Source organism: Pedobacter caeni, from assembly GCF_900129215.1.
GTDB lineage: Bacteria > Bacteroidota > Bacteroidia > Sphingobacteriales > Sphingobacteriaceae > Pedobacter > Pedobacter caeni.
In genome coordinates this window covers 288,357-346,027 of the sequence record NZ_FQUQ01000005.1, presented here as the reverse complement: position 1 = coordinate 346,027, position 57,671 = coordinate 288,357, and the positions used below count along the sequence as shown (strand labels likewise).

The 57,671-nt window shown below is 43.4% G+C and carries 48 protein-coding genes and 1 riboswitch (1 of these 49 only partly in view); of the genes, 14 read left to right on the top strand and 34 right to left on the bottom strand.

What is annotated here, in order from left to right; all coding sequences use genetic code 11:
- From BUC20_RS25375 to BUC20_RS25340, 9 genes are all read right to left on the bottom strand, one after another.
- A protein-coding gene (locus BUC20_RS25375) for a SusC/RagA family TonB-linked outer membrane protein (RefSeq protein WP_073235670.1) crosses the window boundary here: on the bottom strand, window positions 1–1,094 show its 5' end (the start). The gene continues 2,014 nt to the left of window position 1, outside the view; only the first 1,094 of its 3,108 coding nucleotides appear in the window; it begins with the start codon at window positions 1,092–1,094; its stop codon lies off the left edge, out of view.
- A 226-nt stretch (window positions 1,095–1,320) separates the two neighbouring features.
- Window positions 1,321–2,412, bottom strand: coding sequence for a group II intron reverse transcriptase/maturase (gene ltrA, locus BUC20_RS25370; protein ID WP_200801030.1), 1,092 nt, complete (start codon window positions 2,410–2,412; stop codon window positions 1,321–1,323).
- Entirely contained in the window at window positions 2,378–2,587 is a 210-nt protein-coding gene (locus BUC20_RS34125; protein ID WP_200801023.1) for a hypothetical protein, read from the bottom strand. Before BUC20_RS34125 ends, ltrA begins: the two co-directional genes overlap by 35 nt.
- A gap of 737 nt (window positions 2,588–3,324) precedes the next feature.
- Window positions 3,325–3,993 (bottom strand): superoxide dismutase, encoded by a 669-nt coding sequence (locus tag BUC20_RS25365; protein ID WP_073234748.1) that lies wholly within the window; start codon window positions 3,991–3,993, stop codon window positions 3,325–3,327.
- Window positions 3,994–4,078: 85 nt separating this feature from the next.
- On the bottom strand, window positions 4,079–6,694 hold the full coding sequence (locus BUC20_RS25360; RefSeq protein ID WP_073234745.1) for a BamA/TamA family outer membrane protein: 2,616 nt from the start codon (window positions 6,692–6,694) through the stop codon (window positions 4,079–4,081).
- 8 nt (window positions 6,695–6,702) lie between these two features.
- Window positions 6,703–9,063, bottom strand: a complete 2,361-nt coding sequence (locus tag BUC20_RS25355; RefSeq protein ID WP_073234741.1) for a GAF domain-containing protein — start codon at window positions 9,061–9,063, stop codon at window positions 6,703–6,705.
- Window positions 9,064–9,088: 25 nt separating this feature from the next.
- A complete protein-coding gene (locus BUC20_RS25350) occupies window positions 9,089–9,967 on the bottom strand; it encodes an SdiA-regulated domain-containing protein (RefSeq protein ID WP_073234738.1) in 879 nt (292 codons plus the stop codon).
- A 12-nt stretch (window positions 9,968–9,979) separates the two neighbouring features.
- On the bottom strand, window positions 9,980–11,974 hold the full coding sequence (gene ppk1, locus BUC20_RS25345; protein WP_073234735.1) for a polyphosphate kinase 1: 1,995 nt from the start codon (window positions 11,972–11,974) through the stop codon (window positions 9,980–9,982).
- 1 nt (window position 11,975) lies between these two features.
- Window positions 11,976–13,205, bottom strand: a complete 1,230-nt coding sequence (locus tag BUC20_RS25340) for a Pycsar system effector family protein (protein WP_073234733.1) — start codon at window positions 13,203–13,205, stop codon at window positions 11,976–11,978.
- Window positions 13,206–13,463: 258 nt separating this feature from the next.
- On the opposite strand from BUC20_RS25340, the gene BUC20_RS25335 reads away from it, so the two are divergent.
- The 8 genes from BUC20_RS25335 (at window position 13,464) to BUC20_RS25305 (ending at window position 21,756) form a co-directional block, all read left to right on the top strand.
- Window positions 13,464–15,863, top strand: coding sequence for a heavy metal translocating P-type ATPase (locus BUC20_RS25335; RefSeq protein WP_073234730.1), 2,400 nt, complete (start codon window positions 13,464–13,466; stop codon window positions 15,861–15,863).
- Entirely contained in the window at window positions 15,860–16,045 is a 186-nt protein-coding gene (ccoS, locus tag BUC20_RS25330) for a cbb3-type cytochrome oxidase assembly protein CcoS (protein WP_073234727.1), read from the top strand. Before BUC20_RS25335 ends, ccoS begins: the two co-directional genes overlap by 4 nt.
- A 77-nt stretch (window positions 16,046–16,122) precedes the next feature.
- Entirely contained in the window at window positions 16,123–18,234 is a 2,112-nt protein-coding gene (gene ccoN, locus BUC20_RS25325) for a cytochrome-c oxidase, cbb3-type subunit I (RefSeq protein ID WP_073234724.1), read from the top strand.
- 18 nt (window positions 18,235–18,252) lie between these two features.
- Entirely contained in the window at window positions 18,253–18,417 is a 165-nt protein-coding gene (locus BUC20_RS34120) for a hypothetical protein (protein WP_200801020.1), read from the top strand.
- Window positions 18,417–19,211, top strand: a complete 795-nt coding sequence (locus BUC20_RS25320) for a cbb3-type cytochrome c oxidase N-terminal domain-containing protein (protein ID WP_073234721.1) — start codon at window positions 18,417–18,419, stop codon at window positions 19,209–19,211. Before BUC20_RS34120 ends, BUC20_RS25320 begins: the two co-directional genes overlap by 1 nt.
- A gap of 1 nt (window position 19,212) precedes the next feature.
- The gene (ccoG, locus tag BUC20_RS25315) at window positions 19,213–20,613 is read left to right on the top strand and encodes a cytochrome c oxidase accessory protein CcoG (protein ID WP_073234719.1); all 1,401 of its coding nucleotides are present in this window, start codon (window positions 19,213–19,215) and stop codon (window positions 20,611–20,613) included.
- A gap of 19 nt (window positions 20,614–20,632) precedes the next feature.
- Complete coding sequence (locus BUC20_RS25310; protein WP_234994599.1) at window positions 20,633–21,073, top strand: FixH family protein; 441 nt, start codon at window positions 20,633–20,635, stop codon at window positions 21,071–21,073.
- On the top strand, window positions 21,070–21,756 hold the full coding sequence (locus BUC20_RS25305) for a sulfite exporter TauE/SafE family protein (protein WP_073234716.1): 687 nt from the start codon (window positions 21,070–21,072) through the stop codon (window positions 21,754–21,756). Before BUC20_RS25310 ends, BUC20_RS25305 begins: the two co-directional genes overlap by 4 nt.
- Here BUC20_RS25305 and BUC20_RS33625 read toward each other — a convergent pair whose 3' ends face one another.
- Window positions 21,757–22,647, bottom strand: coding sequence for a hypothetical protein (locus BUC20_RS33625; protein ID WP_084529270.1), 891 nt, complete (start codon window positions 22,645–22,647; stop codon window positions 21,757–21,759).
- A 187-nt stretch (window positions 22,648–22,834) separates the two neighbouring features.
- Between BUC20_RS33625 and BUC20_RS25295 the strand changes: the two genes are divergently transcribed.
- The gene (locus tag BUC20_RS25295; RefSeq protein WP_073234714.1) at window positions 22,835–23,233 is read left to right on the top strand and encodes a group III truncated hemoglobin; all 399 of its coding nucleotides are present in this window, start codon (window positions 22,835–22,837) and stop codon (window positions 23,231–23,233) included.
- 133 nt (window positions 23,234–23,366) lie between these two features.
- On the opposite strand, the gene hemN is transcribed toward BUC20_RS25295, so the two are convergent.
- The 4 genes from hemN to BUC20_RS25275 form a co-directional block, all read right to left on the bottom strand.
- A complete protein-coding gene (gene hemN, locus BUC20_RS25290) occupies window positions 23,367–24,725 on the bottom strand; it encodes an oxygen-independent coproporphyrinogen III oxidase (RefSeq protein ID WP_073234711.1) in 1,359 nt (452 codons plus the stop codon).
- Window position 24,726: 1 nt separating this feature from the next.
- Window positions 24,727–25,200: a Rossmann-fold NAD(P)-binding domain-containing protein gene (locus BUC20_RS25285; RefSeq protein WP_073234709.1), complete on the bottom strand. Its 474-nt coding sequence runs from the start codon at window positions 25,198–25,200 to the stop codon at window positions 24,727–24,729.
- Window positions 25,201–25,285: 85 nt separating this feature from the next.
- Entirely contained in the window at window positions 25,286–26,344 is a 1,059-nt protein-coding gene (locus BUC20_RS25280) for a response regulator (RefSeq protein ID WP_073234706.1), read from the bottom strand.
- An 18-nt stretch (window positions 26,345–26,362) separates the two neighbouring features.
- Window positions 26,363–27,547 carry a PAS domain-containing sensor histidine kinase gene (locus BUC20_RS25275; RefSeq protein ID WP_073234704.1) on the bottom strand — a complete coding sequence of 395 codons (1,185 nt, stop codon included), beginning with the start codon at window positions 27,545–27,547 and terminating at the stop codon, window positions 26,363–26,365.
- A 136-nt stretch (window positions 27,548–27,683) separates the two neighbouring features.
- Between BUC20_RS25275 and BUC20_RS25270 the strand changes: the two genes are divergently transcribed.
- The 5 genes from BUC20_RS25270 (at window position 27,684) to BUC20_RS25250 (ending at window position 32,414) form a co-directional block, all read left to right on the top strand.
- Window positions 27,684–29,483 (top strand): hypothetical protein, encoded by a 1,800-nt coding sequence (locus tag BUC20_RS25270; RefSeq protein ID WP_073234701.1) that lies wholly within the window; start codon window positions 27,684–27,686, stop codon window positions 29,481–29,483.
- A gap of 347 nt (window positions 29,484–29,830) precedes the next feature.
- Window positions 29,831–30,286 (top strand): hypothetical protein, encoded by a 456-nt coding sequence (locus BUC20_RS25265; RefSeq protein ID WP_073234699.1) that lies wholly within the window; start codon window positions 29,831–29,833, stop codon window positions 30,284–30,286.
- Between the two features lie 127 nt (window positions 30,287–30,413).
- On the top strand, window positions 30,414–31,094 hold the full coding sequence (gene folE, locus BUC20_RS25260) for a GTP cyclohydrolase I FolE (RefSeq protein ID WP_073234697.1): 681 nt from the start codon (window positions 30,414–30,416) through the stop codon (window positions 31,092–31,094).
- On the top strand, window positions 31,091–32,116 hold the full coding sequence (locus BUC20_RS25255; protein ID WP_073234694.1) for a CobW family GTP-binding protein: 1,026 nt from the start codon (window positions 31,091–31,093) through the stop codon (window positions 32,114–32,116). The genes folE and BUC20_RS25255 overlap by 4 nt, the downstream gene beginning before the upstream one ends.
- 103 nt (window positions 32,117–32,219) lie before the next feature.
- The gene (locus BUC20_RS25250; RefSeq protein WP_069380720.1) at window positions 32,220–32,414 is read left to right on the top strand and encodes a hypothetical protein; all 195 of its coding nucleotides are present in this window, start codon (window positions 32,220–32,222) and stop codon (window positions 32,412–32,414) included.
- Between the two features lie 269 nt (window positions 32,415–32,683).
- Here BUC20_RS25250 and BUC20_RS25245 read toward each other — a convergent pair whose 3' ends face one another.
- The 20 genes from BUC20_RS25245 to BUC20_RS25150 form a co-directional block, all read right to left on the bottom strand.
- Window positions 32,684–35,206 (bottom strand): family 20 glycosylhydrolase, encoded by a 2,523-nt coding sequence (locus tag BUC20_RS25245; protein ID WP_073234692.1) that lies wholly within the window; start codon window positions 35,204–35,206, stop codon window positions 32,684–32,686.
- Between the two features lie 57 nt (window positions 35,207–35,263).
- Window positions 35,264–36,385 (bottom strand): acyltransferase family protein, encoded by a 1,122-nt coding sequence (locus BUC20_RS25240; RefSeq protein WP_073234689.1) that lies wholly within the window; start codon window positions 36,383–36,385, stop codon window positions 35,264–35,266.
- A gap of 94 nt (window positions 36,386–36,479) precedes the next feature.
- Window positions 36,480–38,267 carry a RagB/SusD family nutrient uptake outer membrane protein gene (locus BUC20_RS25235; RefSeq protein WP_073234686.1) on the bottom strand — a complete coding sequence of 596 codons (1,788 nt, stop codon included), beginning with the start codon at window positions 38,265–38,267 and terminating at the stop codon, window positions 36,480–36,482.
- Between the two features lie 20 nt (window positions 38,268–38,287).
- A complete protein-coding gene (locus BUC20_RS25230; protein WP_159441160.1) occupies window positions 38,288–41,806 on the bottom strand; it encodes a SusC/RagA family TonB-linked outer membrane protein in 3,519 nt (1,172 codons plus the stop codon).
- A 359-nt stretch (window positions 41,807–42,165) separates the two neighbouring features.
- Window positions 42,166–43,227, bottom strand: a complete 1,062-nt coding sequence (locus BUC20_RS25225; RefSeq protein ID WP_073234680.1) for a FecR family protein — start codon at window positions 43,225–43,227, stop codon at window positions 42,166–42,168.
- Between the two features lie 72 nt (window positions 43,228–43,299).
- Window positions 43,300–43,878, bottom strand: a complete 579-nt coding sequence (locus tag BUC20_RS25220) for a sigma-70 family RNA polymerase sigma factor (RefSeq protein WP_073234677.1) — start codon at window positions 43,876–43,878, stop codon at window positions 43,300–43,302.
- Between the two features lie 154 nt (window positions 43,879–44,032).
- Window positions 44,033–44,959 carry a transporter family protein gene (locus tag BUC20_RS25215; protein ID WP_073234674.1) on the bottom strand — a complete coding sequence of 309 codons (927 nt, stop codon included), beginning with the start codon at window positions 44,957–44,959 and terminating at the stop codon, window positions 44,033–44,035.
- A gap of 94 nt (window positions 44,960–45,053) precedes the next feature.
- Window positions 45,054–46,115, bottom strand: coding sequence for a cytochrome-c peroxidase (locus tag BUC20_RS25210; RefSeq protein WP_073234671.1), 1,062 nt, complete (start codon window positions 46,113–46,115; stop codon window positions 45,054–45,056).
- A 5-nt stretch (window positions 46,116–46,120) separates the two neighbouring features.
- Window positions 46,121–46,975, bottom strand: coding sequence for an MbnP family protein (locus tag BUC20_RS25205; protein ID WP_073234668.1), 855 nt, complete (start codon window positions 46,973–46,975; stop codon window positions 46,121–46,123).
- A 95-nt stretch (window positions 46,976–47,070) separates the two neighbouring features.
- Complete coding sequence (locus BUC20_RS25200) at window positions 47,071–48,153, bottom strand: cytochrome-c peroxidase (protein ID WP_073234665.1); 1,083 nt, start codon at window positions 48,151–48,153, stop codon at window positions 47,071–47,073.
- A gap of 5 nt (window positions 48,154–48,158) precedes the next feature.
- Window positions 48,159–48,959 (bottom strand): MbnP family protein, encoded by an 801-nt coding sequence (locus tag BUC20_RS25195; RefSeq protein WP_073234662.1) that lies wholly within the window; start codon window positions 48,957–48,959, stop codon window positions 48,159–48,161.
- Between the two features lie 243 nt (window positions 48,960–49,202).
- Window positions 49,203–49,604 (bottom strand): hypothetical protein, encoded by a 402-nt coding sequence (locus BUC20_RS25190; RefSeq protein WP_073234659.1) that lies wholly within the window; start codon window positions 49,602–49,604, stop codon window positions 49,203–49,205.
- A 3-nt stretch (window positions 49,605–49,607) separates the two neighbouring features.
- On the bottom strand, window positions 49,608–49,910 hold the full coding sequence (locus BUC20_RS33620) for a YHS domain-containing protein (protein WP_200801014.1): 303 nt from the start codon (window positions 49,908–49,910) through the stop codon (window positions 49,608–49,610).
- Window positions 49,907–50,542 carry an SCO family protein gene (locus BUC20_RS25180; RefSeq protein WP_073234656.1) on the bottom strand — a complete coding sequence of 212 codons (636 nt, stop codon included), beginning with the start codon at window positions 50,540–50,542 and terminating at the stop codon, window positions 49,907–49,909. Before BUC20_RS25180 ends, BUC20_RS33620 begins: the two co-directional genes overlap by 4 nt.
- Window positions 50,542–50,970: a hypothetical protein gene (locus tag BUC20_RS25175; protein ID WP_073235659.1), complete on the bottom strand. Its 429-nt coding sequence runs from the start codon at window positions 50,968–50,970 to the stop codon at window positions 50,542–50,544. The genes BUC20_RS25180 and BUC20_RS25175 overlap by 1 nt, the downstream gene beginning before the upstream one ends.
- Window positions 50,971–51,151: 181 nt before the next feature.
- The gene (locus BUC20_RS25170; RefSeq protein ID WP_073234653.1) at window positions 51,152–51,526 is read right to left on the bottom strand and encodes a hypothetical protein; all 375 of its coding nucleotides are present in this window, start codon (window positions 51,524–51,526) and stop codon (window positions 51,152–51,154) included.
- Window positions 51,527–51,606: 80 nt separating this feature from the next.
- Complete coding sequence (locus tag BUC20_RS25165) at window positions 51,607–51,993, bottom strand: acyl-CoA thioesterase (protein ID WP_073234650.1); 387 nt, start codon at window positions 51,991–51,993, stop codon at window positions 51,607–51,609.
- A 33-nt stretch (window positions 51,994–52,026) separates the two neighbouring features.
- Window positions 52,027–53,031 (bottom strand): beta-ketoacyl-ACP synthase III, encoded by a 1,005-nt coding sequence (locus tag BUC20_RS25160; protein ID WP_073234647.1) that lies wholly within the window; start codon window positions 53,029–53,031, stop codon window positions 52,027–52,029.
- A gap of 57 nt (window positions 53,032–53,088) precedes the next feature.
- Window positions 53,089–55,407 carry a 5-methyltetrahydropteroyltriglutamate--homocysteine S-methyltransferase gene (gene metE / locus BUC20_RS25155; RefSeq protein WP_073234644.1) on the bottom strand — a complete coding sequence of 773 codons (2,319 nt, stop codon included), beginning with the start codon at window positions 55,405–55,407 and terminating at the stop codon, window positions 53,089–53,091.
- A 169-nt stretch (window positions 55,408–55,576) separates the two neighbouring features.
- Window positions 55,577–55,768: riboswitch (cobalamin riboswitch) on the bottom strand.
- A 58-nt stretch (window positions 55,769–55,826) separates the two neighbouring features.
- Window positions 55,827–57,581 (bottom strand): HAMP domain-containing sensor histidine kinase, encoded by a 1,755-nt coding sequence (locus tag BUC20_RS25150; RefSeq protein WP_073234641.1) that lies wholly within the window; start codon window positions 57,579–57,581, stop codon window positions 55,827–55,829.
- Window positions 57,582–57,671 lie beyond the last annotated feature (90 nt).

Here is a 57,671-nt window from a genome sequence, read left to right as displayed (position 1 = left end):
ACATTGGAACGAAGGTTGTATTGCTTGTATTTGGTAGCCGATTTATGAAAGATCCCATCCTGATTTAAGTACTCGCCAGAAATAAAGTGGTCAATCTTTTCGGTCCCTCCACTCAGACTTATGGCATGGCGATACTGTGGAGAAAGGTCTTTCAGCACCGCATCATACCAGTCTGTATTCGGAAAATTCAGGGGATCAGTTCCATCTTTGTACTTCTGTACATCTGCATCTGAGTACTGATGTGGCTGCCCCAGACGGTCATTTACCTCATTGATATAGGTTGCGTACTGTCCGGCATCTACCAATTTCGGCAATAATGTAGGCTGAGTAAGGCCATAACTTCCATTGTAGGTAATCACCGGCTTTCCTGTTTTTCCTCTCTTAGTCGTAATTAAGATGACCCCATTTGCTGCCTGAGCACCATATATTGCAGCAGAAGCATCCTTCAAAACGGTAATACTTTCCACATCATCCGGATTTACCCTTTCAAAAGCCCCCCTATTGGCTACCCCATCAATCACAATGAGCGGACTATTGTCGTTCAGGGTTCCTTTACCACGGATCAATAATGTAGAAAAGTCGTTCCCCGGTTCTCCTGAACGGTTGGAAACAATCACTCCCGGAACGCGCCCTGCAATCGCATTGCTCAGGTTTGCAGCTGGGCTCTGCCTCAAAACATCACCTTTTATCGTCGCCACAGATCCGGTAACCGTTACCTTTTTCTGCACGCCGTATCCCACCACCACAATCTCCTCCAGCACCTTTTGATCCACCTGAAGCTGAACATCAACTTTTGAATCTCCATTTACAGCAACTTCTTTTGTCATATACCCCGTATATGAAAACACCAATATCCCCTTCCCGGAAATACCGATACTGTAATTACCCGATCCATCGGAAGAAACAGCAAGTCCTGTTCCTTTAACTGTAACCGAAACTCCTGGCAGGCCCCCGCCTGTTTCGTCCGTTACTTTACCCGTTACCCTTTCCGTTGTTTTTACCACAGACTGGGCATAAACTGTATTAAATACACCCATCTGCCCTCCACATACAGAAAACAGCATTAATACCTTAAGGGTCATTTTTAATTTCATACGCATTTTGATTAGTTGGTTTGGTTTATATTTTGGTTGAAACTTACAGTACAGTACTATTCTATACTGTTCTAGTTTAATACAAACATATGAACATTTTCCACCTATCCAAAATTTATTTAAGCGCCCTTAACCTAAAAACCAACGATCGAGTAGGAAGGTAATCATTAGTTGATTACCTGTCCCCTCCCACCACCGTACGTGCCGTTCGGCATACGGCGGTTCATTAAACATTAACAGTATTTAGGGCTACTATTTCTTTTAGACATAGTAGCCCTTCTTTCTTTAGAAATGCATTATTGAGCGTTCGAAGTAAGATTGGGCTGTGCACCGCTCTCCAGTGACCTTTTCGGGTATTACCCCATTGGTAAGCTTGATAAGATTTGACCCCAAGCTTCTCCAACTGACGCACTCTTGTCCGGGGCTTTTTCCACTGTATCCAGTAACATAACCTTACACGACTCCGTACCCATTCATCAAGTTCACTAAACACCGATTTGGCTTCACTCAGTTTGAAGTAATTTCCCCAGCCCTGATTGAGTTGCCTGATCTGTATCATTCGCTCTTCAATAGCGTAAGGTTTGCTTCGACAAGTAATTGCCCTGATTTTATCCTTATAGGTGCAGATGCTTCTACGGTGTACCGTTATACCTTTACACCCTTTCTTGTGATAAAATGTGAAGCCCAATAATTTGGTGAGCCATGGCCGGGTGACCACGCTCTTCGCTACGTTCACTTTGAGTTTCAGTTCCTTTTCAATATAAGCACTAATACTTTCCATGACACGTTCTCCTGCACGTTTACTCTTCACGTAAATACTACAATCATCAGCGTAACGAATGAAACGATGCCCACGCCTTTCCAATTCCTTATCCAGTTTATCCAGCATAATATTGGACAGTAGTGGACTAAGCGGCCCTCCTTGTGGAACTCCTTGCTTACAGCCAGTCTCATCTCCCTGCTCATGAATCTTGGCTCGAAGGATACTATGGATGAGTTTCAATAAGCGTTTATCCTGTACCTTCCGGCTCAATTCATTCATTAGGTAGTCATGATTTACCCGGTCAAAGAACTGTTCCAGATCCAGATCTACAACATGACTGTACCCGGCATTAATATACTCCTTAGCCTTTTCTAAAGCCTGATGGGCGTTCTTTTCTGCCCGGAAGCCATAACTGTTTGCTGAAAATTCGGGATCATAGATACTAGTTAGGATCTGTGAAATGGCCTGTTGGATCATCCTGTCCATGTAGGTAGGGATACCTAACAAACGAACACCCCCATTAGCTTTGGGGATTTTCACCCGTTTTACTGCCATGGGACGGTATTCTCCTTTTTTCCAGCCGGATTTTGATCAGTGGCCATTTCGTCTTGACCTCACTGGCAAAGTCCAGCATCCCGATACCGTCTACACCGGCCGCGCCTTTGTTACCAACCACCCGCTCATAAGCCAGGTGCATGTTGCTTTTACTAATGATTTCTTCGAGTAGCATGTCGAATACATTTTTTTTTCCTACTGTTTCCTTGTTTTTCATCCTTCTTTCAGGAGACCGCTCAGCGCTCCCTGTTACCTTTCTGCTTCCAGCATATTCCTCACAAGGCAGCACTCCATTCAGAGTTTTCTGCTTTCTTTACGATCAACCCATTTCCAGTGTCCACTCGGACGTTTAATGTTCAGCCCTTCCCTAAAAAAAAAGGTACTATGGCTTCTGCTGACTTCTGATGAACCGGACATATATCACTACATATCCTTGTTCCTTCAAGAGGCGCTTCTCTCTCCGGCAACGATTGATCAGATCTCCCCGGGTAAGAACGCAAACTTTCTCTCCATCTACCTGTCAGATCTACAACAACATGTTTCGGGTAGTTTAGGGCTTCGTTTTGTATGGCAAACTCACCCACATGTCATTGCCTCATCTGCTTCCTGTTCGTCAGGCCAGAGATTTACCGCCGGCTTCCTTTAGATTCCTCCTCACGGAGGACACCCTTGCCTTAAGTTAACGCTTCCCACTACCAAGGTGCGTTCGGGACTTACACCCTAGAGTTTGCGCCCGTGCCGGGCGCACCATAAAAAAAACCGTATCATTTGAAAATGATACGGTTTTTTAAATCACTTTTTCAATAGCCCCCCTCTCAGGTTTGGCGCAAGAAAAAGTATGCGTTCTGTGAGCAGACCTCGAAATATTTGCCCTTCTTCAGGGCAAGGATTTCAGTCTGCGAACAGACATGCTTACTTTTTCGCTTCATTAAACCTTCTCTCTACCTCTGCCCAGTTCACCACAGTCCACCATGCATTGATATAATCCGGTCTTTTGTTCTGATATTTCAGGTAATAAGCATGCTCCCAAACATCCAGTGCCAGAATTGGTTTCCCTTTCTCTGCCACTACATCCATCAAAGGATTGTCTTGGTTTGCTGTAGTAGTGATCTTCAATTTTCCGTTCTGAACGATCAGCCATGCCCATCCTGAGCCAAATCTCTTAGCTGCTGAATCTGCAAAAGCGGCTTTAAACTTATCTATTGTACCAAAAGTACCATTGATTTCTTTCAAAAACGCAGGAGAAACCGGTTTAGGTTTCGGTGTCATGATCAACCAGAACATGCTATGGTTAAAATGTCCGCCTGCATTATTTCTAATCACAGCAGGATATTTAGAAACCTGCGCCAGCAGGTCAGCCAAAGACTTCCCTTCTGCTGAAGCGCCTTTCAAGGCTCCATTCAGGTTGCTTACATAGGCAGCATGGTGTTTACCGTAATGAATTTCCATGGTCTGCTTATCGATAGCGGGCTCCAGTGCATTGGTTGCATAAGGAAGTGTCGGCAATTTAAATTGTGCGCTTACCACTTGTGTGCTGAGCAACAATAAAGTAACGGGCAAAAAGCTTTTAAATACTCTCATTTGATGATATAATTTGTAACGTTATTTAGTAACAATAGAACGCTTTCGGGCGGACTTTGTTTCCCTTTGCTTTTATAATTTCGGGTTAAAAGTTAAAACCTATTGAGAAATAAGGCATTGTAGCCTCTTTAGAGAAACCCAGCGTCCCTTGAATCAGGATCTGATCACCTGGCATGATGTATAAACCACCGCCATAACCGTGGTGCCATCTGCCGCTGGATTCTCCTGGCTGCCATACCCTGCCTACATCATTAAAACCAATCATCCCCACTGTTCCGGGAACCAGATACGAGGTGAAGTTGAATAACTTCAGCCTTAAATCCAGGTTATGGTATGCTCCTGTGCGTCCGGTAAACCTTCGGCTATTGAAGCCGCGAAGGCTGTTTACACCCCCCAACTGAATGTGTTGAAAGAAGGCAGGATCACCTACTGTGGTTCCTCCACCGATCCTGTTGGCGATCACCAGTCCGGATTTCCAGGGATTGAGGTAAAAGCGGAACTCCGAAGTCACAATTCCATAGCGCTGATCTTCTCCTGAGACCCTCTGCTGGGCAGAGATGGTGGTTTTCCAGAAAACCCCTTTTTTAGGAATGGCGATGTTATCGCGGGTATCATAAGACCATCCTGCAGTTAAACCGGCATAGAACCGGTTAGAAAACACATCCTCTCCCGGATTTGCCTGGTCATAATCAAAGAGAAAGCGTTCTTCATTCCTTGAGCGGCTGCTTGTATAATACGATAATAACAAACCACCTTCCACACTCCAGAATTTGTCAAGGTCTCTTTTGAGCTTTATATTGGCATTCAGGTAATCATAACGATTTCTGTAGTAGGAAATTCCGTCTTCTTTATCGTTCTCTTCCTCCCCATGGTGATCTTCATCTTCTTTCACATAATCCGTATTGTTCCCTAAGCCAAAGAAGTTACTTAAGTTATTCGGCCCCAACATATTGACCGTCACTTTCAGGTCATTGTTACCGATTGCTTTCTTAAAATCACCTGCATAATCCAGGATAAAAGACTTTCTTCCGGTAGAGTAATGTGCCCAGAATTCCTGTTTTGACGCATAAGGTTCCTTTCTGAACCCTTGTTTTTCGATGATATAACCCAGTCCGATCTGTACGCCCTGGTCGATGTTATAGTTCAGGTCAAACAGCACCCCGGACCGGTCGTAGAGAAATCCTGTTTTATTAAACTGGTTCACAGCGGTATCTTTTGCCAGTCTCAGTTTAGCAAATCCATTCTGAGGGAGTTCATTTGTTTCGTCTTTACGGTCATAGATAAAGAGTCCTGATTTATTGCCGACATTATCTGCCACCTTAAACTGGTCTTCCTCATTACCACCAATCATCCGGACTTTAATCGGGGAATTTGTTTTGCCATGGACATCAAAAACATCCTTGCCACCCAATCCGAACAACCTGATTTCTTTGGTGACGAGCGGGTCAAAAGTACGGTCAAAGAACAGACGTCCTTTGGTGCCATCCTTCTTAATATTATATACATGCAGCCTTACTGTTCCATCTTCCTGATGTTTCACATCGAAGTATTCTGTCTTATCTGAGGCAGGAACGTCTACATTAATCGATAAGAACCTGTAGTATTTCAGGGCCAGTGTTTCGAGCTGATCTCTCCTTGAGGTAAAATTGCCAATCAGCTCAGCTCCACACTGTTTAAATATAGGATCCGGCATTTCGCGGAAGGATTTGGCGATCAGTTCATCCGTCATTTTAGACTGCACCAGTTTCACTTCATCTTTCCAATCCTGCTCGGTCAGTTCATTTAAAAAGAATCGGTCAAAATACCGTTCATTAAAGTTCCAGTGTTCTACATCCCTGATGGTTGGGGAATAAGGTTGTAAATGCGACTTTAACCATTGATGAGTAAGCACCCATGGAAATACCCCTGAAGTTTTATAAAACACTTTATCACGGTCTCTCGGGACCGGGCTATAGGTTGTCCCATCTTTGGTTTTCTCTACCGACCAGCGCCAGTTGTCTTCATGTCTGTCCCAATCTCCCAGCAGGAAATCCAGCAAACGTGCCCTGAGGGTCATTTTCTGGTCTGCACGGGTATCGTTATCTTTCAGAATTTTCTTCTGTGTTTTCTCTGTATTGTCCGTTTTCTCTTCAAATGGAGACCTTTCTTCAAATACATAGGCTGCATTTGCGAAGTCTTTACGGTATTCGCCTAATCCGGGATCATCCCCTACATAGACAATTTCAGGTTTTGCATGTGCCAGGTCCAGTGCTCCGGCCAGTGTCGGAACGATCAGGGAAGCAAAAGGGTGATTGGTAGACACCTGATCCTGAGTGATGTCTCTGGCAATAGTGGCCCTCAGGTTCTCCGGCAGGCTCCTGTCGGCATATTTCTGAACGGTTCTCAGCACCCATTCTTTCCCGGCAGCATCTTTAAGACGCAGGGACCGTGTCTGCATTCCTCCTCCCAGTTTAACGATCGTGAGTCCTCCTTTTTCTTTCTGAAGGTCCATGATGCGCAACTTGACAGGTGTGGCCCATATTTTACGGTAGCTTTCGCCCAGCCAGAAGCGGTGAAAGCCACTCACTTTATCATATTCAGGTGCAATTGCCACTGTAATTGAGTCCGCTTTACCCGCATTTTGTGCGATGCCAGGCGAAGCAATGGCTACAAGAGCCAGGTTTACTAATAATGCCGCTTGCAGCTCCTTTTTAAAACGCATGGTTGATGTTAATGTTTAAGCGTTACCCCTATTCTAAGGGCCTTTAATCCTTCTACTCCTTGTAATTCTTCAATATCAAGATACTCAAGATCGTCATTTAAAAGACCAATATCCTGAAGAGTTTTAATATATCCTACATAATCGTGCGCTTCCCAGCTGTTAAAGTATACAATTGCAATCTTTCCGGGTTGGGTTAAGCGCTCCATCGTATCTTTAATATGAGCTTTGTCAATCCTTTTCTTCACCATCTGGTAACGGATATTATAACTTCCTTCTACATCAAAACGTTGTTCATCAATTCTGAAACTGATGTCTATCAGTTTTTCATAGACAAAGATCAGCTGTGTTGTTTCGAGAGGCAGGGAAAAATAAGGCGCCAGACTAAAGGTCGTCTGTGCCACTTCTGCAAGGACTTTCAATTGTTTCAGGCGGAATTCGTGCAGGATATCCTCCGAAAACTCCTTATCTGGTGCAATAGAACGGCCAAGGTAAATGTCAAATTCCACCCCGTCTGTTCTGAATTTCTCAAAATAGCAAGGGTAAATGCGTTGAATTTCCCGGTTAAACTCATCCAGATGCCTGGTCACAGCCAGATTGATCATCTGAAGGCTTTTTTCGTAACGGTCTCTGTGCTCGTAGCTCTTCCCGTCAATCGCAGTGAGTCTGAAATACTCGTCTACGGTTTCGGTCAGCTCCGGATAGGTTTCCATTAAATGGGTCAGTGCGTATGGAATCTGGCGTTGCAGGTAGTCTTCTGTCTTTAAGATCTCACGGTCAGAAAGGTCTTCAAACTGTTCTTTATTCCAGATCTGATATTGTGGCGGAATGTCCTCATCGGGCATCTGGCAAACCTTTTCCTTCACTACATCCAGTGTTTTTTCCAGGATTTCGAAGTGTACATACAGGTCTTTTCTAACCGCCATATTACGGAGCACACTGGAATTCCTGATGTCTACCGCTCCATAAAAAGGGTGTACATCTTTAAAGAAAACAGGTTCTACGGGCAGGTTCCTTGCTTTACCTCCGGATTGCAGGTAATTGTAGGCCGCCTGATGGAAACGCCATTCTACAGAAGGCTGCAGGGCTGTGAATTTATCGGTTACAATTTCGGAGATCTCCTGATTGAAATCAGTAATGATGTCCTGATACAACTGTGCCAGTAATGGAAAGGCAAGGTCAATTTTTGTCAGGGTACTTCCATTAAACTTAGTTGGATCTTCGGTATACAATTCCAGGCATCCCACCAGTTTCGCATTGTAATATAAGGGAAAGAGGGCATAAGCCTTGATTCCCCTGGCCCAAAGGAGGCGGAGCATCGGGTATTTCTGCTGATCTTCTTCGGTAATTTCCGGAAAAATCATGGTCCTGGGATTGCTCAGGTATTCATCAATAAGGCTTAATTCATCTTCATACTTCCAGCCATCTTCTTCAGCCAGTTTGATCAATGTACTGTAAAACCCAGATTTTTCATTCACCAGGAGCTTATTGTTCAGCTTAGTATAAGGCAGCATTCCAAACTCCAGCTTTTCAGTCCCGACAAGGGTCTTTAAGGCAGTAGCAATTTCTTTACTATGGTTTACATTCTTCGACTCATGGTGTTCAATGATGATGTTTTTGATCGATTCCAGGACATACTCCCCCGTCACATCCACCATCGTGACAATAGAAATCCCTTCTATGCTAAAGATTTCCGGTGGAATCAACTTTGTTAAGATGTCTATCGTATTGTTTTCATCCTGAATATAGTCTTTCACGATATTGAGGTCGTATACCGGCATTTCCACCTTCGCGGTAATGTCCAGAAACCGGGTATCTATGATTAAACGATAATACTTAGGCAGTTTTGTTTCCGGATCGATGATCGATTTAACGGTAAACTCGTTTGCAGTGAGTGAGAAATTATAAAAGCGGCGGAGCACCAGGTTATAAAATGCGGACAGGAGGCTTTTTTCCATTTCCAGCTTTGAAGGCAGACTTAAATCCGCTTTCAGTGTGCAGGTAGAAGGCTCCATCAGGATATTATAAAAAGCATTTGTTCCATAATGAAAACAGGGCATCAAGGGTGTACTGATGGCCCATAAATGCTCTTTTTCTTCATTTATAATCGGCGACAATGCCGTGTAGATCAATTCAAAAAGCACATTATACCGATGGACATTTTCCATTGGTATCGGCTCCTGCAATTCAGGGAATTGCTTAAACTGTTCCAGAATGTATTTATAAAAATTGATTTTAGCAGTTTTATCCGTATTCGCCATGTTCTCCACATAGGCAATAAATGGCCTCAGCGACAGCTTTATATCTGCAACAACCGGTTTCTCTCCCGCTCCAACAATACTATTATTTAAATCCAGCGTGATCGCTTGCATCTGTTGTATTATTTATTTTTCCGTACTATTTACCCGCGGCCGTATATTTAAACTTGAGGATATTGCCATTGGTCAGCTCATCTCCCTCATTCGAAATATACAGGTTCAGGTCTTTGTCGAAGGCTATGCCCTCCGGTTGGTTATAAAGCGAAGAACTCAAACGGTGAACCGCTTTCACCTTCCAGTTTTCATCCGCAATCAATAGCAATTTATTGGCTGATGCCAGAATATACCATTCTTTGGTTTTCGGGTTTTTGGTGAGTGCAGATGGGCTTAAACTCGCTTTAAGCTTAGAATTCATCGTTTTGATCTGCTCCAGGTCTATACTGAAAGTGCTTTCAGGAACCAGGCTATCGATCTCAGACTGATAGTTGAGTACATATCCTGTTGTTGTTTTTTTCTTCTTATCTACCGGGCATGATTTACATAGTATATATACCTTACTCGTTTCTTCGTCGGCATATAAGCTTTCATACTCTCCTTTCGGAACCAATCCTTTGCTGTGTTTCACGTTTTCTGCCTCTTCTTTTACCGCTTCAGCAAAAGGGAAGGAGAAAAGATGTCCGTTACTTTTCAATACAAAGATCTTTTCTTTAAAGATGGCGATGTCTTCATAGTCACCTTTAGGGGCAAAACGCACATTCTTCTGATCTTTAATGTCCCATTTCTGACGGAATACTTTTCCATCTTCATCCTGAATAGAATAAATGGTATCGGGTTGTCCTTTGTAAAAGGCAATTCCAGAGATCTCCAACAGGCTTTCAGGCATGTTGAATTTATCAGGTTTCTCCAGATTATAACCGGCAGGGCTACTGAATTTAGAAGCTATAGGTTTGCAGGCATAAAAAACAAAAAGGGCCAGAACCGGAAGAATATAGAATAATTTAGTGTAGACTTTTTTCATAAAATACGTTCGTTAATTAGCATTGAACTTTTGTAACAACTGATAAATGGCTTCCTGAGAGCGCAAAGCAGGTGAACCATTGAGCTCTTCATTCTGCATGGTGGAACTGATGTTTACCGCCTGTACATTATCTTGAAGCTGCAAGGTAATAATTTCCATAATCAGACGTTTCAACTCAGCGTCATATAACGGAAAACACACCTCAATACGGCTATAAATGTTCCTGTTCATCCAGTCGGCCGAACCAAGAAAGGTATCATCCGCTCCTTTATTATGGAAGATAAAGATCCTTCCATGTTCCAGATAACGATCAACAATCCGCCTCACACTAATGTTTTCGCTTAATCCTTCCTGCCCTGGGATCAGACAGCAAATACCGCGGATGAGGAGTTGTATTTTTACCCCCGCCTGAGACGCTTCATATAATTTAGAGATGAGCACCTGTTCTTCCAGGTTGTTCATTTTGATGATGATCCCTGAAGGAAGCCCTTCCTTTGCATGGTCAATTTCTCTCTGGATCAGGTCCAGAAAGGTCTTTTGCAGGTTAAACTGCGCCACGAGCAGGTGTTCAAATGAGATCTGGTCCTCATCGGCAGGGCTTTTCTTTTTCTTGCTCAAAAAGCCAAACAAGGACTCCAGCTCCTGTAACATCGGTTGATGGGCAGTAAGCAGGATATGATCTGTATAGAATTTCGCGGTGCTTTCATTTAAGTTTCCTGTAGCCAGCAGGCCAAGGTATTGTGTTTCTCCTTCGATATTCCTTTTCACGAGGCCTACTTTGGCATGAACCTTCAGGTCCAGGTTGCTATAGACAATCCTTACTCCCGCAGCTTTCATCTGCTTGGCCCATTTGATGTTATTTGCTTCATCAAAACGTGCTTTCAGCTCTACCAACACCACGACTTTTCTGCCATTTTTCGCGGCAGTCATCAGGGCATTGACAATTCTGGAATTGCTGGCCACCCGGTAAAGGGTCACATAGATCTCCTCCACAGAAACATCGTTGCAAGCTTCATTGAAAAAGCGAAGAACGGCATCATAGTTCTGATAAGGCACATTGATCAGGATGTCTTTCTGCAGGATCTTGTTAAAAAGCGTATCGTTTTCGTCGATATGGATTGCTGTTGAAGCCGGCCATTTCGGGTAGCCAAACTGTTTATTGTCTAAAGGAAAACTATTGAGGTCTTTTAAATTATGGTATGTTCCACCTTCCACCACAGCTGCTTTATGCAGGTTCAGGGCATGAATTACACGATACAAATTTCTAAGTGGTATTCCCGGCTCATAAAGGAAACGGGTGGCAAAGCCAAAATCACGCACCTCGAGTTGTTTTTCCAGGGCAATAGTGATGTCTTCGGCATACTCCTGCCCTATTTTTAACGCCGCATTCCGGGTGATTTTGAGGTTAAAAGCACCATGAACCACATCATTCGGAAAGAGATAAGCGAGGTTATGTTTAATGATGTCTTCCAGAAATACCACATATTGCTCTTCTCCCAGCGGGATGGCATAGAGGCGTTGCAGGACTTCCGAAGGAATACTGATCAGCTCCAGACGTTCCTTCTCTTCTTTATCCCTTAATATAATGACCTGATATAGCTTATTGTTTTCGGCAAAGAAATCTGTCAGGTCCCGGTCGATACAAACCGAATGAATGTAGGCCAGCACTTCGTTAAAAAAGATGTCAGAGATCTGGGTAGAAATGACTGCCGGAATAGGTTTGTTGTATAACCAATGGACCTTTTGTGCTTCCAGCTCAGGCAGAATCTGCTGCACCATGATCTCCCCAAACTTCTGCTGCTGCAGGTTAACCCTGGTTTTCGCCAGTTCAAAGTCCCACATCAGCACAGGCATTCTCACTCTGTAAAATTCGTCCAGGTTGGAAGAATAAATTGAAAGGAATTTAATGCGCTCCAGAATAGGCACAGCAGGCCTAGAAGCTTCGATCAGCACACGCTCATTGAAGCTCAGCCAGCTTAAATCCCGGTTAAAAAAAGCAGGTTCCATATTATAAGGTAACCAGGAATGAAGCAAGAATAAAGGCCACTACCGAGATCACGATCCCAAACATAAATACGTTGTAAGCAATTCTTAACAAACGGTATTTACGGCCCAGGACTACCCCCTGCGAATAAAGATCCTTGATCAGACTTCCATAAAGGAAATCCCGGTCTTCCATCATTTTGATCATTCCTCCTTCATAATCAGGAAGGCTCATGCGGTAGAAGTTACCGAAGAACAACAGGTTTACCTTTTTATTGGTAATGTCTTGTGGCGTAAAAACGCCCTCCGGAATGGATGGACGTGTGGCAAGGATAGAAAAAACCATGGTCACCACGCAAATCACCAGAAGGATTAAGGTCGGGATAATCAGGTGCGGGTTATCTTCGAGCTTCCTCAGCAGGATACTCAGGATCACCGACAGGATGATAGAATTGGTAGAGATCATGATATGCGCCTTATTATCAGCCATATCACTGAGCCGCTGATGGTTGGTAGAAGTGATCCTGAACATGGTCTCAATTCCTCTTTCCGGTCGCTCGCTCTTTTTCTTTTTATCTTTTTTGATTTCCAGTGGTTCCGAAAATTGGGCAGATTCAGGAGATTTATGGTCTACAGGAACAATTGCGGTTTCTTTTTGTGCTTCCTGGGCTTTGTGTTCCAGTTCGGCCAGGTTCTCTGCTTTTTTTGCATTCAGCAGATTCTGACAATAAGAAGTATGGTAGTGGTGTGTTTTAAAGAGGGTAATGGTTTTCAGTCTCCATTCGTCTTTATCCAATGTCCTGGAGCAGAAAGCTTCGGCTTCCTTACGCATGAGTTTGTTTCTTTCTTTAAAGCTGTTGCTACCCAAATGATAAAGATCTGCATCACAAACGATTTGCTCTAAAAGGTCTTCCGGACTTTGGGGCATTTTGGTGGCCAGGATACAGTTAACAACCTTATCAATCACCTCCGAGCTTACCCCTTTTTCTTTCAGGAATTCTGTTGCCAGCCCCGCACCGCTCGCCTCATGATTCTGACAATCAAAAAAGTATCCCAGGTCATGGAACCAGCTTGCTGCAGTCACAATGAAGAAATCCTCGTCAGAAAGCCGATAGTGGTTGGCAATTTTCACTGCATTTTCGACCACCTGCTCGGTATGGTTTAGGTTATGATATATAAGTCTGGCATCGTTCTTCGCATGGAATACATTTGCTACATGCGACCTCAACTGGTCTAATATTTCCCTATAATTCATCTGGTATCCTGTTGTTTTTCTTTAGTAAATGTTGTTTTCAAGGGGCGTATAAAACCTTTTATACTCCCATTAAAGATATAAATATGGGAGTTTTAATTTTCATATTTAAAATTACTTTAAAAGATGTCATAACTTCTATTTTTCATCGGTCATCCATGATGGCTTCACCAGTTCCTGATTTGTATCAGGGCGGAACGTGACGCTCGTCATATTTATACTTAAAGGGAAGAGGGAACTTTGGAAATATCAAATTTCCTCATGTTAGCACAGAAAACCATAGCCCTGGAAACCCAATGTTACCATTGTGGTGACGAGCTTCCAAAAAGCCCTTACGTACTGGATAACAAGCATTTTTGCTGCCTGGGATGCCAGGGAGTATATCAACTCCTGTCGAGCCATGACCTCAGCAATTACTACGCCTATAACGATGTCCCCGGACAAACGCAAAAGAATGGCGCTCAACACTTTGAGTACCTTGACGAAGCAGGAATCGCAGCCAATTTACTGGATTACAGCGACGAAAGAGTGAGCGTTATCACTTTCTATATCCCTGCCATCCACTGCAGTTCCTGCATCTGGCTGCTGGAACACCTTCATAAAATCAAACCCACCATCCTGCAATCCAGAATTGACTTCCTCAAGAAACAGGTAGTGGTTACTTATAAAAACCAGGAGCTTTCTTTAAGACAGCTTGTGGAAACCTTGTCCTCCATTGGCTATGAGCCCCTGATCAGTTTACAGGATGTGGTCAAAGAACAGAAATCAAATCATTCTGAACGGAACCTGATCACCAAAATTGCCGTAGCGGGTTTCTGCTTTGGCAACGTGATGCTACTCAGCTTCCCCGATTATTTTGGGATCACGAACCTGGATCAGGACTTTAAATCTTTCTTTGGATGGATGAACCTGGCCTTTTCTGTTCCTGTGGTGTTTTACAGTGGCCGGGATTACTTCATTTCGGCATGGAACAATTTAAAAAACGGGATCTTAAACCTGGACTTTCCCCTTGCTTTAGGGATCACTGTGATGTTTATCCGATCGATCGTGGAGATCGTCGGCAATACAGGAGCTGGTTTTGTAGACACCCTCTGTGGACTGGTCTTTTTCCTGCTGGTTGGAAAATGGATGCAACAACATACCTATCACCACCTTTCCTTTGAAAGAGATTATCGTTCTTATTTCCCTGTTGCAGTAACGCTGATGGAAAAAGGAAGAGAAAGACCGATCCCATTGAATGAGCTGAGTGTCGGCGACCGGATCCTGATCCGCAGCAATGAGATCATCCCGGCTGATGCCATCCTGTTAAAAGGAGATGCAGAAATGGACTTCAGCTTCGTTACAGGCGAATCCTTACCAGTAAAAAGGGTTCTGGGAGAAGTCGTTTATGCGGGAGGCCGACAGCTTTCAGGTGCGCTGGAGCTGGAGGTTGTAAAACCGGTATCTCAAAGCTACCTGACCCAATTGTGGAACAATGAAGCCTTTTTTGGAGAGAAAAACCGGATCAGAACCTTTAGCGACCGGGCAAGTAAATATTTCAGTATTGTGCTGTTGAGCATTGCCTTTGCTGCTGCCGGATTCTGGTTCTTTAAAGGTGATACGGCTAAGGCAGTGGCTTCTTTTACGGCAGTACTGATCATTGCCTGCCCCTGCGCCCTGGCTTTGAGCTCTCCTTTTACCCTTGCCGCGGTGCTGAGCATCTTCGATAAGAATAAATTCTACCTGAAAAATACCGCTGTGGTGGAAGAACTCGCACGCATCAATACCTATGTATTTGATAAGACAGGTACGATTACCAATCCTGAGGCAACAGGGTTCAGCTTTGAAGGAAAACTGAGTGATACAGAAAAACAACTGGTCAATGACCTGGCCCGAAATTCCGGACACCCCCTGAGCAGGGAACTGGTAAAATGGCTGAACAGACCGGCTTTATACCCGGTAAAAAAATACATGGAAAAAGTGGGCAGAGGAATCACCGGAACGGTAAATGGAAACACGCTGAAATTAGGCAGCGCTTCTTTCCTCGGACTGGAAAGTAAAACCAATGCCCCGGGAGCTGTTGTACATATCATTATTAATGAGCAATACCGGGGTTTCTTTTGCGCTCAGCAACAATGGCGATCGGGTTTTAAAGACCTCATTTTCAAACTGGGCAAGGATGCAGATCTGCACCTGTTGTCGGGTGATCAGGACCAGGACAAGCAAACCCTCGTCCCTTTCTTCCCCCGTGCGCAGCAAATGCATTTTAAGCAAAGCCCGCAAAACAAACTGGATTATATCGTTAACCTCCAGGCTTCAGGCAGGAAAGTACTGATGTTCGGAGATGGCCTGAACGATGCCGGAGCCCTGAAACAAAGCGATCTGGGCATTGCAGTAACCGATAATATCAACAACTTCTCGCCAGGCTGTGATGCCATCCTTGACGGGGCAAACTTCCATAAAATACCACAGTTTATTCAACAGGCAAAAGATGGGGTAAAAGTGATCCATATGAGCTTTGCCATTTCACTCACCTATAATGCTTTAGGATTATACTTTGCGGTGCAAGGCATGCTTTCCCCACTCATTGCAGCGGTGTTAATGCCCATCAGCACGGTTACGATCATTTTATTCACCAGCATTGCAGCCAGACTGTATGCGAGAAAAAACAATTTGCTATGAACATCATCTACTTTCTGATCGGATGCAGTATTCTGCTGGCACTGATCTTCCTGGCCGCGTTTTTCTGGGCCAGCCGAACGGGACAGAATGACGACACCTATACCCCATCGGTACGGATGCTGTTCGATGATGAGCTTCCGGCAGACAAGACTGATATAAAAAGTGACGAGGATCACACTTAGCTGCAATCCGCGTCATTCTATAGTCACACACACCGCCCTAATTTTACAAACAATAAACAACCACTCATTATTTTAACATGACTGATAAATTTTACTACGACAACAAGATCGTCAGGAACTTCGCAGTTGCCACCATCGTCTGGGGCATCATCGGAATGACGGTCGGATTGCTCATTGCCATGCAGCTCTTCAAGCCTGCATTAAATATGGGCTCCCAGTACACGACATTCGGCCGGATCAGGCCATTACACACCAATGCGGTGATCTTTGCTTTTGTGGGTAACGCCATCTTTATGGGTGTTTATTACTCTCTCCAGCGACTACTGAAAGCGAGGATGTTCAGTGATGTACTCAGTAAAATACACTTCTGGGGCTGGCAGCTGATCATTGTTTCTGCGGTAATCACCCTCCCTTTAGGATTCAGTTCCTCGCATGAATATGCAGAGCTGGAATGGCCGATAGATATCGCCATTACGGTGATCTGGGTAGTCTTCGGGATCAATATGTTTGGTACAATTATTAAGAGAAGGGAAAAACACATGTATGTGGCCATCTGGTTCTATATCGCCACTTTCGTAACAGTTGCGGTATTACATATTGTGAACTCTTTCCAGCTTCCGGTATCTGCTTTTAAAAGTTATTATTTATTTGCAGGAGTTCAGGATGCACTGGTACAATGGTGGTATGGCCACAATGCAGTTGCTTTCTTCCTGACCACGCCTTACCTGGGAATGATGTATTATTTCCTTCCTAAAATGGCACAGCGTCCGGTATACTCCTATAAACTGAGTATCCTTCACTTCTGGTCTTTGATTTTCATTTACATCTGGGCTGGTCCGCACCATTTATTATATACGTCTTTGCCAAGCTGGGCCCAGTCTTTGGGGGTGGCCTTCTCCATTATGCTGATTGCACCAAGCTGGGGCGGGATGATCAACGGATTACTGACACTCCGTGGTGCATGGGATAAGGTAAGGGAAGATTCCAGACTGAAGTTCATGGTTGTTGGTATTACGGCTTATGGTATGGCTACTTTTGAAGGCCCTATGCTGGCTTTGAAACAGATCAATGCCATTGCACACTATACCGACTGGATCGTAGCACACGTACACGTCGGGGCTTTAGGATGGAATGGTTTCTTAACCTTCGGTATTTTATACTGGCTGATCCCCCGCATTTACAGAACAGAATTATACTCTAAAAAACTGGTTTCCTTCCACTTCTGGATCGGAACACTGGGAATTATCTTTTATGCCGTGCCTTTGTATTTCGCAGGTTTCACACAAGGACTGATGTGGAAAGAGTTTACTGCTGATGGCATGCTGAGGTATCCAAACTTCCTGGAAACGATCATACAGATCCTTCCGATGTATGTATTGAGGGCTATCGGTGGTGCCTTATACCTTGCCGGAGTCATCGTGATGACGTATAACCTGATCAGAACAGTCCGTTCAGGTAAACTGGTGGCCAATGAGGCTGCTGAAGCAATGCCACTGGCTAAAGATTATGTTCCACAAGGATCTGAAAGAAAGCTACACCGTGTACTGGAGCGTAAACCTATGGTATTTATGGTGCTTTCTTTGGTGGTGATCCTGATTGGCGGAATGATCGAAATGATGCCTACGTTCACGATCAAATCTAACATCCCGACGATTGCAAGCGTACAACCTTATTCTCCTTTGGAGTTACAGGGACGCGATTTATACATCCGTGAAGGTTGTGTGAGTTGTCACTCTCAGATGATCCGTCCATTCCGTTCAGAAACAGAGCGCTATGGTGAATATAGTAAGGCGGGAGAGTTTGTTTATGACCATCCACATTTATGGGGTTCCAAAAGAACCGGACCTGATTTACAGCGCGAAGGTGGTAAATATGGTAATGTATGGCATTACAACCACATGCTGGATCCGCAGACCATGTCGCCGGGAAGTATCATGCCTCCTTATGAATGGCTGATCACCCAGAAACTGGACACGACAACCACGATCAGCAAGATCAATGCAATGCGCAGCTTAGGGGTTCCTTATGAAGAAGGTTATGAGCATAAAGCCAACAGGGACCTGGACAAACAGGCAAAGGCGATTGCTGACGACCTGCAGAAGAACAACATCAAAGTGAAAAGTGATAAAGAGATCGTTGCGCTGATTGCCTACCTGCAACGTTTGGGAACGGATATTAAAGCAAAGTAAAACCTAAACAACAACACCATGTTTAAGCAATTTTTAAATCAAGTAGATGGAAGCCAGGTGTATTTACTCACCTCTCTGGGAATTTTCATGCTCTTTTTCTTACTGGTCGGCATCCTTTTGCTGACCATGAAAAAAGACGAAATAAAATATATGAGTGAATTACCTTTAAAAGACGATCAATAATGGCAGACCTACTTATCTGGGCCTTGTTGTTTGTTGCAGCAAGCATCCTCATCGTTTCCTTACAGGTATTGAAAGTAATCAAAATCTTTATTAAGGAAAGCATCAGCCCTTCCCCGTTTGCAACAGCAGAAGAAAAAGAAAAATTCCGTCTGCTGGCGGAACAACGCGAAGCAGCAGAAAAAGATAAGCCTTCTATATGGACCAAACTGATGGGCTTAAAACCTATGGCAGAGGAGAAAGACCTCATGATGGACCATGAATTTGATGGCATCGCTGAGTTAGATAACCCTACTCCTGCCTGGTTTAGCGTCCTCTTTTATGGAACGATCATTTTTGCCATCGGCTATATGTTCAATTACCATGTCTTCAACTGGGGCAAATCACAGGAAGAAGAATATGCGATAGAGCTGCAGGAAGCTGAAGAAGCAAGGATTGCTTTCCTTCAGAAACCAGGTGCCGGCGGTCCTCAGATCAATGAAAACAATATGGAGCAGAGTACGGATAAAGAAATGATCCAGAAAGGTGCTGCATTGTTTAAAACCGTATGTACCCCTTGTCATGGGGAACATGGAGAAGGTGGCGTAGGCCCTAACCTGGCGGATGAGTTCTGGCTACATGGCGGAAGCGCAAAAGCGGTCTTCAAGACCATTAAGTATGGTGTTCCTGAGAAGGGAATGGTGGCCTGGGAGAAATCCATGAATGCCAAACAAATCTCCGATATCACCAATTACGTGCTGTCATTAAAAGGAAGTAATCCTGCAGGAGCGAAAGCACCTCAGGGCAAAAAAGATTAATATGTCGTCGCAAAGTCCCGGACAATTCAGAGATCAGATCTCCACCCTCACCGATGATGGAAAGAGCCGTAAATGGATCTATCCTCACATCATCAAGGGAAAGTTATATCAATACCGCTCGGTGGTCAGTTATTTTTTTCTGACCTTACTATTTGCTGCCCCATTTCTTAAGTTAAATGGGGAGCAATTGGTCCTTCTGAATATTTTAGAACGGAAATTTGTGTTCTTTGGGGTCATTTTCTGGCCTCAGGACTTTTACCTGTTTGTATTGGCTTTGCTGATCTTTATTGTGTTCATTGTGCTCTTCACTGTGGTCTTTGGCAGGGTCTTTTGCGGATGGGCATGCCCCCAGACGATCTTTCTGGAAATGGTTTTCCGGAAGATAGAGATCTGGATTGAGGGCGATCACCACAAACGTAAAAAACTGGACGATGGGCCATTAACGGGACAAAAGGTATTCAAGAAAGCACTGAAACATGGGATTTACCTGGTGATATCTTTTCTGATCGCCAATATCTTTCTCTCCTATCTGATCGGCTCTACCGTACTGATCAGCATCATCACCGAACCCATATCGGCACATCTGACCGGCTTTATTGCCATCTGTGTGTTTACGGTTGTGTTTTACCTGGTGTTTTCCAGAATGCGGGAGCTGGTCTGTACCGTAGTGTGTCCTTACGGACGTTTGCAAGGGGTATTGCTGGACAACCAGAGCCTGATTGTGGCCTATGATTATGAACGTGGGGAGCCCCGCGGGAAACGGGTCAAGGAAGCAGAAAACCTGTTGGGCGATTGTATCGATTGCAAACTTTGCGTACAGGTCTGTCCCACCGGCATCGACATCAGAAATGGGACGCAGATGGAATGTGTGAACTGCACCGCCTGTATAGATGCCTGTGACATGGTGATGGAGAAAATCCAGCGCCCTACCCGCCTGATCGGCTTTAAATCTGAAGATGAAATCAAGAGCAAACAAGCGTTCAAACTCAACAAAAGGGTATATGCCTATACCGGGGTTCTACTGGTTTTAATTGCCGTATTGAGCTACCTTCTGATCGTAAGAAGTGAGGTTAAAACCACGATTTTACGTGCCGGGGGAACACTTTACCAGTTACGGGAAAAAGAAAAGGAAGTGAGCAATTTATACAATGCCGAACTGATCAATAAAACCAACAGGTCTTTAAAGTTTGAAATCATCCCTGATGATCCGGCCACAAAGATCCTGTATATCCAGAAAACGGATTCCATCGCCTATGGCGGTGTGGCCAAGCTGACCTTCTTTGTGATCATGCCAGAGCGCAGGTTAAAGAAGTACAAATCAGATATCGGTTTCAAACTGGTCTCAGAGGGAAAAGTTCTGGACAGGTTTGAGACGACATTTATAGCACCAATAAACGATTAATTTATAGTACCAATTAACGATGAAGCAGATGAAATGGAACTGGGGAACGAAATTAGTAATAGGCATGGTCTCCTTTATGACCTTCATTATCGTACTGGCTGTAATGATGTTTAACAGCACACCAGATGCCCTTGTGGATAATGATTATTATGAAAAAGGCTTGAATTACGATGCAGACTATAACCGGAAGGAACAGGTGAAAGCAGATCATGCGGCGCCGGAAATTCAGGTATTGCCCGGTGAAATCTCGCTGACGTTTAAGGAAGCTGCAGAAGGAAAAGTAAAAATAGTACGTCCTTCAGATAAACGGATGGACAAGGTAATTATGATCAAAACAGACCCTCAGTACAGGTCGGTCATCCCTTCGGAGGAGATCGCTAAAGGGAGATGGAAACTGATCATTACATGGAATAGTGCAGGTAAATCCTATTTGGATGAGCAGGAGGTCATGATCAAATGAGTACGGAAAGACTTGCTTTCATGATCGGACTGCTGGGGAGCGTACATTGCATAGGTATGTGCGGTCCCCTTGCCTTCGCTGTGCCCTCCCTGAAACAGGGATGGGCATTTCTGGTATTGGACAAGTTCGTGTATCAGCTGGGAAGGATCGTATCGTATTGCTTCCTGGGACTGATGATCGGCCTGATCGGTGAGCAGATCTGGATGGCCGGATTTCAGCAGGGGGTCAGCATCTTTAGTGGTATACTGATCGTCATGGCTGCATCTTCCAGGTTATTCAAATTCCAGGTGTTCAAAAACACCCCTTCCTTTTTCCTAAAGCCTTTTCATAAAGCCTTTAATTATGCGTTGAAGCATAAGGCCAACCACCTGATCATTGGAATCATCAACGGATTTCTGCCTTGTGGTTTTGTGTATCTGGCCATGGCCGGCGCTTTAAATACCGGAAATATCAGCAGTTCGGTAACCTATATGTTCTGGTTCGGAATGGGGACCCTCCCACTGATGTTTATCGCTACCTTAAGTATGGGCTTTACAGGAGCTTTGCTCCGCAGGAGGATCAACAGGGTCGTTCCTTATTTTATGTTATGCCTTGGAATCTGGTTTATTTTCAGGGGACTGGAATTGAACATTCCCTATCTGAGCCCTGCGGGAGCCGGACAAGGAGTTGCCGACTGCAGGTAATTACCAGCGCCTCCATTCTTCAGTTACATCCTCTCCCTCTTCGAGTTCATATCCGGATGTACTGATCACCAGGTCGATAAAACGGCAAAGTTCTTCTCTCTCCAGGGTATCTATATGCTGATACTTCTCATTTAACCGGTTAAAGGCCATCACCACCTCTTTTATGGCAGTCCCGATTTTGTTTGCTTTACGTTCTGCCGTTGCCGTTTTTATTTTATCAATAAAGGTATCCAATGCCAGGCCGGAGGCTTGCAGGTTCACATCCGAAAACAGTTCCTCACCAGCCAGCCTTCGCTCCTCCCATAACAAAATGGGATTCTGCAGATTTAAATGATCAAACGCAGGTAATGCCTCCGGCTTTAAGTTCTTACTTTGCCTTGCAGCGATTTCCTTTCTCTTTATGGCTTTTTTGATTTCATTACTGATGGGCCATATCCTTAAAAAACGAAGTGTTTTATCCTGAGCAAAAGAGGTCAGTATCCGGTGCTGACCGTTCAGAAAAAAACAGTTGTATCCATCCCCGTTTTTCTCTTTTTGCTGAGGTTTTCCCAATTCAGCAAGCTGTTCGCTGCTTTCGTTAAATTTCAGCTGATAAGGCAATCCTTCTTTGAAGTTTTTCTCAAAAGTAATGCACGCTACAAGGAGCTCCATATTTGGTTCGTCATGGTCTGCGCTGTTTCCCTTAAGCATAATAGCGGAATCTGCATATTCGGTTTCATAGCTCTCTGTGGGTAAGAAGTCGATGCTGATCCCCATCTTGTCGCTAAAGACATTAACCGACTCATATCCAGACAACCTGGGCTTTTTTAAGCCGTAATACGCCATTACTTTTTGCACTTCAGGCTGCTTAACCGACTTCCCGATTAACGCTATAATTTCCTCAGCTTTCATATTTTTTTTCCTTGTTTTGACCGGCTTATTTAAAACTCAGCTACTATCGAACCACCTGGTTTAGGCGCTCTGTTAAAATAACGTAAATATAGCAATCAAAGGCAATATACCAAGGTTATTCCGCCTTTAAGGAAGATAAAAACCGTAACTTTAAGGAGTAAAGAAAAGACCATATTTTAAGCAAGGAATGAAAGAGCGCATAGATAAAAAAAGAGATATTAAAGACAGTGATGACATTCGTTTTCTGGTAGATACTTTCTACAGCAATGCTTTAACCGACCCTGTAATCGGGCCGGTATTTAAGGCTGCTGATTTCTCTTTGGAAAGACACATTCCGGTGATGGTCGCGTTCTGGGAAACGATCTTATTAGATGTGGTAACCTATAAAGGAAACCCGATGTTAAAGCATATTGCTTTAAATAAAGAAGTGCCTTTACATGCGGAACACTTTGAACAATGGATGAAAATATGGGAAGCGACGATCAGTGCAAATTTTGAGGGCCCAATTGCCGATAATGCCATTTCCAGAGCATCTTCTATCGGACAATTGATGCAGTACAAGATCAAACAAAGCAGCTCGTTTTAAATACCACAGCTCCCTTTTACAGGTGCATTAAAGGGTTTAAAACGAGCTGTGGTATTTTCTGTTTTATTTTGAACTGGCTGATGAGCCGTAATCTAAGAGATGATGATCTGCTTAAGCAGATGACAATGCTGCCCTAACCTGTAAGGCTAAACAACTGCGTTGTTGGCTGATTGGCCCAAAGTCTGACATCCAGTGCCATACATATATTCCTTAAGAATCTTTTACCTAAAGGTGTTACCCTCAGGTTATCCTCCGACATCAGGACCAAACCATCCAGGGCCAGCCAGCGCATCCGCGTTAAACCTTCTTTTAATCCCGAAGATTGTTCTTCAGTTTTGCTCCAGGACGTATGCCCCTTGCACATGATGTTTAAGATATGCTTGCGGATGACCAGGTCTTCTTCGGTCAGCAGGTGGCCTTTAAATACAGGCAACTTTCCTTCATTTACAATACTGATATAATCTTCTACCTTTTTTACGTTTTGTGCAAATGCAGACCAGGTGTCGCTGATTGATGATACGCCTAAACCCACCATCAGCTGGCTGTACTGATGGGTATAGCCCATAAAATTACGATGCAGCTTTCCTTTAATCTCAGCCCCATATAAGCTATCTGTGGCTAGTGTAAAGTGGTCCATGCCCACATCGATATATCCAGCCTCTTTCAGCTTTGTACGCCCCAGTTCATATAGTTCCTGTTTCAGTTTCGGAGAAGGAAGATCCGCTTCAGTATACCTTCTTTGGCCTGGCCTTACCCATGGTACATGAGCATAACTGTAAAAGGCAATGCGGTCCGGTCTTAACTTTACAACGGCATCCAGGGTATCAGAAAGACCCGCAACGTTTTGTCTTGGCAAGCCATAAATAAGGTCATAATTGATGGACGTGTATCCTGATTCTCTCGCTTTCAAAGTCACCTCTTCCACCTGTTCATAGCTTTGAATCCTGTTGATGATGAGCTGAACATGAGGATCAAAATCCTGAATTCCAAGACTAAGCCTTCTGAATCCAAGCTGATTGAGGGTGGTTAAATGTTCCGGATTGGTATTTCCAGGATGCGCTTCAAAACTAAATTCTGCATCCGGATGAAGATCTGCATATTTAAGAATACCTTCGATCAGCAATTTCAGATTTGCAGCACTGAAAAAAGTAGGCGTACCTCCGCCAAGGTGTAGTTCCTTGATCAGTGGCCTGCTGATAAACAGGTTCAGGTACAATTGCCATTCCTTCAGTACAGCCTCAATATAAGGCTCTTCCACGGTATGGTTCTTTGTGATCCTGGTGTTGCAGCCACAATAGGTGCATAAACTTTCGCAAAAAGGAAGGTGAATATATACACTGATTCCATCTGCCTGGTTGCTTTCCTTAAAAGATTGAGCAACGGCCTTTCCCCAGTTTTCTGCATTGAAATCCGACATATCCCAATAAGGAACGGTTGGATAACTGGTATAACGCGGGGCGGCAACATGATACTTTGAAACGATGCTGTCCATATTAATGTTGGTGAGGTTGTCCTTTGATGTGCACTTTGCTACCTGCCTGATCGCATGCTCTGGAGCAGACACAGGCATCGCCCAGGCAACGGTTTTGTTGCCAATTGTCCAGATTGATGATCGTTTCTATGGCCAGGGCCATAGGCAGTTCCCTGGCGCTGAGTCCTGATAAAGAAGCCAGTGGAACATTGGCGATCTTGAGGCTCCTTAAAGCGGCAGCCTCGGTATCAATATGTGTGGTATCTGTAGAGCGGGTAGCAATGAATTTTACCCCAAGGTCTGCCAGTCTGTTGATCACCAGAGCAGAAACGTTGTCCTCTTCGTTGAAAACGATGACTGCTTCTTTACCTTCGGCATAAGAAGCAGTCTCCGGGCTCAGTGAATTAGAGATCAGCGTGATCTCATGCTTTTTATTATTGGCAATGGCCAGCGGTTCTTTTTCAAAAGATTTTATACTATATGCGACAACTCTCATGCAGGTTCGATTTATTTAATAATCAAAGTTAGCATGAAGAGGAGGCGGTGGGAATGAGTTTGGTCAGCCTAAAAAGTGATCCTCATCAGTTTTTCATTTGTTGCAGGCGAAGCTGGTCAAGAATAACGATCTGACTTCCTTTTCTTTCGATAATCCCTTCGTCTTTAAAGTCGCTCAGGATCCTGCTTACGGTCTCTGTAGCCATTCCTGCCATTGCAGCGAGGTTATCCCTGGAAATACGCAGGATCATTTCGGTCCCCTCCTGTTCCTGTTTGCACAGCCTGGCCAGTACTTCGGCCATGCGTTTCCTTACAGAATGGTAGGCCAGCTGAAGCAATTGTTCTTCTTTTTCCTGAAGGTTATTGGAAAGGATTTCGATAAATTGTCTGGCCACATCCGGATAACGGTTGAGCAGATCTTCCATTAGATCCTTTGGCAACATGCAAACCGTACTGTCTTCCATAGCTTCTGCCGTTTCGGTATAAGGAGCATTCAACAATAAGGAAGTCACTCCGAAATAATTTTCATGCCCGTACATACCTGTCAGCAGTTCCCTCCCATCTTCACTCAGTTTAAAAGTCTTCACTTTCCCCTGCATCACGAGGTAAACTCCGGAAACATTGTCTCCTTCATAATAGACAATCTGCCTCTTTTTAATGGTCCTGACCTTACGGGCGGCAATTATTTTTTCCAGTTCCTGCAAACCGGAAGAATTACTGAACAGGGCGCTGAGTTTTTCCAGAGACTGGCTATAAAAATGTTGTTGTTTTTCTCTTTTGCTCAGCCTGCTTTCTATCGCATTCATCAGTTCGACATCATCAAAAGGCTTGGTGAGGTAATCATCAGCTCCCATCTCCATTCCTTTACGCATATCCAGACGTTCCGCCTTGGCCGTCAGGAAGATAAAAGGGGTTGCAGCAGTCTGCTCATTTTTATTGAGTAAATACAATACGCCATAACCATCCAGCTCCGGCATCATGATGTCACATAAGATCAGGTCAGGCAGGTGGGAACCGGCCAGTTCAACACCTATCCGGCCATTACTGGCCTGTAATACCTCATAATTGGCCAATTCCAGGATCTCCGCAGTACTTTCCCGAATGTCGTCGTTATCTTCAATAATGAGTATCTGTATCTTCTTCATCCTTATGTTTTGGTTTTTTTATTTATGGAAAGACAGGACAAATTTAGTCCCGGTATCAATGCGGCTTTCAAAATACAACTCACCTTTCATCAAAGAGGCGTAGCGTTGAACAATATTCAGGCCCAGACCTGTACCCGGGATATTCCCGGTATTGTGGGCCCGGAAAAAGGGTTGAAACAGGTATTTATGGTCAGATTCCGGAATCCCGATGCCATTGTCTTTAATCGTTACAATACATTGCTGATCGTTGATCTCTGTATTGAATTCTATAAACGTATTTTCGCCTGAATATTTAATGGCATTGGAAATCAGGTTAATCATACAGTTTTTAAGCAGGTTAGGATCAAGTAAGACCATACTTTGCAATCCGGTATGCTGATAAATGATGTTCTGGTCCTGCTTGGCGATCATCTGCATTTCTTCAGTGATCTCTTCTGAAAGCTTTACCAGATCAAAAGCCGTAAATGTAGGCTCCACACGTCCTGCTTCCAGACGTTCCAGGGATAGGAAATCGTTCAGGATGGTAGTGAGGTTACCTACTGCATTTTTGATCTTGCTGACATGTTTTCTGATGTTCTTATTGTCGTAAGGCTCAGCATATTTATCGATCAGGGAAGCAGAAAGCTGGACAGAACTCAAAGGAGTTCTGAATTCATGGGAGGCCATCGATACAAACCGGCTTTTCAATTGATTCAGTTCCTTTTCCTTTTCCAGGGATAAACTCACTTCTTCTTTTGCCTCACTTAAGGCACGTACCGTTTTTTTGAGGGATTTGGTCCGTTCTTCTACCAGTTCTTCCAATTCTGCTGCATATTCACGAAGGCGTTCTTCAGCTTCTTTTTCTCTGGAAAGGTCATGTATAAATCCGGTATAAATGACCCGGTCTTCATATTGTACTTCACTCACTGCCAGCCTGAAAGGAAAAGTATTTCCATCTTTTCTCAGTCCTTTTACTTCTCTTCCTTTCCCGATGATCCTTTTTTCTCCAGTGGTCTGGTATCTGGAAATATAACCGTCATGGCCACTTCTGTCAGGCTCAGGCATTAAAACAGAAATGTTTTTTCCCTTTACTTCTTCCAGAGCATACCCAAATAGCCTCAGTGCTGCCGGATTAAGGCTTTCTATCCTGCCCCGATTATCAATGGTAATGATCCCGTCAATGGCTGTTTCGATGATTGCCTTAAGTAACCTTGCCTGTTCCATCTTTTATTTTTTACAAATATAGTTTATACGATTGCAGTTGACAGATAACCCTAATCATGCAAAAGTGTGACTAATATCATGTTTTTAAATCGAAATAGTGTGTTCTTTTGCGATTCACCCTGCTATTTTATATTAAATGAACCATACTTTTCATATACCAGTTTTAGGCTTAGGCTATTCCATTGACACTCCCTTAAAAGTGGCCAGATATGGCATCTCTTCTGTTGTCTCCATCGTAGACGATGAACTGACGGAGCGAATGAGAAAATACCATCAGGAAAAGACAGTTGGAGGATATACCTTGATTTCTAAAAAAGAGGAAGACAGCAGGGCGAAAAGAATTACGGCTTACCTGAACCTGTTAGACCTGCTGGTCAAAGAACAATTCGCCTCCCTGAAAACCCAAACCTTCGAAGAAGGAACGGACTTGTCAAGATATTTTGAGCTTTTGCCGGATACTTCTATCCTAAAACAGCAATATGATAAAATGAAAGCTTCAGAAACTTCCGGTTCTGGAAGTTCCGGTTTAGCTACTTCCGCTTTTAATGCAGCGCTCCGGAAACAACTGCTTGAAGCAATGGTTCCAGGCACAATAGACGTGAACATCATGTCTAAAGTTGATAAAGCGAACTATAAGGCCAATCAGGAATATGCAGGAGATGACTTTACGGATGCCCTGGCAGCCATGCGTGGTTTTGCCAGCAGCACATTGAATTCTTCAGTAATCATTTCCGCGGGCCTGAATCCCCGGTTGTATGCCTATATGGAAAAATGCAATGCCTTTTATCCTGATGCTGATGGAAAACTACAAAAGAAGATCATTCTTAAAGTCAGCGATTTCCGTTCTGCACTTATCCAGGCGAAGATGCTGGCTAAAAAAGGATTATGGGTTTCCGAATTCCGGGTAGAGTCTGGTTTGAACTGCGGCGGACATGCTTTTGCTACAGAAGGATTTTTATTGGGTCCTATTCTGGAAGAATTTAAGCAAAAACGCCAGGAACTGGCAGAAGAACTGTATCAAATGTATGGTGCTGCCCTGAACAATAAAACCCTTTCTGAAATCGCCAGACCAGTACAACGCATTACCGCACAAGGTGGAATAGGTACTGCAGAAGAACATAAGTTCTTACTCAATTATTATGAGCTGGATGCCACAGGTTGGGGAAGCCCGTTTTTATTGGTGCCTGAAGCCACAAATGTAGATAACGATACCCTGAACGACCTGATTACCGCGAGGGAGGATGATTATTACCTGAGTAATTCTTCTCCTTTGGGAGTGCTTTTCAATAACTTCAGGAAAAGTACTGCGGAACAACAAAGGATACAACGCCTGGAAAAAGGCCGGCCCGGAAGTCCATGTACCAAGAAATTCCTCTGTACCAACACCGAATTTACTGAATTGCCGATTTGTACTGCATCCAGAGAATATCAAAATCTAAAAATAAAGCAACTGCAGGGCCTGCAGCTTTCTCAAAGCGATTACCAGAAACAATTTGATTCGGTTACCGAAAAAGTATGTTTATGTGAAGGTTTATGCGCTTCTGCTTATCTAAAGGCAAGCCTATTAAAACCCAGAGAAAATAAAGCAGTGAGCATTTGTCCGGGGCCAAACCTGGCTTTCTTTCATTCCAAATACGCTCTTAAAGAGATGATCAACCATATTTACGGAAGGGAAAACCTCCTCGCAGACGTCATGCGTCCTAACCTGTTTGTAAATGAGCTTAACCTTTATGTCGATTACCTGAAAAAAGACATTGCTGCTCATCTGGAGGAGCTGACAGCTAAAAAAGACAAGTATTTCTCTAAGTTTAAAGATCAGTTGTTAAGTGGAATTGCCTATTACAGGGAACTCGTTCCAAAGTTAAGCTTTCCCGATAGTAGCGCTGTCGACGAAATGCTCAGACAACTCAACCTGGCAGAACAACGCTTAGCCTGAATTGAGTTGTAAATTATTAAACCAGGGATTGAAACAAGATTTAGGTGCATTTCTTCCCCCCTTCTTTCCCTGGTTTACCTATTTCCTTTTTCCCCTTTGTTTATTTCTTTGTTTGGGCCTACCAGATCTTTCATCTCTGCTTTCAAGATCCTGTTTTAGCATCCCGGCCTTCCTATTCCCCAAGCTCTGTTTCCCTTTATCCTTATTTAATTCCGGCTAACCACTCTTTACCCCTCATTTAACGGGTCTTTTTCTGCTTTAAGTCATCGGGATTTCAGTTTATAAAGTATAATTGCAATACTGTTGCATTTAATATAAGTTTGCAATACCCAATGACGTTGATAAGCATGAAAAACCGACTATTCCTGATCCTGTTGTTTTTTACAACCACTGCATTTGCTCAAAAAAGAGCACACAACCCTAATGATGTGATCCGTTCCATGAATTGGGACGTAATTGGTTCGGTGAATTTCGAGTTGAACAAGCAAAACAAGATTCTTCCTGTTTACGGAGAGATGATCAAACGTTTTGAAGACCGGGAGTTTAGCCTGAAAGGTTATATCATTCCCATTAAAGCAGGCCTGAAACAACAGCAATTTCTCCTCTCCCCTTTGCCGATCAATCAATGTTTCTTTTGTGGACAAAATGGGGTTCCGGCCATGATCCTGGTAAACATGGCCTCCCCTGTTGCTTATACCACCAATCCTGTGCTCATTGAAGGCATCCTGAAACTTGAAGTAGTGGATGCTGCGACAGCAGCGCCTATCACCCTCAACAAAGCAACCGCATTGAAAACGAAATAAAGTGATGAATGTGACGACTGCATTGAAAAGAAAACAGAGCTATCGAAAGATGATTAACCGGATCGAAAGGTGATTCAGGAGATCATCAACAGACCGCAATTAAACCATAAAAACAGCATACAAAAAAATGGAAGATCTACTTGCAGCTTACGAAGCTGAAGGGGAAGCACATTTCTCCGCAAATACACAAACCCCTTTAAGGGCCGACGCTTTTTCAAAAACAGATGAAGAAAAAATTACCGCAATCAGCCTGCATTTTGCAGCAATCATGGAGGAGCTGGGTCTGGACCTGACAGACGACAGCCTCCGGGGAACACCCCACCGGGTGGCAAAGATGTATGTTAAAGAATTGTTTTCAGGATTGAATCCTGCCAATAAACCCCGCATTTCCATCTTTGAAAACAAATACGGTTATCGCGATATGCTCATCGAACAGGACATTGAGTTTATCTCTGCCTGCGAACATCATTTCCTTCCCATGCCTGGAAAAGCACACATTGCCTATATCCCAAATGGGAAAGTGATTGGCCTTTCGAAGATCAACAGAATCGTAAAATATTATGCAAAAAGGCCACAGGTACAGGAACGTCTGAGCAAACAGATCTATCAGGAACTGCAGGAAGCACTGGGTACTGCAGATATTATCGTGGTCATCACTGCCCATCATATGTGTGTGAGCATGCGTGGAGTAGAAGACCAGAGCAGCAAAACCACTACCCTCAGCTATGGTGGGAAATTTGAGGAAAAAGACAGAAGAAAAGAGTTCTTTCAGGTGTTAAATCTGGGTACTAACCGCATGGTGAAATGAAAGAAACCAGGGAAGTCAGCATTTTAACAGGGTTTCTGGGTGCCGGAAAAACCACCTTACTTAACGCCATCATTTCCGGAAAGGCGAAGACCCGCTTTGCCATTGTAGAGAACGAGATCGGCGAAGAAAGCATTGATGCAGAATTGCTCATTAAAGGTGATGACAACATTGTAGAGCTCAACAATGGCTGCTTATGCTGCACTTTAAACGACAACCTCTATGATATCCTCAACCAGCTGTGGCTAAGGAAATCTTCCTGGGATCACCTCGTTATAGAAGCAACCGGAATTGCCGATCCGGCAAACATTGCCCGACCTTTCCTGACCAATGAGTCTGTGCAAGAAAGTTTTCATTTGAAAAGGGTCATCTGTGTGGTCGATGCAGAACTAATTGAAGACCAGCTGAAAGAAACCGAAGTTGCCATTCAGCAAATTGCCTTCAGTGAGGTGATCCTCCTTAATAAATCTGAAAAAGTGTCGGTGGCTTACCTCAAAGAATTACAAGCTATTCTGAAAACCTTAAACCCATTTGCAGAGATCCTGGTGGCTCTGGAAAACGACTTCAAAATTGATGCCCTGTTTAACAGAGAAAGGTTTTCTAATTTTTATAGTAATCCCAAACCCTTTCTTACGCCTAAAGGAATGTTTAACCTGATGCCCGCTGAAACAGCAGCAGCACCGAAGTTTGGTTTGGGAAATTCACACCGCAAGCATCAGCATAGCGATATTGAAACGATTCTGCTCAGGTATACGGAAGACATGGATATAGAAGCGATTCAGCACCGGATGATGGTTTTTCTGTTGACTCAATCCATCGGTGTTTACCGGATCAAAGGAATTTTATTTAATAAAAATTACGAAAACCGGGTGATCCTGCAAACAGTTGGGAAAGGAATGTCGGTCAGCACTGGCCATCCCTGGGAGGAGGGCGATAAAAGAGAAAGTAAGATTGTGATCATTGGTAAACGCCTTTCCATCTATGGGTTCGACCGGATGTTTCGTAGCTGCCTGGAGAATAAGTAGCTACCCGGAGGCTTAAGCCACTGCCCTGAGAATAATTTATTGGACAATTTTTGTTATCTTAGGTAGAAACAAAAACACCGCTACAATAACCAATAAAATTGCCATGGAAAAAGAAGCTATGAAATCATTACTGGAAATTATTGACCAGCAAGTTAGTTCCTCAATTTTAGGAGGAATGGAAGAACAATATGAAGAATTAGAAAGATTGGGCTACATCCGGATCAACCGTGACAGCGTCCAGCACTCTTCTTCTATCACCCCTGAAGGGATGGAGTTTTTATACCATGATAAAGAATAGTGCAAGGGACATAAACAAGATAGTACATAGAACCCCGAATAGACGCTAAATCGATTACAATTGTCATTAAATTGTTTTTATTTTTCAATTGAAAAACTTTTCAACAACATTCACCGTTATATGATCAGTTTGTTTGGTTTAGGTTGATCTGTGGTGGGTCAACCACAATTTAAAACAGCGATAGATCTCCCGATTTATCGCTGTTTTTTTATGTCCGGATGTCCCGGTTATAATCCTTTGTTCCGGTTATATCCGGTTGTTCTGATTTTTTATCTGATCTCTATGGTACGGCCTCCCCTGCCGGTAGGATCAAAAGCGCGCAGTTTAACAGCCCCTTTCAAAGGAACAGCACTTTTATAAACAGGACTTTCCTTTCCAGGTTCTGTTCCATCAGTTGTATACCTGATCGTCAGTCCAGGCAATTGAATGTTGGCTTCCAAAGCACCGTCTTTTAACTGTACCCCTGGCGTCGGAATCCGGTACAGGTATCCTCCCGAATAATGGTTTAAGCGGGGAAGTTCCCTTTTACCCAAAACATTGACAAACTCAGACCAGGCCTGTTCATATAAAGTTTTTTCCTTTGCCGGATCCGTCGTAACTGCCCATTCCGGATCTTTGGCCCAGGCCCTTTCTGCAAGGCCTAAAAGTTTTGGCAACAGCATGTACTCAAAATGTGCCGGCGTTTTTATCGTTTCACTCCATAAGGGAGCCTGTAATCCTACGATGTTTGATTTCCCAACCGCTGTCAGACGTTCTTTGTTTTTAAAGATGCTCAGATCAACAGGATTGCCCTGTTCATCTTCTTTTACATTTTTATAATAGTCGTACGGGATAAAATAAAACGGCTTGTCGACATCTACATAACCGCCCCAGTTTTGTCCTCTTTCGTCAAAACTTGGATTTACTGCAAGGTCAATATAGAAATTGGTGACCGGTGTTAACACCACTTTATACCCGGCATTGGCCATTTTATAGGCAAGATCTTCATTCCCCGTCAGGTTGTTCCATACATCTGCATGAAAGTTCTCATTGACAAAGCGCGGTTCCGGTAACATTTTCATTTCTCCGTTTACCGCCACTTTACGGAGTCCGATTTCTTCCCATCCCGACAAATACATTCCTCTGGACTTCAATAGCTGATTGATTTTGCTGAAATAATAAAACCAAAGTGCATCTGTTCCTTTTACTTCAGGATTTGTTTTTGCCAACAGCGCTGCTGCCGCTGATTTTCCCCATACCCCTGCGGGCACTTCATCTCCTCCAAAATGGATGGTAGGCAATGCTGCTCCGGCTTCTTTATGCATGGCGACGAGTTCATCCGTTACTTTCTCCAGGAAAGCATAGGTTGAAGGAAGGGCAACATTGATCACATTATCGTCAAAGCCCTGCACAGAACGATAGCCGGACTGGTCATTCAGGTCCCTTAACAAATACTGTTCAGCTTCCGCTTTCTTTCCCGCTTTCATGAGCCTGGCATACCTGGAGTCCATCGATTTAATCGCTGCACGGGCATGCCCCGGGGTTTCAATTTCAGGAATCACCCTGATGTGCCTTGCCGTTGCATATTTAAGAATTTCGATGTACTCTGCTCTGGTAAAGAAACCAGTCCCTGAGTTTTTCCCTACAGCAGCCGCTGATCCATAAGAAGGAAGGATGCTGTTTCTTTCATTGCTGGAATGGCCACGGTTTGCACCTACTGAGGTCAACTCTGGCAATCCCGGAATCTCCAGTCGCCAGCCCTCATCTTCTGTTAAATGAAAATGGAAGACATTTAATTTATACAAGGCCATCAGGTCCAGCACTTTTAACACTTCTGATTTCGGTTGAAAATTCCTACCCACATCCATCATAAAGCCTCTGAAGCCAAAACGTGGCGCATCTTTGATCTCCGCTGCCTGAAGGTTGATCAATGGCTGTACGCTTGCCCAGGACTGCGCAGGGAACATCGTTTTTAAGGACTGTATCCCATAAAATGCACCTGCAGCATCACTGGCTTTGATCAGGATTTTCTCCGGACTGATGCTCAGCTCATAACCTTCTTTAGCTATAGAATTTACCTGCTGCAAGAAAATCCCCGGACCTTCTGAATGCTTTAATACTGTCGGTTTCTTTCCTAAAATTTTAGCCAGTTCATCTGCAAAGCCAAGGGCCTCTTTTTCAAAAACACCTTCAGTGACCAGTCGCACCTCTTTTGTCAGCTTAAATACGCCTTCCTGTTTTACATAACTCGCCGGGCTTGGAAACACAACGGGCAAATCTCCTTCCGGAATATCTTTAATCAATGTATTCTGCTGATACACCTTCGCAGCAAGGGCTTGCTCTTCTTTTAAATGTCTGGATAAGTGTTTGTAATTCACCCGGCTGATCGTTTCACCAAGATCGGGTGTTTTATCCCAGACCAGGTAAAAGCCCTGCGGACGTTCCGAATAATTGTTCATCGATTCTGAAGCCAGGTTCAACTGAACTGCAGCTCCGGCAGAAAGAGTTTTGAATGCTTTTAATGGCGACAAACGGAACAGATCCCCGTTTACATGGTTTATTCTGGCAAGGACTGAATCCGGACCCCAGGTTTTTACGACTCTGGAATTGAAATAGATTTTCCAGCCTGAGGCCGGAAGAGCCATTTTTCCATTGTTCTTTAAGTGGAACAGCGACTGAACCTGTCCGCCATTTGTGCTGACCATTTCCAGGTCAATACTCAGGTCCTCAGCCTTTAGCGCTGTTGTTTTTTGAGCAAAAACAGGCTTCATGCTGATCATGATCAGCAAAGCGCCTACAATATATGGTTTCATTTAGTTCTCTGTTTATGGTTGCAGTTGTATGCGTTTATAGGTTGTACCCGTATCAAATCAGACCCGGATGTATATCTTTTTACGGTCCAGAAAGTAGCCTACCAGCCAGCAGACCAACATAAAGCTGACGGCAAAAAGCAGTGAGCCTATTGGTCCGGGAGCAATCGTCTGGAAAAAAACAGTGTTGATCCATCCGCTAAAATCGGATTTAGGAAACAGGGTATTGATGATGATCAGCAGCAGGTCTGCAACGATGTAAATGAACAATGGGTTTTTACCAAACACGGTAAAGAATCCGGTCCATTTGACGGATGCTTTTACTTCGATGATATAGATGAGTGCCGCAATAATGATCAGGTCGAGTCCGCAGGTAATCAATACAAATGAACTCGTCCATAGTTTTTTATTGATTGGAAAGGCCGAATTCCAGCACCATGCCAGGAAAACGAGCAATACACCAGCCAGCAGTAATTTGGCAATGCTTTCAAAACCTTTTCCTTTTTCCTGAATAAAACGGCCTGCATAATAACCGATGATCACATTTACACAGGAAGGAATGGTACTGAGGATTCCTTCCGGATCAAAGGCGATGCCTTCACCATGGTAAAGATGAGTATCTCCGAGCAGGAACAGGTCCAGGTACTGGCCTGCATTTCCGGTCATGCTGAAAGGATCGGCAGGATCTCCAAAAAACAACAATACCAGCCAATAGCCAATCAGGAACAATACGCTGAGCAGGGTTACCCATTTGGTGGAAAGGTAGTGAATCATCACGGAAACGATGCCATAACACAAACCTATACGTTGTAATACCCCTAAAATCCGGGTGTTTCCGATTGGAGAAAAGCTGATTCCACCGGCATCATCATAACGAAAAAACGGAAACCAGTACATGAGGTATCCGATCAGGAAAATCAGCAGGGTCCGTTTGAATATTTTCATTAATACTTCCTGATCTTTCATCAGGGCAAACTTTTTCATAGAAAAGCTCATGGCATTGCCTACAGCAAACAAGAAAGAAGGAAAGACCAGATCTGTGGGTGTAAATCCGTGCCAGGCAGCATGTTCCAGCATGGCAAATGGTTTGGCCCCACTTCCAGGGGTGTTGACGATGATCATAAAACAGACTGTCATTCCCCGAAATACATCGAGTGATAAAAAACGTTGTGGTTGGTTCATTTAAGGAGGAAGTTAGGAATAAAAAATCAAATAATGAGCAGGGGCATCCGCCCCTGTCTCATTATAGGGATAAGAAATGGGGATCAATTTCGCCCTAATTATAACCGGAGTTTTGTTTTAAAACCGGGGCACCATTTAACTGGCTCAAATCAATTTGTCGTTGTGGGATCGGATAGTAATCGTTTCTACCTTTGGTATATTTCCCGTTTCTTACATCAGCAGTTATTTTCCCCTGATAATTAAAGTAAGCATTGAGTTCCTGCTCGGCGATCCCCCAGCGTACGAGATCAAAGAAACGGTGACCTTCCATTGCCAGCTCTAGTTTCCTTTCAAAATAAATGGCCGTTAACGCATAATCTTTTCCTTTGGATGAAAAATCACCGGAAGGATATTCATTTACTTTATAATTCGCTGCAGGAACAGTTGAAAAGCCATCCAGTGGTTTCGCATCATCTTTATATTTATACACCCAGCCTTTAGGATTGGCTGCACGCGCCCTTACAATGTTGACATATTCCTGTGCTTTGCTCAGTGATCCCGCCTGCGCTTCCGCTTCTGCACCCATCAGCAGTACATCTGCAAAACGGATCACCAGGTAATTGATGGCTGAGCCTGGTGCCCAGGTCCCTTTATCTTCATCAGTAGCCCGGGTTGCCTGCCAGTAAATGTTCTTTTTAGGACCATAAGGGCCACCATATTTCTGATCTCTGATCCATGGCTCTCCAGGGTATAGCCCCCAGTCCAGGTATGGAATTCCGCGCCTTCCTGCAGTCCAGTCGAGCCTTGGATCTAATGGTCCCTGATCCGGCACAAATGGAGCTCCTCCGTTCACGCCCATATCATTTTTAACAGGATGCTCATTAAAGTCAGTCAGGTAAGGCAATCCGGTCAGCTCATTTGTTCTGAAACGGTTCACCAGGTCTATCGATGGCTGGAAGAACCCGCAGCAGCCGAAAGGGCTATCACCGTACGGAAAGTTCAGCATATCGCCATTATTCCCATGTGAAGGTCCGTCAGGATCTACGTTTGCCGCCATCTGAATGGCAAAAACAACTTCAGAATTGTCCTCTTTGCTCGGTTTATAATTGTCCGAGAACTCTTCATTCAGTTGGTATTTCATGCCGCTAGTGGTATTTCCTTGTGCAATTACCACATCAAATATGGTTCTTGCCTCAGGAAATTTGCGTTGGAACAGGTAAGATTTAGCGAGATAAGCACCCGCTGCCCATTTGTTTACCCTTCCTATTTCTTTATGGGATTCAGGGAGGTTTTCGTATGCATATTTAAAATCATCGGTTATTTTCCCCCAGATATCGGTATTATTTGGCTGGTTAAACACGGTTGTGCTTTCATCAATCCAGGGCACCATGTTCCACATTTTCTTGAGTTCAAAATAATAATGTGCCCTTAGAAATCTCGCTTGTCCCGCGATTTCTTTACGCTCCGCTTCTGTCAGGTCCGTGGCCTTGGCCATCACAATCAATACGTTATTTGTTCTGGTCACCCCTTCATATAATGCTTTCCATTTTCCATTAAAATAAGCATTGGTGGCATCTGAATAAAACTTGGCAATGGGATCTATGGCCGGTTGATCTCCCCCATCGCTTCCTTTCGAAGCATCTCCGCCGGCGATTGCGCCAAACACCCAATTGCTCGGTGAACCTGTCCATGCATCGCCACCACCTAAGGCCGCGTTGTCTCCCTGCATACCATCCAGAGCAGCATATGCCCCGATCAGCAGGTTGTTTACCCCATTTTTATTGGCAATAATTTCTTCTGTCAAAGAGCCCAAAGGCGGTTGTTGCAAGGCCTTTTTGCAGGAGAAAAATGGCTGTGCTGTAAAAAACAATACAGTTAACAATATGTATGTTGATCTTTTCATCTGTCTAAATCGTTAAATAATTAAAATTTTAAATTTAAACCTAAGAGGAAGGTCCGCTGACTTGGGTAAGCGCCTTCATCCACACCGTAGGCTGTTGGGTTATCCGTAGCACTCGAAGTACCGATTTCGGGATCCAGACCTGAATATTTTGTAATAGTAAACAAGTTGGCTCCAGAGATGTACACCCTTAACCGTCCTACACCTAATCTTTGCAAGGTTTTTTCTGGTAAAGTATAACCGATCTGTGCATTTTTAAGTCTGAGGTAAGAACCTTTTTCTACGAAATAAGAGTTAGGAACCCCATTTGAGCTGAATGACTGATCTTTTTCCTGAATTGGTGCTTTAGCATTTCTATTTTCCGGTGTCCAGGAATCATACAATGCGGTATGGCTTTTTGCTCCTCCAAATGAAGACGAGAAATCGGTCCACCATTTCACCTGGTTCCATATGGAGTTGCCCTGAACCCCGTAGAAGAACATGCTCAGGTCAAAAGCTTTATACGTTAATGCAAGATTCAGTCCATAACTAAAATCAGGATTTGCATTTCCAAGAAAAGTACGGTCATCGGCATTGATGATGCCATCTCCGTTTACATCTTCGTATTTGAAACGGCCAGGGGCCACAGCATTCTGATATACTAAACCAGGATCGGAACGGTCCTTTTGTAATTTCAGGTCTGCCGCATCAATTTCCTCCTGAGAATTCCAGAACCCGGCCACTTTATATCCAAAAAACTCACTTACTGAATGCCCAACCTGGTTCCGTACGATATTACTTCCATCGAAACGCCTTCCATCAAGGTCATAGTAATTGGCATCAGCAGACACCTTCTGGATCAGGTTATCATAAGTAGTGATGGTTGCCGTTGCATCCAGTCTTAAATCTTTGGTGATATTGGTATGTCCGGATAGTGACAGGTCAAGTCCCTGGTTTCTCATCTTTCCAATATTGATGAAAGGTGAATTTGAAGCACCTGAGGTGGCAATCATTTCCGGGTTATACAATAGGTCGGTGATGTTCTTTTGGTAATAATCTGCGGAGATTTCGATCTTTCCATCAAATAATGTCGCATCTAAACCAATATTGGCATTGGTGTTTTTCTCCCATTTCGCACCGGGATTACCCGTTTGATTTTTGTAGAAACCGGCAACCACTGTATTTCCGCCACCAATGGCATAATAAGAAGGTGCGATTGCACTACTGAAGGTATCGAAGGAGTTCCCCTGACCTACATTCAGTTGATTTCCCATGATTCCCCAGCCCCCTCTGATTTTCAGGTCGGTCAGCCATTTGATATCTTTTAAGAAAGATTCCTGAGAAACCCTCCATCCCGCACTCACAGCCGGAAACCAGCCATAAACGTGTTGCAGGAATTTAGAAGATCCATCCCTTCTGAGCGTTCCACCGATCAGGTATTTATCATTAAAGCTATAATCTACGCGTCCGATCAGGGAAAACATCGTACTTGCTTCCCTTTCACTATAAGAATCCTTAGGCCCGCTCCCTGTATTTAAATTGGTGTAATCAGGATCAAAAGAGAAATAACCTTTATTACTTCCACCCAGGGTGTTGTAACGGTCTCTCACGTATTCTGTACCCACTACAGCTTTTAAACTGTGCTGGTTAAACCTTTTGTTAAAAGAAAGGGTGTTTGTCCAGGTATAATCAAATCCTGCATAAGAAGATTCTGCATAAGTATTGCTGGTGTTGTTCTCAGAATTCTCATACTGAGGATACACAAATGATTTGCTGATTCCGGAAGTATTCGATCCTCCAAAAGAGCTTCTCAAGGTCAGCGATGCAGGCAAATCAACTTCTACAAAGACGTTTCCAAATAACCTGTTATCGGTAGCTTTGTTGTTTTTTGTCCGGCTGAGCATGGCTACCGGATTATAAGCATCACCAAGTTTACCTCCGTAAGAACCGGCAAAATTGCCCATGATATCATATACCGGTACAATTGGCTGCTGACGGAAGGCATGACCAATGGCATTATCGCCTGTCAATCCTCCGATTTTAGGATTGTCAGTGATGGAATAAGAAAGGTTCTCTCCTACCCTCACTCTTTTTCCGATGTTGTATTGGGTATTGGAACGGATCGTATATCTTTTCAGATAAGTTTCCATTAGCGTTCCCTGCTGATTGAAATAGTTTGCTGAGAAAAGATAACTTCCAAGATCTGAACCACCACTGATGGCTACATTGTGACTTGTGATCGGTGCATTTCTAAAAATCTCCTCATACCAGTTTGTCCCTTCTTTGTTGGCCTTTGTGATCCGGTAAAACTCATCATATTCCGCAGAGTTAAAAAACGGCTTCAGTTTATATAGCGCCGGATTTACGGCTGCATCACCAGGTTTAGCGCCTAATGGTAGGATATAATCCGGTACGATATATCTTGGTCCGTTTCCATATAATGTATCCGAAAGGTTGGTTTCTCCGGAATTGATCAGCATCTGGCGTTTTAAATCTGCCATTTCCTGTGGGTTAAGGATGTCCCAGACATTTCCTTTTTTTGGACGCTGGCTACCATAATAGGCATCGTAGCTCACCTGTACCCTTCCTTTTCCTTTTTTAGTGGTCAGGATGATCACACCGTTTGAAGCTCTTGATCCATAGATCGAGGCCGATCCGGCATCTTTAAGCACCTGTGCAGATTCAATGTCATTTGGGTTAATGTCTGCAGTGCTTTGTGTTGGTACTCCATCGACCACATACAGCGGACTGTTATTTCCGAAGGTATTGATCCCCCTGATTTTCACCTGAGGTTCTTCGCCCGGCTGTCCGGATCCCAATACCGTTACTCCTGAAGCCTGCCCCTGTAAGAGGTTGTTCACCGAAGAAACAGGTTGTTTGATCATGGAAGATACATTGACCACCGAAACTGCTCCGGTAAGGTCTTTTTTCCTTTGCGTGGAATAACCCACCACCACGACTTCACCTAAGGAAGTTTCTTCTTCCTCCAGTTGTACATTGAGGGTGGTTTTTCCTGCAGCAGGGACTTCTTTTGTTTTAAAGCCAATGTAAGTAAATACCAGGACAGGATCTGTTGCCGTCGTGGTAATGGAATAATTACCGTTCGCATCAGTCATAGATCCGGTTGCTGTTCCTTTAATTTTTACGCTTACTCCCGGCAGGGTTTCTCCTTTTAAAGAGCTCACCTGTCCTTTGATCACTATTTGTGGTTTTCGTGCTTCGGCTTCAGCAGCTGCAAAGCTTGCCCTGTCGTATAGTAAGATGTGCTGGTCCACCACCCTGTAAGTGATGTTTAGCGGAGCCAATGTCTCCGCCAGAATATCCCCCAGCTTTCTGTTGACTACATTCAGAGAGGTAATCCTTTCGGATCTGATCACCGAAGGGCTGTAAATAAACTTTACCTTAGTCTGGTTTTGAATTTCCTTTAAGATCTGTTTGATTTTACCTTCAGTAATATTTATAGAAATTTCTTTGTTCAGTATTCCCTGTGCCTCTACGTTTTTCGCAAAGGAGCTACAGGTAAATAAGATCACAAGAAATATTTGGCTTACAGATATTCTCATTGCTGTTATTATTAAAGCAACAAATCGCTTTTTATTCATACCTTTAGAAGTTTTGTTCGTTAATGTGAAAATTTCGTTCAGAATCAATTTAACTGGCAATGTCCCGCAACATTGTCAGTTTTTTTTTGGAGTTTTTTCTAGTAAAAGTTTCTCTTTTTCATACGCTGTTGGTTAGGTTGGTTTAAGGTTAATTGATTGATTGGGGTAATTGGTTAATTGGATTAGTTTGTTTGTCAGTTGGCTAATCAGCCAGTTGGTTGATCAGCCAGTTGGTTGATGAACTGGTTTAATACGTTTTATCACTGTGATTTTCTCCGGCAAGGTCCCGCAACGATGCTGGTTCAAATCTATGGTCTCTGTTATTTTTTGTTCTTAATGATAATGCTCGTTCCTGAAATCTCGTAGCTGGCTTTTATCGATTCACACAGAAAATCAAGCCTGTTGTACAAACTTTGCTCAGAAAGGTCGCCAGTGAAAGTATTGTTATATAAAGCCTGGTCATCAATGATAAAGTCTATTCCATAAGCCTTTTTAAATCTTGAGATCACCTCCGTCAATGGGGCATCATTAAAAGAGAACAGATCTTTGACTTCCTCTTTATCTGCTTTATTGGCAATGGCATAAACCGGTTCCGGATTGTTGACCAGTGTTCTCTCAAATACTTTCTGATCATTACTAAAGACAGCTTTCTGATTGGGTGTTAGTAAAACCACTTTATCTGTGCCCAAAATTCCTTTAACAATGGCCAGTCTGCCGGCAACCGGCGAAACCTGAACTTTGCCTGTCCGCACAGAAACTTCCGTAACTTTGCCCGAAGCATTTGTATTGACCATAAAACTGGTTCCCAGAACTTTAGTAACCACATCCTTACTATACACCATAAAAGGCCTGGAAGCATCTTTACTGATCTGGAAGAAGCCAGCGCCTTCCAGTGTAACTTCTCTGTTTTCTGCGCTAAAATGTGCCGGATAGCGAAGTACTGAATTGGCTTCAAGGATGACGGAGCTGCCATCTTCAAAAATAATTTTCTCTTGCTTGCCTGAGGTATTGGTACATTCTTTAACCAACTGTGCAGACGCCGGAGTCAGGAATATCGGCACCTGGTTTTCTTCTTTAAAAAACAAGTATCCGGTAATGATCAGAAAACCGGCTACAGCTGCTGCAATTCCAGTCCAAATTACCGGAGATCGTCTTTTAGCAGGTTCGGCAAGAGGGGTTGTGACCACATCCGGATTAGAGATATCTACATGGATCCTGTCCCACAGCTTCTGCTCCATGGTATTGATTTCCCTGGAATTGATCTCTTCCAGGTCCTGTTTATCCAGCATTCCGTAAAGTTCTTCAACAATCCGTTTTTCCTCATCTGTACATTTTCCCTGGAGGTATCTATCCAATAAAAGATGAAATGCTTCTCTACTCATTATTATAGCTTTTAAACTATATGTAAGTTAAAGCAGGTCTATCCCTAAAGAAAATAAAAATATTTTTGCGATTTATAGAAACAGGCTCAGGAGAAGCGGTAAAAAGAGGTAATCTTTTAAATGAAAGCGCATGGATTTGAGGGATTGGGTGATGTGGTATTCGACGGCCTTCTCGGAGATGTTCAGCTCTCTGGAAATGTCTTTTACAGAATAATGTTCCAGTCTGCTCAGCTTGAACACCTCTCCTGTTTTTTTGGGTAATCTGGCGATCCCATCATTTAGCGCTCCCGACAATTCATTGAGCATGAGCAGGTAGTCTGTATTTTCTACGGTATCATTTTTTACAACCTTCAGGTGATCCTGATAGTTCTCCCTCACCAGCTGAGACTTGTAATGGTTGATGATGCTGTATTTCAGGCTTCCGAAAAGGTAATTGCTGATGGAAACAATTTTGACACTCTCCCGTCTGTGCCAAAGGTCTACAAAAAGATTTTGAGTGAGTTCTTCAGCCAGCTCCTTATAATGCGTTTTTTTATACGCTACCTGGAACACGCCTTTCCAATATCGGGTATAGATCTCCCGGAACGCACGTTCACTACCGTCTTTAAAAAGAACGATCAGTTCATCATCTGTCAGGACTGAAAGATTCATATAGGAGTCAGGATAGGTTAGTTGGTCTGGTCCTAACAAATTTAACAATAAAAGTCAAAGGACGACAAAAAATTATCTGATCTTAACAAGCAAATCACTCAGCAGGATTTACATCATTCCTGCCGGGTGATTTGTAATCAAAAAAAAAGAAAACTTAAAATGGCAGGGACATGTGTACCATCACTCTGTTTCCGGCTTTTGCCCTACCCTCTGCAAGGTCCTGGGAGCGTACATTCTGATAGTTGGCACCAAAGGAAAGCCCTTTCATGGCAACTTCTACCCCCATTACTGCGGATAAAGAGTAACCACCGGATACTGCAACATTGTATTTATTGTTTTCTACATCCTTGTCTGCAGTTTCATAGAGTATACCTGCATTGGGAGCTACCGTCACCACATTTGCCAGCCGGAACTTATAATAAGCCAGCATATTGGCCGTCAGCTTATTGCCATAACGGTAATTGTATTTGTTTTCCGTATTGATCTTATAGTTGACATTTGTATTCAGGCCCAGGTCATTGTAACGGATATCGTAAGCTGCATTCAGCGTAAAATCGGTACTCGCTGTTCCCAGTTGAAAATTATTGGGAGATTCCTGAATGGCCAGTCGCTCTGAAGGTTCGTACTTTCCGGTAGGTACTTTTATTCCTCCTCCAATCCATACCGATTGCACCAGTAGCCTTTCGCCAAGGGTACCGCTATGGTCCAATAGTTTATAATAACCCATCAGGGCAATATCTCCAAGCCCGTTTTTCGTGCCGTTACCGGTCTGGCTTTCCCTTTTATTGAAATTGTAAGGTACAAAAGCCAGGATCCTAAAACGGCTTCCTATATTCCATCCACCCCAAAGCTCCGCGCTCTGGTAAGTTTCATCTGCAGTAATCGGCGTTCTTTGTCCCAATGGGCCAAGGTGGGTCTGTAAGGATTTGTGCTGGTACCTTAACCCTATAAACCTTTTGTTAAACTCTGGCAGGATGCCCAGATAATAACTTCCTACCCCACAGCCGCAAATATCACAGGCAAAGCCGGAAAAGGTAATGGAGAACAGGAGCATCAGGCTAATTAGTATTTTCTTTGTCATTGTAATTGTTTTTTAATGGTGATCCGGCAATCATTGTTTTTTGTAAGTGATACGCTGATGATTGCTTCAGTAGTATACTCTGCTGAATACCTCATTATTGTTCAGCTAAGAGTTTGTTATTGATGAACTCTTCGTCATTTAAAGTGGATAAGAAGGCGGTCAGTTTGGTCTTGTCATTCTCCGTTAATCCAATCCCTCTTTTGTCTCCCTGAATTAACAAGGGATCAAGGTTTTGTGTATTCTGAACTTCCGAATTATAATGCTCAAGTACACCTGCAAGGCTCAAAAACCGTCCATCATGCATATAAGGAGCCGTAAAACGCAAATTCCTCAAAGAAGGCACTTTAAACTTATACTTATCTGTGCTGATGAGGGTGGCCAGGTACAATCCCTGATCATTGATCGGGCTTGGCCCTAAACCGTTGTTCCGGAAAGAACCATCTGTAAACAAGGGTTCGCTATGGCAGGAAGCACATTTTTGTTTAAACAAGGTATATCCTTCCTGTTCATCGGCAGTAAAAACAGCATTGTCTTCTTTTCTCATTACCTTATCATATTTGGAATTGCTGCTGACACACATCAGCATAAACTGCGATAAGGCTTTCATAAATCTTGCAGTACTGATCTCTTCCGTTCCAAAAGCGCGTTTAAACAAGTCCGTATACTTCGGCATCTGACGAAGTTTGTTGAATACATTTTCCAGTTTCTCATCCATTTCCTCATGCGTGGTAATGGGTGCAATTGGCTGCAGATCCAGGTCGTAAATCCCTCCTCCCCACATGAATGATTTATTCCAGGCAAGGTTCATAATCGGCGGGGAATTGCGCGTTCCCAGGCGGTCGTCGATCCCATGACTTACATCATGTCCGTGTTGTGTGAAGGCCGAGGACTGAATATGACAGGACCCACAGGTGATGGTATTGTTCCTGGACAGCCTTGGCTCATAAAACAGCGCCCGTCCCAATTCAAAACCTTCCTTAGTCACCTTATTGTTGGCGAAATTATACACAGGCTCCGGAAAATTAGCCGGCTTCTGAAAACCAAGGAACTTTGCGATCTCCTCAATCACCGGATTGTCTTTCAGGACCACATCCTTCTTACAGGCCAGAATAAACATACCCATCAGAAAAAGGGTTGTCCAATGTTTTTTATTCATGGCGCTTAGTTTTCAGTGTGGTCATGTCTGAACATTTCGGTCAGGTTATTTGCAATATTGGCACTGAAATCACCAAACATCACGTTCGGATGCGCAGCAATGCTAAAGCCCTGTTTTCCATTGAACACTTTCATCACATCCACAAAAAGATGGACGTTGCTTTGACGGTCCTGTCTGACCTTCGCAATTCCGGCAGCTTTCAGATCTACAGTTACCGTTCTGATGTTGTTTAATGTCGGCGCATTATAGCCACCAAAGCCTCCGATATGGTATTTGAATTGCTTTTTACCTGAAGGGTCGCCATCTTTATCATCAGAAATCACGGCAGAATTCCCCTCGAATTTGAAAAAGATATAACCGTTTTGCCATCCCCAGTACATGCCCCCGGAATCATGACCACCACCATATGCAGGATCCAGGATGCCGGTCCTTTTTTCTACTGGCATGGTACTTCTTAAGCTATCCACCCCTATGGTAAAAGTTAAACGGGTATAATCTCCTTCGGGTACCTTTACTTTTGCGAAACGCGTGGTTTTATCCCCTCCATTGATCAGGAAATAACTTTCATCCTGTTTCACCGTATACTCCTGACCAGAAGCAGTGGCCACTTTAATATTACTGATGTAATACTGCAGAAAAGAAATGGAGAACTTTTCTCCTAAAGCGTTGGTATAGGGGCTTCCGGTATTGTTGATGGAAAAGGTACGTTCGCCGACGATGTTATCAAACTCTACAGAAAAAGGAGCCAGATTTGTTTCGACAAACTCAGGTGCCGGAGCTTCTTTTTTTGAACAGGCAGATAAGATGATGAGCATACTGCCAAGCAGCATCCATGCGGTGTGTTTTATGTTATTTTTCATTATTCTATATTGTTTCTAGTGGTTATAAAGCCATCCTGAACATTCATTACGGTTTGTAAACGATATGCTGATGATGGCTTCATTATTTGTTGTTTTTAAAGCGTCAATGGATTTCCTTTTTTCTTATTATGTATAAATGATTCGTCACTCAGGGTTCCCAGAAAGGCGATGATCTCCTTTTTCTCCGTTTCATTGAGTGGTATCCCCGCTGCTCCATGATTCTGGTAAAGCCCGGGATCAAGTGTAGCAGAAGTCTTCAGCCCGGAATTGTAATGTTCCAACACTTCCTCAATTGTTTTAAACCGTCCATCATGCATATATGGGGCAGTCAGCATTACATTCCGCAGGGAAGGTGTTTTAAACTTCCCCATGTCTGCCGGGTTAAAGCTCACCCGGAAATGCCCCTGATATATGCCTTCCTTCTCTTCGCTGAACACCATGTCAAGTCCGTTGTTATGGAAACCCTGGTCGGTAAACAATGGCCCTGTATGACAAGCACTGCATTTTGCCAGTACCAGGTTCATCCCATTCAACTCTGCAGAAGAAAGCCCGGCTTCTTTCCGGATGTACTGATCATAGCCTGCCCCCCCTGAAATCAGGGTCCGCTGGAACTGCGACAATGCTTTCACCACATCTGCCGACCTGATTTCCTGCTTAAAGACCCGTTTAAACCGGCTTACATAATCCGGGATGGCCTTTAGTTCCCTTTCCAGCTCATATAAATCCTGATGCATCTCGTCTTCACTTGTCAAAGGTCCGAAAGCCTGGGATTCCAGGTTTTTAGCACCACCGTCCCAAAACAAGCCCTGTTTTGCCCATGCCAGATTAAACAAAACCGGTGCATGGCGAGGCAGTACCATTCCGGAAACCCCTTTATTGCTAAGTGCAATGCCATCAGAAAAAGCCAGCTCCTGATGGTGACAGGAGGCACAGGAAATCCTGTTATTTCCGGATAACCGGGCATCATAAAAAAGCATTCTCCCCAATTCAACCCCTTCTTCAGTTAAAGGGTTATCGGGATCTTTTTGGACAGGTGGAAAATGCGGGGGTACGGCCAGTTCAAGTTCATGAAGCAATGTGGTCTGTTCTTCCGGCAGCGCCTCCTTTTTACAGGAAATCAGCGCTGACAGAAAGAAAAAGCCAGCAGCAATACGGAAAAAAGGAGAATTGCCGGACATGAGCCTTAGTTCAGCGATTTAACTGTAAATACTTTTGTCGCATAATTTGTCGCCACAGCAGCCATGACTGTACCTTGTGAAGCACCCACTACAGGAGTAGCCATCACATCCAGGCCGTCCAGTGCTTTTGCCAGATCCACATTGAGCACAATACGACTTGATTTTGTCCCGCTAACCGTTAGTGTCTGAGGAAGATCAAGGGCCACTGTTTTATAATTTGTATTGAGACCAGTCTCGATTTTTAAGGTTTGAGCATTTGCCCCTTCGGATACTTTACCAGTTACAGAGGTAAAAATATAACTCGTTAACCACATCCAGGAAACATTGGTCATTCCGTTCAGGGGCGACAATTCTCCGGATAGCAGACTCAGGTTATCATTGTATTTTGCGTCTACCCCTACCGCAAATTTCAGGGTTTTATAATCTCCGGCCGGAATGTCTTTCAACACCACATCCTCTCTTTTTGTAGCCGGATAAACTGTTGTAGGCAGGTCATTGTTGACTCCTTTGAGGTTGATCACTCCGGTTTCCTCGAGTAAATAATACGATCCCGGGACTTTAAATTCTGTTCCGTTACTGCTGACCAAAACCACATTGCTGATCCAGTACCTGAATTTATTGAAATTAAAGGTCTTACCGGAAACCGTAAAGTCCTTGTTGAGGGCAAAATCCTGATTTCCGAAAACAGCATCAAAGGTCAGGGTCGTTTTTCCCTCTGCCTCCACTACGTTAACTGGATCTTTATCTTTTGAGCATGAGGTAAATAAAAGTGTAGATAAGGTGATGATTGCTAAAAATTTCTTCATTTTAATTGAAATTGTTGGTTCATACCGCTCCTGATCCCAAAAGGGAAAGAAGCTGGATATGGTTTAAAAAAATTGACAATTGTTTCCACAGCCGGTTAGCCCGGGGGTTAAAATCCAGGATACATTTTCAATACGTCAGAATGATGAAACCATCATAAGTATGCTGCTTACAAACAGTAATGAACTAAGTTTATGAGCTCATAAATACCGTTGAAAACAATTAGGTACTGATGAAATCGAAAATCAGGCTGCTAAATATGGGGAATGAATGAAATTTGCGGGAGGAGGGTGTAGAATTTCAGCAATACTTTCCGGCAGGTCAAAAGGTCTTTCCCTGGAAAAGACCTTCCTCATGAAATAGTCAGGAATGACAAGAAGGGCCGTTGACCTCAGGAAAAAAGTATCATTTGTACTTTTCTTCTGTGTTTCTCTTTCCTGTCTTTTCTCTTTCTCTTCTGCCTGTTTCAGTTTTTTTGTCAGGTAACATTTACCATTGCAATGCATTTCCGGTTTGTCCCTGTTTTCGCAAAGCGTACTGGCAATATATTGCTGGTTGAGTTCAAAACCCGCATAGATGAATACACTGCTGAATTGTGCCAGCAGCATATTGATCAATAAAATTACAGCGGTTAAACTCCTGAACATCACTTATTTTTTAAGGTATTTATCCGGGTTGCTCACAAAGCTCTTTTTACAGCTTTTACTGCAAAAACCATAAGTGGTTTTATCATGGGTATGGGTCAGGGTAGCTCCCTTTTTTACTTTCATTCCGCATACCGGGTCTTTTGCATCAGTTTTCAAGGTATCCGTCTGGACTTGCTGAGCAGCAAACAGTGCAGAATTACGGGCAGATTCAGCAAGATTACCAACAGATTTAACAGGATTACCATTAGATTTAAAGGCAGTTGTACTGAACAACAAGGCCATTGCAACAATCATTAGTTTTCTCATTTCTTATACTCTTTTAATAGAATGTCCATATCCTCCATTAGTTTTTTCACTTCTTTATCCAAAGTACCGTCATAGGCACCACGGATTCGTTTTTCTTTATCCACCAGGATGAGGTATCCCTGGTGCATAAAGCCACCGGGTACATTTTTATCTTCCTTGGCAGCTACAATATAATTACGCGCTGCAAGGCCATAGATCTCTTCTTTGGTGCCCCAAAGGTATTCCCACTGCGTTCCTTTTACTCCAAGCTTATCTGCGTAGGTTTTCATCCTTGAGGGAACATCATACTTCACATCTATCGTATGAGAAGCCAGTTTTACTTCCGGATTTCCCTCATATTTTTTATAGACCTTTAGCAGGTTGCGGTGCATGACCGGGCAAATGGTTGGACAGGTGGTAAAAAAGAAATCGGCCACATAGATCGCTCCATTGAAGTCTTTATCTGTGACCACTGTACTATCCTGATTTAACAGTTTAAATGCGGGAATCGTTCTATAAACGGTATCTATTACCGTTTTACCATCAACGACCCGCTCGGACTGTTCCATTTGTAAAAAAGGGAGGCGTTTTGGTGCTTCTTTACAGCTAAGAAGAAACAATAAGAAAAGACAGGTTAAGTAGTTTACTCTCATTATTTTTTGAATTTACTGAGGTAGGCCCCGGACGCTTTGATTTCTTTTTTATAAAGGCTGTCGACCCGCTTGATCTTCACCTTCTCTTCCTTGAAGTATTTGATAGATTCTTCATTTGATTTGCCCGTTACATCAGGCTCAAATTTATGCATCCAATCGTTCATACTGTCTTCTGCAGTGGTCAGATCGGTCAGCAAAGCCTTCATGGTTTCTTTTTCTTTGACCGTATCCAGTTCCGGATATTTTGCTTTTAGCCCTTTCAGGTCTTTCAATAAAGTATCCAGTTTCATCTGGTAGTTCACTACTGCAGTCTGATCTCCCATTACCAGGTCATGAAATTGCATGACTTCATCCCGTTCTTTTTTGTAATCTGCAGTGCAAGCCGCTGCCCCAAGGGCAATCAGCACTATTCCAACTAATTTGTTCATCTTAATTTTTAAAAATATTTGTGTATCATCAGCGATCAGGACCACATGACAAAACGGACAGTTCAGCGCAAATCATAAATGCGCCCTTCCCTGCTTTGCATGAAAAATTCTGATCAACTAATAGGTTAATGTGCGCGAATCATTACCTGAACCAAAAGGACAGGCATGCGCAATTGCTTGATTAAGCGGTTATTTGCGGAGGATGGAAAATCGCATTCAAAACAGACTGCGGCATTCCGGTCGAAACCGGAACATGAAAATAAATTTCTCCGAATGGATATTGTTTAAATTCCAGGGTGTTGACTACAATAGCCTCCTGGATGGGTGTTTTCTGTGATTGTCTTTCCTGTTTCTGCTCTTTGTCTTGTGCCTGCTTTAATTTTTTCATTAAATAGCACTTTCCGTTACAATGAAGCTGGGGTTTATCCTTATTCTCACAAAGCTCGGCAGCGATGTATTTTGCATTCATCTCAAAACCTGCAAACACAAAAGCATTCGAGAAGTTTACGGTGAGTAAACTGAACAAAAGCAATATGGCTGTTGGTTTGATTAACATTGGCGCAAAGATAAGGAACAATTACCGGGAATCACCAGATAAAGCATAAAAAAAGCAGGCCAGGCCTGCTTTTCAATTGATTATTTCAATATTTTAATAGGTTTCTTATGTTCATCGATGGCCACAAAAGAAAACTCTCCGGTAACGGCCTTTTCACGATCTTCAGAATACATTTGTTCAATGTAAATTTCTACCCTTACTTTCAGACTGGTATTTCCGATATGGCTCACAGTACCAATCAGTTCTACAATGGTTCCGGCAGGAATAGGCTTTTTGAAATCAATCCTGTCGCTGCTTACGGTCACCATGATCTGTCTGCTGAAACGTGTGGCCGTAATAAAGGCAACTTCGTCCATCATGTGCATGGCTGTCCCGCCAAATAAGGTATCGTAATGGTTAGTGGTATTGGGAAACACGGCTTTAAAAATGCGTGTTTCCGACGCTTTAATTTTATCTTCTACTGTCATTTACTTTTCTTTAACACTCATTTCCGGGAAATCCTATTTCCCTCTTAGTTTGCCCCATTTCAAATAGGTAGCACCCCATGAGAATCCTGCTCCAAAAGCGGTTAATAAAAGTTTATCACCGTATTTGAAATCATCTTTAAAATCCCATAAGCACAATGGAATCGTTGCTGCGGTGGTATTTCCATACCTGCTGATGTTGACCTTTACCTGCTCTTCGGTGAGGCTCAATTGCTCCCCTACGGCCTGTATGATCCTTAAATTTGCCTGGTGAGGAATCAGATAATTGATTTGTTTAATCTCCAGATCGTTGGCCCTTAAGATCTCTCTGCAAGTATCCGTCATGCCCTGAATCGCTGCTTTAAATACAACGCGGCCATCCTGACGAACATAATGTAGTTTTTGATCCAGGGTTTCCTGTGATGCAGGATATTTGGAACCTCCGGCAGTCACGATCAGGTTTTCCTTTCCGCTGCCATCTGTTCTGAAATAACTATCTATTAATCCTACTTCTTCTTCTGTTTGCTCCAATAAAACTGCTCCGGCACCGTCGCCAAAAAGAATGCAGGTATTGCGGTCTTTATAATTGACGATCGAACTGTTTTTATCGGCACCAATCACGACTACACGTTTACAACGTCCGCTTTCGATCATGCTTGCCCCAAGGGTTAACGCATAAAGGAAACCGCTGCATGCCGCATTGGTATCTATTCCCCAGGCATTTTTTAATCCTGCCTTTTCACAAACCATACTTCCGGTAGAAACCATGACATAGTCTGGAGTGGAGGTGGATACAATCACACAGTCAATTTCGTCAGGGTGTACATTTCCATCTTCAAGCAATCTCATTAAGGCTCTGGTAGCCAGGTCAGAAGTGGCCACATTGGCATCATTTACAATTCTTCTCTCCCTGATTCCGGTTCTTGAAACGATCCATTCGTCGTTCGTGTCCACCATTGTTTCCAGGTCCTTATTGCTCAAAACCGTTTCCGGAACATAACCACCAACTCCGGTTATCACCGCATTTTTACGTATTCTCATTCTGTGTGCTGTATCTATTAAAACAGGCAAGCATACCACTTGCCTGTTTGTTTTTTTTTACAAAGTTACAGCTTCTTCGACATATTCCCGCAGTACTTTTGCAGCAGCGACCATTTCTGTCAATGCTTTTTTTGTTTCGTCCCAATGTCTGGTCTTTAAACCGCAATCCGGATTCACCCAAAGCTGCGCTGAAGGGATCACAGATCTTGCTTTTTCAAGAAGAAAAACCATCTCTTCTTTTGCCGGAACACGAGGAGAATGGATATCGTAAACACCTGGTCCTATTTCATTTGGATATTTAAAATCAGCAAAAGCGTCTAACAATTCCATTTGAGAACGGGAACATTCGATCGTGATTACATCCGCGTCCATGTCTGCAATGTTCTGGATAATATCATTAAACTCAGAATAGCACATATGGGTATGAATTTGTGTTTCATCCTGAACTCCACTGGCAGAAATACGGAAAGCACGCACTGCCCAATGCAAATAATTCTGCCAATCCGCCTTACGGAGGGGTAAACCTTCGCGAATTGCCGGCTCATCGATCTGAATAATTTTTATTCCCGCAGCTTCCAGATCCACGACCTCATCTCTGATCGCCAAAGCAATCTGCGTACAGGTTTCGGAGCGTGGCTGGTCATTACGCACAAAAGACCATTGTAAAATCGTTACCGGACCGGTCAACATTCCTTTCACCCATTTTTCGCTCAATGATTGTGCAAAAGAAGACCACCTTACCGTCATTGCTGCCGGACGGTGAACATCACCATAAATAATTGGTGGTTTTACGCATCTGCTGCCATAACTCTGCACCCAGCCGTTTTTGGTGAAGGTAAATCCTGCCAGCTGTTCGCCAAAGTATTCCACCATGTCGTTGCGTTCAAACTCACCATGAACCAATACATCAATCCCTGTTTCTTCCTGGAAGATGATCGTTTCTTTGGTTTCTTTTTCAATCAGCGCATCGTACTCTTCCTGGCTCAGCTCTCCTTTTTTGAATTTTGCCCTCCAGCTTCTCACTTCTGCAGTTTGCGGAAATGAACCGATGGTGGTGGTTGGGAATGAAGGTAATTTTAAGGCTTCTTTCTGAGCAACACTCCTCACCGAATAAGGGTGCAGGCGTTGTTCATCTTTTTCTTCAATTCCGGTAACCCTTTGCTTTACCGCTGGATTGTGGATTAAAGTCGATGTTTTTCTGTTGTTATTGGCCTCATCATTGCTTTCCAGCCTGACTTGTGCATCAGGATTGTTTTCCGCCAGTTGCTTCAAGGTTACGATCTCTTCCACTTTTTGCTTTGCAAAAGACAACCATTGTTTGATCTCTGGTGTTAAAGTAGCCTCATTGGTTTCCAGATCCAGGTCGCATGGCGAATGGATCAAAGAACAGGATGGACTAATGATCAAACGGTTTGCACCAACTTTATCTTTTGCAGTTTCAATTAATTGCAGGGAAGCACGGAAATCATTTTTCCAGATGTTTCTACCGTCTACCACTCCTATGGAAAGAACAAGGTTGGCAGGGATCACAGACAATACCGTTTGCAATTGCTCCGGATTTCTAACCAGGTCAATATGTAAGGCATGCACAGGAAGAGAAACGGTCAGTTCGGTATTGTCTTTTAAGGCTTCAAAATAAGTGGTCAGTAAGGTCTTAAGTTTAGGGAACTGTTTTTTGATCTCTGCATATACATACTTAAATGCGGCTTTATCTTTATCGGTCAGGTCTAAGGAAAGAAAAGGTTCATCGAATTGTACCCATTCCACATGTTGCTCTTCCAGTTTTTTAAGAATGTCAATATATACCGGCAAAAGGTTTTTAATCAGATCAATCCGCTCAAAACCAGCTTCTTTTTCTTTACCCAACAAAAGATAAGATACCGGGCCGATCAGTACGGGTTTAGTTTTAATGCCCAGTCTCTTGCTCTCATTGTATTCGTCCAGTAATTTGGTGGAGAACAATTTGAATTGCTGGTCCTTAGTGAATTCAGGAACGATATAATGATAATTGGTATCAAACCATTTGGTCATTTCCATGGCTGTGATGTCCAGTCCTTCTTTCTGATACCCTCTGGCCATGGCAAAATAAAGGTCCAGTTCGGTGTTGGATTTGTTCAGAATCACCTCATGGTAACGTTTAGGAATAGCCCCTACGGTTAGCGACAGGTCTAATACCTGATCATAAAATGAAAAGTCGTTGGAAGGAATCAGGTCAATTCCTTTCTCTTTTTGTAATTCCCAGTTGTGCTGGCGAATGTTTTTCCCTACCTGTACCAGGTTTTGAAGGGTACTTTTACCCGCCCAAAATTGCTCGCAGGCTTTTTTGAGCTCTCTGTTACTACCTATACGCGGGTAGCCTAGATTGTTTGTTAGCATTGTCTTGCTTTTTAATTGATGAAAAGATCAGTTAAAAGCTCTTTGCTGAACTTCGCAATGCTGGCGAGAAGAAGATAAAAAGGAAAAATAAATGTATAGGCGCACGCATTCTACAGAATGTATGTATTGGATATACACCTACCAGACCCATGCTTCAGATCGCGAAAGCATTGTCAATTCGGTAAAGGCAGGTCTCCTGACTTGTAACATTTTTACCATCCTTCCCATTCCTGGATTGGAACAGTGGATATTCTTGGGTAAAAACCTTGTTGTGTTACTTACAGTTGCGCGACAGCTCGTGATTTGCACACGATTCCCTATTAATCTACAGCTAAGTAAAACCTCTTCCGGTTGATGAAGAAATAAAGTAAAGAACTTATCAGGGCAAATGTAACGAAAAATCTCTCTCCTGGTATACGTTAAGGGGCAATAGGTAAAGAAAAACAGAATTTACTGCCTTCACCCAACGCACTTTCTACCCAGATCTTTCCGCTCTCTGCCTCAATAAAGTCTTTGGAAATGGCCAGTCCTAATCCCGATCCGGATTTATTATTGCCATCTGTAGGCACCTGAAAATACTTATCAAACAGTCTCTTTTGATAGATTTCTTCAATCCCTTTTCCAAAGTCCTGCACCGAAAACTCGATCTCTTCCGCATTCTCGATCACCTGGATCACTACTTTCGATTTCTCTGAACTGTAACGGAGTGCATTGGAAAGGAAATTCACCAGTACCCATGCCGTTTTCTCTACATCCACATTCACTTTAGGAAGGTTGTTCCTGCTGATCAGTTCCAGTTCAATATTTTTTTGCTCTGCCTGGAAACGTACCGAATCCATTGCATAGATCGCAATCTTGCGGGGATCAGATTTTACAAAATTCAATTGCAGGTTTCCGGTTTCTACCTGGGCAAGGTCCAGCAATTCGCTCGTGATCTTCAGCAACCTGCCGCAATCTTCCCTGATGTGCTGTACCAGTTCTTTCTGTTCTACATTCATCGCCCCTACCCGTTCATCATCCATCAGCTTCAGACTCATCTTTATGGAAGAGATCGGCGTTTTCAATTCATGGGATACCGTAGCTATAAAATTGGTTTTGGCTTCATCCAGCTCTTTAAACTGAGTGATGTTTTTCAGGATGTAGACTTCTCCGGCTGCCTTTGAAGTCTGGGTCATCGCCACATCGCTTTGTCCATCATAATTGGGTACAGTGATCTCCCTTCTTTCCAGCTGGAAATAGGATTCTTTATTGTCCGCATAGATTTTCATGGCCTTATCGCTCTGTTTGTCCTGCAGGATCCGGTTCAGCAGGTCGTTCTTTTTCATCAGAACCTCTGCATTCTGACCAATCACTGTTTCTCCGTTCAGGTTCATCAGCTCACCAGCCACCTTATTAAAAAAGAGAATCTCTTTTCTTTCGTTCAATCCAATGATCGCATCCTGCATCTGTTCAATGATCGCTTCAATTCTTAATTTCTCCGATTGGATCTTAGAGAGGTTGCTGTTTTCCCATTTATTGAGCTCCTGAGCCATGGTGTTAAAAGAAACAGCCAGTTCAGAAAACTCATCAGAACCATTAAATTCCAGGCGTTGTTTGTAGTTCTTGCGACTGATTTCGCGGATCGCTTCAGAAAATTCTCTTAACGGATTGGCCACAAAACCCGGAAAATTCACAATAAAAGAAAACAGGATCAGAAAACAAATGGAAGCGGCAAAGATCACATACATCGCTGCTTTTTCTATCGCTTTTTGTGCCGTATCATTTTTACGGACGATGGCATCCATGTTCAGTTTATCAATGATCCTGAGCTCTGACCTCAGCTTAGTAACCGCCTGCTGCATCCCAACCAGACTGGCAGCAGGATTGTTGATGCTTTCATACGCTTTGCGTAAGGCGGCAACCGCTTCCCCCTCTCCTTTCTCTGTGACGTTCTTTCCTTCCAGTTCCAGGTAGTTTTCAAAGTCTTTCTTCGCAGTTGCAGAAAGGGGGAGTTGATGTTCATCCAATACTGCACGCATATTGCTCGTATAGTTCAGGGTTTCATAATTATCCTTCAGGATCACCTTAGAACTCATCGAGATTTTATTCATGTAAAACAAAGAAATTGCTCCAAAGAAGATAACCACCACGAACAAGAATCCGAATCCGAGGCGGAGTTTGGTTTTGATTTTCATGACTTTATTTTTTAATAGTTGTTTTTATATTTTAACAGGGCCAGGGCCCTCAGTTTATATTCAGGTATTCAGAATTAAATCACCAGCGCT

Excerpts from the sequence above, each read along its gene's own strand:
- ccoS (WP_073234727.1), top strand. The coding sequence starts at position 15,860 with ATGAACATCATCTACTTTCTGATCGGATGCAGTATTCTGCTGGCACTG.
- BUC20_RS25255 (WP_073234694.1), top strand. The coding sequence starts at position 31,091 with ATGAAAGAAACCAGGGAAGTCAGCATTTTAACAGGGTTTCTGGGTGCC.
- BUC20_RS25250 (WP_069380720.1), top strand. The coding sequence starts at position 32,220 with ATGGAAAAAGAAGCTATGAAATCATTACTGGAAATTATTGACCAGCAA.
- BUC20_RS25305 (WP_073234716.1), top strand. The coding sequence starts at position 21,070 with ATGAGTACGGAAAGACTTGCTTTCATGATCGGACTGCTGGGGAGCGTA.
- folE (WP_073234697.1), top strand. The coding sequence starts at position 30,414 with ATGGAAGATCTACTTGCAGCTTACGAAGCTGAAGGGGAAGCACATTTC.
- BUC20_RS25235 (WP_073234686.1), bottom strand. The coding sequence starts at position 38,267 with ATGAAAAGATCAACATACATATTGTTAACTGTATTGTTTTTTACAGCA.
- metE (WP_073234644.1), bottom strand. The coding sequence starts at position 55,407 with ATGCTAACAAACAATCTAGGCTACCCGCGTATAGGTAGTAACAGAGAG.
- BUC20_RS34120 (WP_200801020.1), top strand. The coding sequence starts at position 18,253 with ATGTTTAAGCAATTTTTAAATCAAGTAGATGGAAGCCAGGTGTATTTA.
- BUC20_RS25230 (WP_159441160.1), bottom strand. The coding sequence starts at position 41,806 with ATGAGAATATCTGTAAGCCAAATATTTCTTGTGATCTTATTTACCTGT.
- BUC20_RS25350 (WP_073234738.1), bottom strand. The coding sequence starts at position 9,967 with ATGAAAAAAGTCTACACTAAATTATTCTATATTCTTCCGGTTCTGGCC.
- BUC20_RS25275 (WP_073234704.1), bottom strand. The coding sequence starts at position 27,547 with ATGGAACAGGCAAGGTTACTTAAGGCAATCATCGAAACAGCCATTGAC.
- BUC20_RS25195 (WP_073234662.1), bottom strand. The coding sequence starts at position 48,959 with ATGAAGAAATTTTTAGCAATCATCACCTTATCTACACTTTTATTTACC.
- BUC20_RS33620 (WP_200801014.1), bottom strand. The coding sequence starts at position 49,910 with ATGAGAAAACTAATGATTGTTGCAATGGCCTTGTTGTTCAGTACAACT.
- BUC20_RS25215 (WP_073234674.1), bottom strand. The coding sequence starts at position 44,959 with ATGACAAAGAAAATACTAATTAGCCTGATGCTCCTGTTCTCCATTACC.
- BUC20_RS25160 (WP_073234647.1), bottom strand. The coding sequence starts at position 53,031 with ATGAGAATACGTAAAAATGCGGTGATAACCGGAGTTGGTGGTTATGTT.
- ltrA (WP_200801030.1), bottom strand. The coding sequence starts at position 2,412 with ATGGCAGTAAAACGGGTGAAAATCCCCAAAGCTAATGGGGGTGTTCGT.
- BUC20_RS25170 (WP_073234653.1), bottom strand. The coding sequence starts at position 51,526 with ATGTTAATCAAACCAACAGCCATATTGCTTTTGTTCAGTTTACTCACC.
- BUC20_RS25180 (WP_073234656.1), bottom strand. The coding sequence starts at position 50,542 with ATGAGAGTAAACTACTTAACCTGTCTTTTCTTATTGTTTCTTCTTAGC.
- BUC20_RS25205 (WP_073234668.1), bottom strand. The coding sequence starts at position 46,975 with ATGAAAAATAACATAAAACACACCGCATGGATGCTGCTTGGCAGTATG.
- BUC20_RS34125 (WP_200801023.1), bottom strand. The coding sequence starts at position 2,587 with ATGCTACTCGAAGAAATCATTAGTAAAAGCAACATGCACCTGGCTTAT.
- BUC20_RS25265 (WP_073234699.1), top strand. The coding sequence starts at position 29,831 with ATGAAAAACCGACTATTCCTGATCCTGTTGTTTTTTACAACCACTGCA.
- ppk1 (WP_073234735.1), bottom strand. The coding sequence starts at position 11,974 with ATGGAACCTGCTTTTTTTAACCGGGATTTAAGCTGGCTGAGCTTCAAT.
- BUC20_RS25150 (WP_073234641.1), bottom strand. The coding sequence starts at position 57,581 with ATGAAAATCAAAACCAAACTCCGCCTCGGATTCGGATTCTTGTTCGTG.
- BUC20_RS25210 (WP_073234671.1), bottom strand. The coding sequence starts at position 46,115 with ATGAATAAAAAACATTGGACAACCCTTTTTCTGATGGGTATGTTTATT.
- BUC20_RS25270 (WP_073234701.1), top strand. The coding sequence starts at position 27,684 with ATGAACCATACTTTTCATATACCAGTTTTAGGCTTAGGCTATTCCATT.
- BUC20_RS25360 (WP_073234745.1), bottom strand. The coding sequence starts at position 6,694 with ATGCGTTTTAAAAAGGAGCTGCAAGCGGCATTATTAGTAAACCTGGCT.
- BUC20_RS25225 (WP_073234680.1), bottom strand. The coding sequence starts at position 43,227 with ATGAGTAGAGAAGCATTTCATCTTTTATTGGATAGATACCTCCAGGGA.
- BUC20_RS25175 (WP_073235659.1), bottom strand. The coding sequence starts at position 50,970 with ATGAACAAATTAGTTGGAATAGTGCTGATTGCCCTTGGGGCAGCGGCT.
- BUC20_RS25295 (WP_073234714.1), top strand. The coding sequence starts at position 22,835 with ATGAAAGAGCGCATAGATAAAAAAAGAGATATTAAAGACAGTGATGAC.
- BUC20_RS25310 (WP_234994599.1), top strand. The coding sequence starts at position 20,633 with ATGAAGCAGATGAAATGGAACTGGGGAACGAAATTAGTAATAGGCATG.
- ccoG (WP_073234719.1), top strand. The coding sequence starts at position 19,213 with ATGTCGTCGCAAAGTCCCGGACAATTCAGAGATCAGATCTCCACCCTC.
- ccoN (WP_073234724.1), top strand. The coding sequence starts at position 16,123 with ATGACTGATAAATTTTACTACGACAACAAGATCGTCAGGAACTTCGCA.
- BUC20_RS25200 (WP_073234665.1), bottom strand. The coding sequence starts at position 48,153 with ATGTCCGGCAATTCTCCTTTTTTCCGTATTGCTGCTGGCTTTTTCTTT.
- BUC20_RS25340 (WP_073234733.1), bottom strand. The coding sequence starts at position 13,205 with ATGAATTATAGGGAAATATTAGACCAGTTGAGGTCGCATGTAGCAAAT.
- BUC20_RS25285 (WP_073234709.1), bottom strand. The coding sequence starts at position 25,200 with ATGAGAGTTGTCGCATATAGTATAAAATCTTTTGAAAAAGAACCGCTG.
- BUC20_RS25335 (WP_073234730.1), top strand. The coding sequence starts at position 13,464 with ATGTTAGCACAGAAAACCATAGCCCTGGAAACCCAATGTTACCATTGT.
- BUC20_RS25240 (WP_073234689.1), bottom strand. The coding sequence starts at position 36,385 with ATGAACCAACCACAACGTTTTTTATCACTCGATGTATTTCGGGGAATG.
- BUC20_RS25355 (WP_073234741.1), bottom strand. The coding sequence starts at position 9,063 with ATGCAAGCGATCACGCTGGATTTAAATAATAGTATTGTTGGAGCGGGA.
- BUC20_RS33625 (WP_084529270.1), bottom strand. The coding sequence starts at position 22,647 with ATGAAAGCTGAGGAAATTATAGCGTTAATCGGGAAGTCGGTTAAGCAG.
- BUC20_RS25320 (WP_073234721.1), top strand. The coding sequence starts at position 18,417 with ATGGCAGACCTACTTATCTGGGCCTTGTTGTTTGTTGCAGCAAGCATC.
- BUC20_RS25365 (WP_073234748.1), bottom strand. The coding sequence starts at position 3,993 with ATGAGAGTATTTAAAAGCTTTTTGCCCGTTACTTTATTGTTGCTCAGC.
- BUC20_RS25165 (WP_073234650.1), bottom strand. The coding sequence starts at position 51,993 with ATGACAGTAGAAGATAAAATTAAAGCGTCGGAAACACGCATTTTTAAA.
- BUC20_RS25245 (WP_073234692.1), bottom strand. The coding sequence starts at position 35,206 with ATGAAACCATATATTGTAGGCGCTTTGCTGATCATGATCAGCATGAAG.
- BUC20_RS25220 (WP_073234677.1), bottom strand. The coding sequence starts at position 43,878 with ATGAATCTTTCAGTCCTGACAGATGATGAACTGATCGTTCTTTTTAAA.
- BUC20_RS25280 (WP_073234706.1), bottom strand. The coding sequence starts at position 26,344 with ATGAAGAAGATACAGATACTCATTATTGAAGATAACGACGACATTCGG.
- hemN (WP_073234711.1), bottom strand. The coding sequence starts at position 24,725 with ATGGACAGCATCGTTTCAAAGTATCATGTTGCCGCCCCGCGTTATACC.
- BUC20_RS25190 (WP_073234659.1), bottom strand. The coding sequence starts at position 49,604 with ATGTTCAGGAGTTTAACCGCTGTAATTTTATTGATCAATATGCTGCTG.